At 64.3% G+C, this 56,515-nt stretch carries 53 protein-coding genes (1 of these 53 cut by a window edge); 31 read left to right on the top strand and 22 right to left on the bottom strand.

Annotated features, from left to right (window positions below; all coding sequences use genetic code 11):
• Window positions 1-408 precede the first annotated feature (408 nt).
• Genes RFN28_RS22060 through RFN28_RS22070 form a run of 3 tightly spaced genes read right to left on the bottom strand, consistent with a single transcriptional unit; the run spans window position 409 to window position 4,259 of the window.
• Window positions 409-636, bottom strand: a complete 228-nt coding sequence (locus tag RFN28_RS22060; RefSeq protein ID WP_320289337.1) for an AbrB/MazE/SpoVT family DNA-binding domain-containing protein — start codon at window positions 634-636, stop codon at window positions 409-411.
• Window positions 637-696: 60 nt separating this feature from the next.
• On the bottom strand, window positions 697-2,820 hold the full coding sequence (scpA, locus tag RFN28_RS22065; protein WP_320289338.1) for a methylmalonyl-CoA mutase: 2,124 nt from the start codon (window positions 2,818-2,820) through the stop codon (window positions 697-699).
• Window positions 2,817-4,259, bottom strand: a complete 1,443-nt coding sequence (locus tag RFN28_RS22070; protein WP_320289339.1) for a methylmalonyl-CoA mutase subunit beta — start codon at window positions 4,257-4,259, stop codon at window positions 2,817-2,819. Before RFN28_RS22070 ends, scpA begins: the two co-directional genes overlap by 4 nt.
• Window positions 4,260-4,515: 256 nt before the next feature.
• Here RFN28_RS22070 and RFN28_RS22075 point away from each other — a divergent pair, with 256 nt between their 5' ends.
• Entirely contained in the window at window positions 4,516-6,039 is a 1,524-nt protein-coding gene (locus tag RFN28_RS22075; RefSeq protein ID WP_320289340.1) for a helicase HerA-like C-terminal domain-containing protein, read from the top strand.
• 79 nt (window positions 6,040-6,118) lie between these two features.
• On the opposite strand, the gene RFN28_RS22080 is transcribed toward RFN28_RS22075, so the two are convergent.
• Window positions 6,119-7,381, bottom strand: coding sequence for a hypothetical protein (locus RFN28_RS22080; RefSeq protein WP_320289341.1), 1,263 nt, complete (start codon window positions 7,379-7,381; stop codon window positions 6,119-6,121).
• Window positions 7,382-7,805: 424 nt separating this feature from the next.
• Between RFN28_RS22080 and RFN28_RS22085 the strand changes: the two genes are divergently transcribed.
• The 5 genes from RFN28_RS22085 to RFN28_RS22105 all read left to right on the top strand — a co-directional run bounded on the left by RFN28_RS22085 (window position 7,806) and on the right by RFN28_RS22105 (window position 12,872).
• Entirely contained in the window at window positions 7,806-8,846 is a 1,041-nt protein-coding gene (locus tag RFN28_RS22085) for a glycoside hydrolase family 183 protein (protein WP_320289342.1), read from the top strand.
• Window positions 8,847-9,270: 424 nt separating this feature from the next.
• Entirely contained in the window at window positions 9,271-9,540 is a 270-nt protein-coding gene (locus RFN28_RS22090; protein ID WP_320289343.1) for a hypothetical protein, read from the top strand.
• 9 nt (window positions 9,541-9,549) lie between these two features.
• A complete protein-coding gene (locus RFN28_RS22095) occupies window positions 9,550-10,269 on the top strand; it encodes a hypothetical protein (RefSeq protein WP_320289344.1) in 720 nt (239 codons plus the stop codon).
• 32 nt (window positions 10,270-10,301) lie between these two features.
• Complete coding sequence (locus RFN28_RS22100; protein ID WP_320289345.1) at window positions 10,302-11,378, top strand: sulfotransferase family protein; 1,077 nt, start codon at window positions 10,302-10,304, stop codon at window positions 11,376-11,378.
• A gap of 159 nt (window positions 11,379-11,537) precedes the next feature.
• Window positions 11,538-12,872 carry an arylsulfotransferase family protein gene (locus RFN28_RS22105; protein WP_320289346.1) on the top strand — a complete coding sequence of 445 codons (1,335 nt, stop codon included), beginning with the start codon at window positions 11,538-11,540 and terminating at the stop codon, window positions 12,870-12,872.
• Between the two features lie 59 nt (window positions 12,873-12,931).
• On the opposite strand, the gene RFN28_RS22110 is transcribed toward RFN28_RS22105, so the two are convergent.
• The 6 genes from RFN28_RS22110 to RFN28_RS22135 all read right to left on the bottom strand — a co-directional run bounded on the left by RFN28_RS22110 (window position 12,932) and on the right by RFN28_RS22135 (window position 19,139).
• On the bottom strand, window positions 12,932-13,669 hold the full coding sequence (locus tag RFN28_RS22110; protein ID WP_320289347.1) for an SDR family oxidoreductase: 738 nt from the start codon (window positions 13,667-13,669) through the stop codon (window positions 12,932-12,934).
• Window positions 13,670-13,681: 12 nt separating this feature from the next.
• A complete protein-coding gene (locus RFN28_RS22115; RefSeq protein WP_320289348.1) occupies window positions 13,682-14,941 on the bottom strand; it encodes an FAD-binding oxidoreductase in 1,260 nt (419 codons plus the stop codon).
• Window positions 14,942-14,991: 50 nt separating this feature from the next.
• Window positions 14,992-16,461, bottom strand: a complete 1,470-nt coding sequence (locus RFN28_RS22120) for a UbiA family prenyltransferase (RefSeq protein WP_320289349.1) — start codon at window positions 16,459-16,461, stop codon at window positions 14,992-14,994.
• Window positions 16,427-17,464: a lysylphosphatidylglycerol synthase transmembrane domain-containing protein gene (locus RFN28_RS22125; RefSeq protein ID WP_320289350.1), complete on the bottom strand. Its 1,038-nt coding sequence runs from the start codon at window positions 17,462-17,464 to the stop codon at window positions 16,427-16,429. The genes RFN28_RS22120 and RFN28_RS22125 overlap by 35 nt, the downstream gene beginning before the upstream one ends.
• Window positions 17,465-17,830: 366 nt before the next feature.
• A complete protein-coding gene (locus RFN28_RS22130) occupies window positions 17,831-18,481 on the bottom strand; it encodes a LysE family translocator (protein WP_320289351.1) in 651 nt (216 codons plus the stop codon).
• Between the two features lie 34 nt (window positions 18,482-18,515).
• Window positions 18,516-19,139 (bottom strand): FMN-binding negative transcriptional regulator, encoded by a 624-nt coding sequence (locus RFN28_RS22135; protein ID WP_320289352.1) that lies wholly within the window; start codon window positions 19,137-19,139, stop codon window positions 18,516-18,518.
• Between the two features lie 29 nt (window positions 19,140-19,168).
• Between RFN28_RS22135 and pdxR the strand changes: the two genes are divergently transcribed.
• Window positions 19,169-20,644 carry a MocR-like pyridoxine biosynthesis transcription factor PdxR gene (gene pdxR / locus RFN28_RS22140; protein WP_320289353.1) on the top strand — a complete coding sequence of 492 codons (1,476 nt, stop codon included), beginning with the start codon at window positions 19,169-19,171 and terminating at the stop codon, window positions 20,642-20,644.
• A 100-nt stretch (window positions 20,645-20,744) separates the two neighbouring features.
• On the opposite strand, the gene RFN28_RS22145 is transcribed toward pdxR, so the two are convergent.
• Both RFN28_RS22145 and RFN28_RS22150 read right to left on the bottom strand, forming a co-directional pair.
• Entirely contained in the window at window positions 20,745-21,566 is an 822-nt protein-coding gene (locus RFN28_RS22145; RefSeq protein ID WP_320289354.1) for a L,D-transpeptidase, read from the bottom strand.
• A gap of 176 nt (window positions 21,567-21,742) precedes the next feature.
• On the bottom strand, window positions 21,743-22,405 hold the full coding sequence (locus RFN28_RS22150) for a haloacid dehalogenase type II (protein ID WP_320289355.1): 663 nt from the start codon (window positions 22,403-22,405) through the stop codon (window positions 21,743-21,745).
• Between the two features lie 152 nt (window positions 22,406-22,557).
• Here RFN28_RS22150 and RFN28_RS22155 point away from each other — a divergent pair, with 152 nt between their 5' ends.
• The 4 genes from RFN28_RS22155 to RFN28_RS22170 all read left to right on the top strand — a co-directional run bounded on the left by RFN28_RS22155 (window position 22,558) and on the right by RFN28_RS22170 (window position 25,703).
• A complete protein-coding gene (locus tag RFN28_RS22155) occupies window positions 22,558-23,436 on the top strand; it encodes a branched-chain amino acid aminotransferase (RefSeq protein ID WP_320289356.1) in 879 nt (292 codons plus the stop codon).
• 108 nt (window positions 23,437-23,544) lie between these two features.
• Complete coding sequence (locus RFN28_RS22160; protein WP_320289357.1) at window positions 23,545-24,147, top strand: superoxide dismutase; 603 nt, start codon at window positions 23,545-23,547, stop codon at window positions 24,145-24,147.
• 161 nt (window positions 24,148-24,308) lie between these two features.
• Window positions 24,309-24,746, top strand: a complete 438-nt coding sequence (locus RFN28_RS22165) for a c-type cytochrome (protein WP_320289358.1) — start codon at window positions 24,309-24,311, stop codon at window positions 24,744-24,746.
• A gap of 9 nt (window positions 24,747-24,755) precedes the next feature.
• Entirely contained in the window at window positions 24,756-25,703 is a 948-nt protein-coding gene (locus tag RFN28_RS22170) for a cytochrome c (protein WP_320289359.1), read from the top strand.
• Between the two features lie 59 nt (window positions 25,704-25,762).
• Here the strand turns inward: RFN28_RS22170 and RFN28_RS22175 are convergent, their stop codons facing one another.
• Both RFN28_RS22175 and RFN28_RS22180 read right to left on the bottom strand, forming a co-directional pair.
• Window positions 25,763-26,152 carry an SET domain-containing protein gene (locus RFN28_RS22175; RefSeq protein ID WP_320289360.1) on the bottom strand — a complete coding sequence of 130 codons (390 nt, stop codon included), beginning with the start codon at window positions 26,150-26,152 and terminating at the stop codon, window positions 25,763-25,765.
• A gap of 99 nt (window positions 26,153-26,251) precedes the next feature.
• Complete coding sequence (locus tag RFN28_RS22180) at window positions 26,252-28,363, bottom strand: S9 family peptidase (protein ID WP_320289361.1); 2,112 nt, start codon at window positions 28,361-28,363, stop codon at window positions 26,252-26,254.
• Window positions 28,364-28,481: 118 nt separating this feature from the next.
• Here RFN28_RS22180 and RFN28_RS22185 point away from each other — a divergent pair, with 118 nt between their 5' ends.
• From RFN28_RS22185 to RFN28_RS22195, 3 genes are all read left to right on the top strand, one after another.
• Window positions 28,482-28,850, top strand: a complete 369-nt coding sequence (locus RFN28_RS22185) for an SH3 domain-containing protein (RefSeq protein WP_320289362.1) — start codon at window positions 28,482-28,484, stop codon at window positions 28,848-28,850.
• A 248-nt stretch (window positions 28,851-29,098) separates the two neighbouring features.
• Window positions 29,099-29,263, top strand: a complete 165-nt coding sequence (locus RFN28_RS22190; RefSeq protein ID WP_320289363.1) for a hypothetical protein — start codon at window positions 29,099-29,101, stop codon at window positions 29,261-29,263.
• Between the two features lie 5 nt (window positions 29,264-29,268).
• Window positions 29,269-29,697, top strand: coding sequence for a Ros/MucR family transcriptional regulator (locus tag RFN28_RS22195; protein ID WP_320289364.1), 429 nt, complete (start codon window positions 29,269-29,271; stop codon window positions 29,695-29,697).
• 285 nt (window positions 29,698-29,982) lie between these two features.
• Here RFN28_RS22195 and RFN28_RS22200 read toward each other — a convergent pair whose 3' ends face one another.
• Both RFN28_RS22200 and RFN28_RS22205 read right to left on the bottom strand, forming a co-directional pair.
• Complete coding sequence (locus tag RFN28_RS22200) at window positions 29,983-30,411, bottom strand: SufE family protein (RefSeq protein ID WP_320289414.1); 429 nt, start codon at window positions 30,409-30,411, stop codon at window positions 29,983-29,985.
• Window positions 30,412-30,585: 174 nt separating this feature from the next.
• Window positions 30,586-30,969 carry a DUF5330 domain-containing protein gene (locus RFN28_RS22205; RefSeq protein WP_320289365.1) on the bottom strand — a complete coding sequence of 128 codons (384 nt, stop codon included), beginning with the start codon at window positions 30,967-30,969 and terminating at the stop codon, window positions 30,586-30,588.
• 534 nt (window positions 30,970-31,503) lie between these two features.
• On the opposite strand from RFN28_RS22205, the gene RFN28_RS22210 reads away from it, so the two are divergent.
• The 3 genes from RFN28_RS22210 (at window position 31,504) to RFN28_RS22220 (ending at window position 34,420) form a co-directional block, all read left to right on the top strand.
• Window positions 31,504-33,246, top strand: a complete 1,743-nt coding sequence (locus tag RFN28_RS22210) for a sensor histidine kinase (RefSeq protein WP_320289415.1) — start codon at window positions 31,504-31,506, stop codon at window positions 33,244-33,246.
• Complete coding sequence (locus RFN28_RS22215; RefSeq protein ID WP_320289366.1) at window positions 33,221-34,003, top strand: peptidoglycan-binding domain-containing protein; 783 nt, start codon at window positions 33,221-33,223, stop codon at window positions 34,001-34,003. Before RFN28_RS22210 ends, RFN28_RS22215 begins: the two co-directional genes overlap by 26 nt.
• A 69-nt stretch (window positions 34,004-34,072) precedes the next feature.
• A complete protein-coding gene (locus RFN28_RS22220; protein WP_320289367.1) occupies window positions 34,073-34,420 on the top strand; it encodes a DUF1491 family protein in 348 nt (115 codons plus the stop codon).
• A gap of 70 nt (window positions 34,421-34,490) precedes the next feature.
• Here the strand turns inward: RFN28_RS22220 and RFN28_RS22225 are convergent, their stop codons facing one another.
• The 5 genes from RFN28_RS22225 to RFN28_RS22245 form a co-directional block, all read right to left on the bottom strand.
• Complete coding sequence (locus RFN28_RS22225; RefSeq protein WP_320289368.1) at window positions 34,491-35,492, bottom strand: hypothetical protein; 1,002 nt, start codon at window positions 35,490-35,492, stop codon at window positions 34,491-34,493.
• 386 nt (window positions 35,493-35,878) lie between these two features.
• The gene (locus RFN28_RS22230) at window positions 35,879-36,427 is read right to left on the bottom strand and encodes a DUF1254 domain-containing protein (protein ID WP_320289369.1); all 549 of its coding nucleotides are present in this window, start codon (window positions 36,425-36,427) and stop codon (window positions 35,879-35,881) included.
• Window positions 36,420-37,004 carry a DUF1214 domain-containing protein gene (locus tag RFN28_RS22235; protein WP_320289370.1) on the bottom strand — a complete coding sequence of 195 codons (585 nt, stop codon included), beginning with the start codon at window positions 37,002-37,004 and terminating at the stop codon, window positions 36,420-36,422. The genes RFN28_RS22230 and RFN28_RS22235 overlap by 8 nt, the downstream gene beginning before the upstream one ends.
• A 172-nt stretch (window positions 37,005-37,176) precedes the next feature.
• Window positions 37,177-39,333, bottom strand: a complete 2,157-nt coding sequence (locus tag RFN28_RS22240) for a transglycosylase domain-containing protein (RefSeq protein WP_320289371.1) — start codon at window positions 39,331-39,333, stop codon at window positions 37,177-37,179.
• A gap of 158 nt (window positions 39,334-39,491) precedes the next feature.
• The gene (locus RFN28_RS22245) at window positions 39,492-40,130 is read right to left on the bottom strand and encodes a TetR/AcrR family transcriptional regulator (protein WP_320289372.1); all 639 of its coding nucleotides are present in this window, start codon (window positions 40,128-40,130) and stop codon (window positions 39,492-39,494) included.
• Between the two features lie 111 nt (window positions 40,131-40,241).
• On the opposite strand from RFN28_RS22245, the gene RFN28_RS22250 reads away from it, so the two are divergent.
• The 3 genes from RFN28_RS22250 (at window position 40,242) to RFN28_RS22260 (ending at window position 44,769) form a co-directional block, all read left to right on the top strand.
• Window positions 40,242-42,653: a GcvT family protein gene (locus RFN28_RS22250; protein ID WP_320289373.1), complete on the top strand. Its 2,412-nt coding sequence runs from the start codon at window positions 40,242-40,244 to the stop codon at window positions 42,651-42,653.
• 12 nt (window positions 42,654-42,665) lie between these two features.
• Window positions 42,666-44,219 carry a trimethylamine methyltransferase family protein gene (locus tag RFN28_RS22255; protein ID WP_320289374.1) on the top strand — a complete coding sequence of 518 codons (1,554 nt, stop codon included), beginning with the start codon at window positions 42,666-42,668 and terminating at the stop codon, window positions 44,217-44,219.
• A gap of 142 nt (window positions 44,220-44,361) precedes the next feature.
• Window positions 44,362-44,769, top strand: coding sequence for a DUF3168 domain-containing protein (locus RFN28_RS22260; protein WP_430678612.1), 408 nt, complete (start codon window positions 44,362-44,364; stop codon window positions 44,767-44,769).
• A 16-nt stretch (window positions 44,770-44,785) separates the two neighbouring features.
• On the opposite strand, the gene RFN28_RS22265 is transcribed toward RFN28_RS22260, so the two are convergent.
• On the bottom strand, window positions 44,786-45,172 hold the full coding sequence (locus RFN28_RS22265; RefSeq protein WP_320289375.1) for an ester cyclase: 387 nt from the start codon (window positions 45,170-45,172) through the stop codon (window positions 44,786-44,788).
• Window positions 45,173-45,399: 227 nt separating this feature from the next.
• Between RFN28_RS22265 and RFN28_RS22270 the strand changes: the two genes are divergently transcribed.
• The 11 genes from RFN28_RS22270 to RFN28_RS22320 form a co-directional block, all read left to right on the top strand.
• The gene (locus RFN28_RS22270; RefSeq protein ID WP_320289376.1) at window positions 45,400-45,699 is read left to right on the top strand and encodes a hypothetical protein; all 300 of its coding nucleotides are present in this window, start codon (window positions 45,400-45,402) and stop codon (window positions 45,697-45,699) included.
• A 63-nt stretch (window positions 45,700-45,762) separates the two neighbouring features.
• Window positions 45,763-46,428, top strand: a complete 666-nt coding sequence (locus RFN28_RS22275) for a response regulator transcription factor (protein ID WP_320273009.1) — start codon at window positions 45,763-45,765, stop codon at window positions 46,426-46,428.
• Between the two features lie 22 nt (window positions 46,429-46,450).
• Window positions 46,451-47,839, top strand: coding sequence for an ATP-binding protein (locus tag RFN28_RS22280; RefSeq protein ID WP_320289377.1), 1,389 nt, complete (start codon window positions 46,451-46,453; stop codon window positions 47,837-47,839).
• Window positions 47,839-48,423: an RT0821/Lpp0805 family surface protein gene (locus RFN28_RS22285; RefSeq protein ID WP_320289378.1), complete on the top strand. Its 585-nt coding sequence runs from the start codon at window positions 47,839-47,841 to the stop codon at window positions 48,421-48,423. The genes RFN28_RS22280 and RFN28_RS22285 overlap by 1 nt, the downstream gene beginning before the upstream one ends.
• Window positions 48,424-48,534: 111 nt before the next feature.
• Complete coding sequence (ccmI, locus tag RFN28_RS22290) at window positions 48,535-49,671, top strand: c-type cytochrome biogenesis protein CcmI (protein ID WP_320289379.1); 1,137 nt, start codon at window positions 48,535-48,537, stop codon at window positions 49,669-49,671.
• A gap of 3 nt (window positions 49,672-49,674) precedes the next feature.
• Window positions 49,675-50,118 (top strand): cytochrome c maturation protein CcmE, encoded by a 444-nt coding sequence (gene ccmE, locus RFN28_RS22295; RefSeq protein WP_320289380.1) that lies wholly within the window; start codon window positions 49,675-49,677, stop codon window positions 50,116-50,118.
• The gene (locus RFN28_RS22300; RefSeq protein ID WP_320289381.1) at window positions 50,118-52,109 is read left to right on the top strand and encodes a heme lyase CcmF/NrfE family subunit; all 1,992 of its coding nucleotides are present in this window, start codon (window positions 50,118-50,120) and stop codon (window positions 52,107-52,109) included. The genes ccmE and RFN28_RS22300 overlap by 1 nt, the downstream gene beginning before the upstream one ends.
• A complete protein-coding gene (locus RFN28_RS22305) occupies window positions 52,106-52,570 on the top strand; it encodes a cytochrome c-type biogenesis protein (protein ID WP_320289382.1) in 465 nt (154 codons plus the stop codon). The genes RFN28_RS22300 and RFN28_RS22305 overlap by 4 nt, the downstream gene beginning before the upstream one ends.
• Window positions 52,571-52,711: 141 nt before the next feature.
• Window positions 52,712-54,259: a DegQ family serine endoprotease gene (locus tag RFN28_RS22310; RefSeq protein WP_320289383.1), complete on the top strand. Its 1,548-nt coding sequence runs from the start codon at window positions 52,712-52,714 to the stop codon at window positions 54,257-54,259.
• A 301-nt stretch (window positions 54,260-54,560) separates the two neighbouring features.
• Entirely contained in the window at window positions 54,561-55,235 is a 675-nt protein-coding gene (locus tag RFN28_RS22315) for a response regulator transcription factor (RefSeq protein ID WP_320289384.1), read from the top strand.
• A gap of 108 nt (window positions 55,236-55,343) precedes the next feature.
• Window positions 55,344-56,515, top strand: the 5' portion of a protein-coding gene (locus tag RFN28_RS22320) for a sensor histidine kinase (RefSeq protein WP_320289385.1). It continues 301 nt past the right edge of the window; only the first 1,172 of its 1,473 coding nucleotides appear in the window; the start codon lies at window positions 55,344-55,346; the stop codon falls past the right edge of the window.

Here is a 56,515-nt window from a genome sequence, read left to right on the forward strand (position 1 = left end):
AAATCGATACCAAATATGATAGCTTGCATGACGGACGGTCTCCTCCACTGGGGTTTCAACACGGCCAGTTTGGCACATTCGATGCCGCAAGGGGCCGTCCACCCATCATCCCAGGGCGGAGCGGGAAGCGAAGCGAGCCGCGTAGACCCAAGGATCCATGCCGTGACTTCAGCGTGCCACTGCGATGCAGAATTCTGCGCCGCTGCATCCTTCGATCAAGGTCACGGCATGGATCCCAGGGTCTCCGCGACGGAGCTGCGCTCCTGCTTCGCCCTGGGATGACGAAGTTGAGAGGCTTGAGCTAATCCCCAACACTTGCATCGGCTACAGAAACGGACGGTGAAGATCTTGCCGCCGGTAGGCCTGCAACTTTCCAAGATACATTGGTCGAGAACTAGACGGCGATGTCTACTTTGCCAGCTTCCCTAGCGCGACATCATACTTGTCCATGACATCGCGAGCGGCGCTCATCTCCCGCTCGAAGCTGCCGCACACTGGCCTTAGAATGAAGCCGTCCTCCGCTTCAATGATCTGGAGCTGATCGCCAACTTGAAGGTTCAAGCTGTCAAGCATTTCGCGTGGCAGCAGTAAGGCTCCTGATCCGTCTTCAAGCGTATGGATGATCGTCTTAAACATCATCGCGTCCTGGTTGTATCTATGGTTAGAGAACAACCTCTGAGCCAATTTAGCAAGCCTTCATGGATCGGCCAGCAGCCGATCCATCAGCCGGTCCGCCGCCTGCGGGATCACCGTGCCCGGCGGGAAGATTTCGGCCGCTCCCGCCTTCAGCACCGCGTCATAATCCTGCGGCGGGATGACGCCGCCGGCGACGATCAGCATATCGCCATGGCCGAGCTTCCTCAGCGCGTCCTTGAGCTCGGGGATCAGCGTCAGATGCCCGGCCGCGAGCGATGAGGCGCCGATGATGTCGACATCGTGCTGGACCGCCAGCTTTGCTATCTCTTCCGGCGTCTGGAACATCGGCCCGACGGTGACATCGAAGCCGAGATCGGCAAAGGCGCTGGCGATCACCTTCTGGCCGCGGTCATGCCCGTCCTGGCCCATCTTGGCGACCAGGATGCGCGGCTTGCCGCCGGTCTTCTTCTCGAACGCCTCGATCTTTTCCTTGAGATGGTCGACAACCGGGCTGTCGCCAAGCGCGTCGCGGTAGACGCCGGAGATGGTCTGCACGGTGGCCGCGTGGCGGCCGAACACCTTTTCCAGCGCCAGCGAGATCTCGCCGACGGTCGCATTGGCGCGCGCCGCGCGGATCGCGAATTCGAGCAGGTTCTCGCCGCTCTCGGCGGCACGGGTGAGGGCGGTTAACGAATCCTCCAGGGCGGCGACATCGCGCGTGCCCTTCAGCCGCTGCAGCTTTGCCAATTGCCGTGCCTTGACCTCGGCATTGTCGATCTTGAGCACGTCGACCTCGATATCCGCGTCCGGGCGATGCGCGTTGACGCCGACCAGCACCTGCTCACCGGAATCGATGCGCGCCTGCGTGCGCGCGGCCGCTTCCTCGATGCGCAGCTTCGGAATGCCCTTCTCGATCGCCGCCGCCATGCCGCCGAGGCTCTCCACCTCTTCGATATGGGCCAGCGCGCGCGCCGCCAGATCATGCGTCAGCCGCTCGACATAGGCCGAGCCGCCCCACGGGTCGATGATGCGCGTGGTGCCGGATTCCTTCTGCAGGATGAGCTGCGTGTTGCGGGCGATCCGCGCCGAATGGTCGGTCGGCAGCGCCATCGCCTCGTCGAAGGAATTGGTGTGCAGTGATTGCGTATGCCCCTGCGTCGCCGCCATCGCCTCGATCATGGTGCGGGTGATGTTGTTATAAGGGTCCTGCGCGGTCAGCGACCAGCCGGATGTCTGGCAGTGGGTGCGCAGCGACAGCGAGCGCTCGTCCTTCGGCGCAAAATTCTTCTTCATCAGGCTCGACCAGAGCAGGCGCGCGGCGCGCAGCTTGGCGACCTCCATGAAGAAGTTCATGCCGATCGCCCAGAAGAAGGAGAGGCGCGGCGCGAAGCGGTCGATGTCGAGGCCGGCGGCGACGCCGGCGCGCGCATATTCGATGCCGTCGGCAATGGTGTAGGCGAGCTCGAGATCGGCCGTCGCGCCGGCTTCCTGCATGTGGTAGCCGGAGATCGAGATCGAGTTGAACTTCGGCATATGCCGCGAGGTGTAGGCGAAGATGTCCGACACGATCCGCATCGAGGGCTTCGGCGGATAGATATAGGTATTGCGGACCATGAACTCTTTCAGAATGTCGTTCTGGATGGTTCCGGCGAGATCCTTTTGCGCGACGCCATGTTCCTCCGCCGCCACGATGTATAAAGCCATGATCGGCAGCACCGCGCCGTTCATCGTCATCGACACCGTCATCTCGTTGAGCGGAATGCCGTCGAAGAGCTGGCGCATGTCGAGGATGGAATCGATCGCCACGCCCGCCATGCCGACATCGCCGGCAACGCGCGGATGGTCGCTGTCATAGCCGCGATGGGTGGCGAGGTCGAAGGCGACGGAAAGCCCCTTCTGGCCGGCGGCGAGGTTGCGGCGGTAGAAGGCGTTGGATTCCTCGGCCGTCGAGAAGCCGGCGTATTGCCGGATCGTCCAGGGCTGCTGGACATACATGGTCGGGTAGGGGCCTCGCACGAAGGGCGGCAGGCCGGGATAGGTATCAAGGTTGGCGAGCCCCTTGAGGTCGCCTTGGCCGTAGAGGTGCTTTACGGCAATGCCTTCCGCCGTCATCCGCTGACCCTTGAGCTCGACCGGCGCGCGGCGCGGCGCCGACCAGCCGATCTGGCTGAAATCAGGGATCATGATCCGGCTCCGATCGACTGGTCGATGCGCACCGGAAACAGCGGCTCGCACACGGCTACGCCCTCCGTCAGCGCCGGCCGGCGTTCGGCCTTCAATGTCTCGACCGGGCGCTCACTGCCGACGCGGTAAAGCGTCGTGCCGACGATGGCGCGTTCACCCGCCCGATAGGCGGCATTGCGCTTCGCGGCGGCTGTCTGCACCCGGTTCTGGATATAGCCCTGCTGCAGGCTGTCGAGCATGCCGCCTTCGGCTTCTATGCGCTGGAATTCCTCCCAGGCCGCGGCACAGAGTTCGTTGGTCAGCGCCTCGACCGCGCCGGAGCCGCTGGCCGGATCGGCGACATGGTGCACATGGCTTTCATGCGTCATGATCAGCTGCGCGTTGCGGGCGACCCGACGCGCAAAACCGGTCGGCAATCCGTGCGCGATGGTGTGCGGCAGGATCGAGATCGAATCGGCGCCACCAGCGGCTGCGGCGAAGCCTGCGATCGCGGTGCGCAGAATGTTGGTCTCCGGGTCGGCAACCGCCATCATGCGATAGGAGGTCTCGGCGTGGACATTTGCCGTCGAGGCCGGGATCGAGCAGGCTTCCTGGATCCGCGCCCAGAGTTTGCGCAACGCCCGCACCTTGGCCATCGACAGAAACTGGTCCTGGTCGACGCTGAGCGCGAAGCCGATATGGGGCGCTGCATAGACCAGCGGCTGGCGCGCCTTCTCGAACATCCTGAGATAGGAGACGGCCGAGGCCATCATTGTGCCCAGCTCCTGCGCCTCCGTGGCGCCGGCATTGTGGAAGACGCGGCCGTCCGCCTCGAGCAGCACGCCCGGCACGCCCATCGAGAAGAAATGCGCCAGCGACTGCGGCATCGATTCCTGCAGCGCCTCGATCGACATGCGCAGCCGCCCGGTGCCGGCGAAGATCGCCGCCGGGTCGATGCCGAAGGAAAGGTTGAGCTTCGTTGGATCGGAGCGGCGCCGGCTGAGGAAGGCGAGCAGCCAGTCGGCCACGGCGCGGCTCCACGGATGCGCGTCGATGCGCACCTGCACGCGGTTGAGCGGCACGCCGTCGAGCACTGTTTCCAGCGCCTCGGCCGTTCTCGGCAGGCCGTAGCCGAAGGCGTTCGGCGCGCCCTCGAAGACCAGTGACAGGCCGGTGGCGCCCTGCGCAATGTCCTCCAGCGCCTGGGTGCTGGCCCGGGCTATGTCCGGATCGTCGATACGCTGGCTGACGATCCATGGCGCCTTCGGGTTGGTGCGCACCAGCGGCTCGGCCGTCGTGGAGCGTTCGCTGAGCGGCTCGATGCGAATGCCGTCATCGGTGTGCGAAACGAGTTTCTCCTCGAAGGAGCCGCCGGCAAGCGCTTTTTTCGCCAGCGCCAGCCAGCGCTTGGCGTCCGGGTTCGGAAGGTCGACATCCCTGGTCAAGGCGCCGGCGCCCATCGCACTCCTCGTCTCTTGCCGCATCGGCCGCCAGTCTAAGGTCCTCGGACGGATATCACAATGCGACATCCGCCGCTGTCGCCCCGGCGGCCGCTAACCGATTGCCAAACATGCTCAAAATCCGCAAGCTTCGTAAGGTCGATTTCGACCGCGAACCTCATTTCGATGATGGCCATTGTCGCTCGGCGGCAGCGTTACTATACCTCGCACGAGGCTCGGGCGTTTTTGACAATGCAGTTTTGCGGAGACCGCACATATGGCTGACGACACCAGCATCTTCATCGGCGCCAGCCGCAAGCCGGACAATTCCTATCAGCGCGCCGAGGAGCTTCTGCTGCGCTACGGCAACCGCCACGGTCTGATCACCGGCGCCACGGGCACCGGCAAGACAGTCAGCCTGCAGGTCCTGGCCGAAGGTTTTTCCAACGCCGGCGTGCCGGTCTTCTGCGCCGACATCAAGGGCGATCTCTCCGGCATTGCCATGATGGGCGAGGCCAAGGATTTCCTGGTGAAACGCGCCGGAGAGGTGAAGCTCGACCCTTACCAATTCCAAGAATTCCCGGTCATCTTCTGGGACCTGTTCGGCGAGCAGGGTCATCCGATTCGCGCCACCATCTCCGAGATGGGGCCGCTGCTCATGTCGCGGCTGATGAACCTGACGGAAGCGCAGGAAGGCGTCATGAACATCGCTTTCCGCATCGCCGACGAAGAAGGCCTGCTGCTGCTCGACCTCAAGGACCTGCAGGCGCTGCTTGCCAACATCGCCGAGCGCGCCGACGAGCTCAGCGCCCGCTACGGCAACGTCACCAAGCCTTCCGTCGGCGCCATCCAGCGTACGCTCTTAGTACTGGAGCAGCAGGGCGCTGCGAACTTCTTCGGCGAGCCGGCGCTGCGCATTGCCGATCTCATGCGCACGACCCGCGACGGCCGCGGCGCGGTCAGCGTTTTAGCCGCCGACAAGCTGATGATGAATCCCAGGCTCTACGCCACTTTCCTGCTCTGGCTGATGTCGGAGCTGTTCGAGGAATTGCCTGAGGTCGGCGACCTCGAGCGGCCGAAGCTGGTCTTCTTCTTCGACGAGGCCCATCTCCTGTTCGAGGACGCGCCGAAGGTGCTGATCGACCGGGTCGAGCAAGTGGTGCGGCTCATCCGCTCCAAGGGCGTCGGCGTCTATTTCGTCACCCAGAACCCGCTCGACATTCCGGAGAAGGTGCTGGCCCAGCTCGGCAATCGCGTCCAGCATGCGCTGCGCGCCTATACGCCGCGCGAGCAGCAGGCGGTGCGGACGGCGGCTGAGACCTTCCGGCCCAACCCCGATTTCGATTGCGCCACCGCCATCACCCAGCTCGCCACCGGCGAGGCGCTGGTCTCGATGCTGGAGGACAAGGGCGTTCCTGCCATGGTCCAGCGCACGTTGATCCGGCCGCCGTCGTCGCGGCTCGGGCCGATCACGCCGGACGAGCGCCGCAAGATCATCGCCGAGAGCCCGGTCGCCGGCCAGTATGACCAGCTGGTCGATCGCGAATCAGCCTTCGAGATGCTGCAGAAGAAGACCAAGGAGGCGCTCGACGCCGAGGCGCAGGCGCAGCAGCAGAACAGCGGCGGTTCGCGCTGGGGCATTCCGGGCCTCGACGACGTCTTGGGCACATCAGGCCGGCGGTCTTCCAACCGCCAGACGGTGGCCGAGGCCGCGATCAAGTCGGTGGTGCGCTCGGTCGGATCGTCGGTCGGCCGCGCCATCGTTCGCGGTATCCTGGGCAGCCTGGCAAGGGGGCGTTAGGTCGCGTGTCCCGGCAAGCAATTGCCTTGGGGAAGCGCCGTTCCTTTTTTAAGGACGGCACGGATCATGCCGGCCAATCTCACTGTCCGATCTCGGCGGGAGAGCGGGCCGGCGATTGTGTCAGAGGCTGAACCGCTCCAAGTCCGTCGGATTGAAGGGGGTGTTCGAGCAGCCGCTCTCGCGCATGTGCCTGGGACTGCCGCGCGTGATCCGCGCTCCAGGCGCTGATCGCCTGGGCGGCGCCCAGCCACAGCAAAGGCACGATTTCGATGACCACCCGATGCTCCACCAGACGTCCGAAAAGCAGGGTGGACACGAGAAACGGTATGCCGAACCACAGCAGTGTCTGTTTCAGCACAGGGTCAAGATACCGGTGCAGGAGCAGAACGGGCAGGTAAAGACCGGCGCCGAAGCGGGCGAGATAGGTCAACAGATAGAGGGGGTTGGTGAACAGCCAGAGATTGTCCGTCAGATGGATCTCGTAGTTGGTTCCCGGGATGCTGGCATAAGGGTTGGGCAGCCCCGGAAACAACCATCTGATGGCAGCCTGGATCACGACGAAGATGATCACTTGCGCCGCCAGCGCCTTCGCCAGCGTGCGGCGGTCGAGCACACCCCAGGACACCGCGAGGAAGGCCGGCAGCATGAACATGGTGGTCTCGCGGTTCACTGTGGCGAGCGCGAACAGACCAAGATAAGCCATCAGCCAGCCGCTCCTCGGAGTCCGGACGAAGCGTGCAAGACAGAGCACGAGCGCCAGCGTGAAGACCGCAGCCGGCAGGTCGTATACGTAGCGGAAAAACGGCACCGTCTGCCATTTGCCCAGTTCAAGGACGCCGCCGTCGAGCCCCAATACCGAGTGGACTTCCAGGTCGGGTACGATCAGATGCATCGCAACCGGAACCGTGATCGTCAGCGCCAGGATTCCGCCGACAAGATCCGATGTCTCGATGCGATAGGCCCGAAGCGCTTTACGCGCCACGACGACCAGCAGCATCCAGGCTGCGACTTCGGCCGCGGCGAACAGGAGGTCCACATCGAACCAGGGCGCGACGCGCATGATCGCGTGGACGATCAGCGGCAGCAGCACCCGGCTCTGAAATGGCGCCGCCGCGATGAAGTCGGCCATTAGAGCCGGACTGGCGATCCACCAGACGGTCGTCGAGGCATAGTGGAACGTGGTGAGCAGGACAGCGTAGGACAGCAACGCCGCGAACCAGGCCAGCCGCATGACGCGGGTGCTGGTGCCGATCGACGCATTTGTTGAAACTGCCAGGACCACGGGCACCTCCGGGGTTTGTCGATACGTTTGGCCCGCCACAGAAATCAGCCCGATTTTCACCAACCCCTATCGGGAGGGAGGGTTCAATCACTCATCCGGACCAAGAGTTGCATTCTGTGAGGGAGAGGCGGCGCATGTCCGCCTGTGGAAAAAATATCGGAAGATAATCAATACGTTAATTGCCGGATCGCCGGAAATTCGGCTTCGCGGTGCTTTCGTGCGGCGCTGTCGCAATTCCGCCATCTGATCACAATACGTAACAGTCCGACTTGGGTTGTGACTAACAAAGGGGCGTTGCGTGGGGCGGGTTTTTTGGCTCGTTTTCTTGAATCTGTCGTGTCTGGGCATTTTATTAAATCTTCCTCCAACTGACCCGCGTGGCTCCACGCTAGCGGCGTCTGCCGCGCCGATTCAGCCGCCGGCTACGTCGCCGGAAGAGGCCTCGAAAGCTCCCGCTGCAGTCGGTTCGGCCAAAGAGGACGTCATGCCTTTGCGCGTGCTGGACACCGAGATGTTGAATCAGGTCACCGGCAAGAATTCCCGGAACGACACGGCTGCGCGCTGGGGCGTCTACGGGACCGACCTTGGTCACATGTTCTGGCACCGGGACCAGCTCTATATGGTCTTCGGCGATACTTTCGGACGAGGTGGCTTTGGCGGCAGCAATTGGCTCAGCAACGTCATGGCTAGGATTGCCGATCCGGATCCGCGCCACGGGTTTCCGTTCCAATCCATGATCACCGAGCCGGACGGCGCGGCGAAAGAGCTGATCCGCTCCCGCAAGATCGACGGCGACGAGAAAACCGTCATCCCGACCCAGGGCATCTCGCTTGGGGGGCGCATATATCTCCACTACATGTCGGTCAGGCATTGGGGCTTGACTGGCGGCAATTGGACGGTCGGCCATTCGGGCCTCGCCTATTCCGATGACGACGGACAGACATGGGCGGCGCCGGCAAGCGCGACATGGCGCGAGGCTTGCGGCTTCGAGCAAGTTGCCTTCGTCTTGGCGAAAGACGGCTTTCTCTACAGCTTCGGCATACCTGAAGGGCGCTTCGGCGGCGTGAGGCTGCGCCGGGTCGCGCGCGAGCATATCCTGACGCCAGATGCCTACGAATACTGGGACGGCACGAAGTGGGAGGCCGATCCGAAATCAGCGACTGTCGTCGTGCCCGCGCCGGCGGGTGAGCTCTCCGTGGCCTGGAGCGAACCCCACCACCGTTGGCTGATGATGTATCTCGATGAAAACCAGCGGGCCGTGGTGCTGCGCACCGCCCCCGAACTAACCGGCCCCTGGAGCGATGCCCAAGTGGTGGTGACCGCGGATCAATATCCGGGTCTCTATGCGCCCTACATCGTGCCGAGGACCGAGATCGATGGCGATCTTTACTACACGATGTCCCAATGGGGCCCCTATAACGTCTTCCTGATGCATACGAGGCTCGAGCCGGCCGCCCCCGCGGTCGTCTCCGCCGACGGTCCGGCCGTGCCGCTTGACGCGGTGACACCGGTCAGCTCGAAATGACCGGCTGGTTCTTCCCAGGGCGATCAGCCGACAGGTCCGCCTGGCCGCATGACCTTTCCTCGGCATAGTCGGGGGTAGGATCTGCCCGGTTCACGAATGCGTTAGGACCGGCCGCCTGCGCTGCGGAACCCGGTAACAGAGCGTATCAACTTATTAAAATCGATAACTTTTCCGGCCCGAGCCATGGCGAGCGCCCTGGCTTGGGTGGCCGGCTGATGGCCGGGCACTAGATGTAAGGCCGGAACCGGACCGTGGCGGGCGGCATTCACCATCGTCCCTTGGCGTCCACATCGGATTGTCAAGGTCTTGGGATCGGGGGGCAGCGGGAATGGCTGTGAACGATCCAGGAGACATCTGCGCATACGGACGAACCGTCGCTGCGCGCTCCCTGCTCGAAGCCATCCTCAGACAAGGAGGCCAGGATATGAGGAGGTACATCGCCTCGATCTGCTTCGTGATGGCGCTGACCGTTCCGACAGCCGCTTTCGCCTATGTCGGACCAGGAGCAGGTCTGGGTTTGCTAGGCGCCCTTTGGGCGCTCGTTGCCGCACTGGCAACGGCTCTCTCGTTCATTATCGCCTGGCCGTTCCGCAAGGCGCTGAGGCGCCGGCGTGCGTCGCGCGGGATGGAGCCCACTGAAAAGCGTCCCGACCGTGCTGACCACGAGGGCTCGAGCGAAGAGCCCGGCGGTTGAGGCAATCCCATGGGTCTCCTGGATTTGCCTTCGCCGGTCCTCTCGGCGCTGGACAATTGGCTGACGCCATTCCTGCCGTCATCGGCCAAGCTCGTGCTATGGGCGGTGCTCGGCGCGTTTCTTTGCATGGAGCTCTACAGGGTCCTTTCGCCGCAAAAGCGCATTGCGGAAATCAAGCTGGCATATGCGCGGGCACGGCAGCTCGTCGCCGACTTCGACGGCGAGTTCGAGGAAGCCTGGCCCCTTCTTCGCCGCATGCTGACACTGGCGCTGCGGCGCGTGGCGCTGGTCTTTCCGGCAACCATCGCCGCTTCGCTGCCTTTGCTTCTGGTCGTTGTTTGGCTCGACGGCCGCTACGGCGACATCTACCCGCCGCCGGACGCACCGGTTGGCATCACAGTATCCAACGACTTCATGGGACGCTGGGTGGGCAGCAGTGATGGCGTCCCGCATGCGCAGATATTGGACCGGACTGGAGCGGCAATCGCCGACGTGCCGGTGACAAGAGCGGTTTCCGTCATCCGGAAATGGCGTTGGTGGAACGTGCTGATCGGCAATCCCGCCGGCTATCTGTCGGACGACTTGCCGTTCGACAGGATCGACCTGGGGCTGCCCCGGCAGCAGGTTCTCGCGGTTGGACCTGCCTGGCTGCGCGGTTGGGAGGGCATCTTCTTCGCGGCAACGATCCTCGTTGCCCTGATGCTCAAGAGCGTGCGCGGCATCGCATGACAGGGATGAGGCGTCATAGCCGGACGGTGAGCATGGAGGTCGATGCCTGGACGGACGCGATCGGCCGGCTTCTGGAGCGCTTTCCGAATTTCTGGATCAAGGTGGGGAACTGGGAAACGCGATTGCTTGCCGAGAAGATCAACGACACCGGCGTCAACCAGCCAATCTACATTGCCGGGCTGGCCCGCTCGGGCAGCACCATCCTGCTCGAACTGCTCGCGCGCCATCCCGACACGGCGAACCATCGCTATCGCGACTTTCCCTTGGTGCCCGCGCCCGTGGCCTGGAACTGGTTCGTCGACCGCGCTGGGCGCACGGGGCAGGTTGCGGCCGAGCGTGCGCATCGCGACCGTATCAAGGTGACGCCGGAGAGCCCCGAGGCCTTCGAGGAGATCGTTTGGATGGCATTCTTTCCGAACCTGCACGATCCGTCGACGCAAGCGATCCTGGATGAAGCCTTCCGCCATCCCGGCTTCGAAGCCTTCTATCGCGATCATATCCGCAAGCTGCTCCTGTTGCGGAACGCCAGCCGCTATCTTGCCAAGGGCAACTACAATGTCACGCGCCTGCGCTATCTGAGGAAACTGTTTCCCGATGCGCGCTTCATCGTGCCCATACGCGACCCGACCTGGCATGTCGCCTCGTTGATGAAGCAGCACAGGCTCTTTTCCAACGCGGAGCACAAGGACCGGCGGGTTCTGCGCCACATGCGCCGCAGTGGACATTACGAGTTCGGATTGAACCGCGTACCGATCAATGTCGATGGCAAGACGGCCGGCGAGATCGTCAGGCTCTGGAAGAGCGGCAAGGACGTTGCGGGATGGGCGGCCTATTGGGCCTCGATCTACGGGTATGTCGCGGCGTTGCTGGATGATCCGGCCATGGCCGCGAGCATGCTCGTCGTGCGCTACGAGGATCTTTGCAGCGATCCCGGCGAAGTGGTCTCGGCGATCCTCGACCACTGCGGGCTTCAAGACCGCGGGCTTACGCAGGCGGCAAATGCGACCATAAGCTTCCCTACCTATTACGAGCCATCGTTCACGCAGGTTGAGCGCAGCGAGATCCGCGACCGCACGGCGGCAGTGGCTGGCCGGTTCGGATATGGGTGAGCGCAGCTCCATGTTCAGGCCCCCTTCATCGCGTTTCATGGTTGCCCCTCGTGAGGGCACAGACGGCTCCTGCGCCGGGTTTCCCGTACCCGCCTTTCGCAACGGACAGAGGAATCGAACAGACCGGCAAGCCATGGCGGCGAGGGGGCCGGACGCGCGATGATCGAGAAAATCGGATCTGCGCTCTTCGTGTTGATGATCGCCTTCCTCGCTTTCGTCGCGGGCGCGATGGTGGTCTTCGGCCGGGTATTTCCGTCGGAATTTCTTCGCGACGCCTATCGGGCCGGAGAAGCCCTGATCCTGCAGCGGGAGATCATCGACAACCCGGTTCTTGCCAATCTCTATCAGCCGGCCCGCACCCCGGCCCGCGGGGTCACCATCTATGACCCGCGGCGCGCCGAGCCGGGATACACGCTCTACACGTCCGGAGACGATAATGTGGCGCGCCTTATCGCCATGGACGGGCGCGTGGTGCATGAGTGGCGCCGCCCGTTCAGCGATGTCGCGAAGAACGGCGCATTCAGCAGGAAGCCGCAGCCCGATTCGCTCGTCTACATGGACAGGGCGGTCGTCTTTCCCAACGGCGATCTTCTGGTCATCTACATTTCGTCCGCCGATACGCCATGGGGCTACGGCATGGTCAAGCTCGACAAGGATTCCAATATCATCTGGAGCTATCTTGCTCCCGCCCATCACGACCTCACGATCGCGTCCGACAATCGCATCTACACGCTGACCAACGAGTTCGACTTCAACCCGGTCGAAGCCGCACCGCAGCTCGACCGTCCCCACCTCAGGGATTTCGTGGTCGTTCTCTCGCCGGATGGAAAGGAAATCAGGAAAGTGTCGCTGACGGACGCCTTCCTGCGCTCGCCCTATTTCTCGCTTCTGGCGGTCTTGCCTTACTTCTCTCTTGCCGACCCGCTCCATCCCAACACGGTCGAATATATCGATGCCAACAAGGCGAAGAACTTTCCGTTCGCAGAGCAGGGCGACGTGCTGGTTTCCTTCCGCGATATGTCGCTCATCGCGGTCCTTTCCATGAAGACCGGCGAGATCAAGTGGGCAACGCGCGGCCCGTGGCTGGGACAGCACGACCCGAACATCTTGCCGAATGGCGACATCCTGCTTTTCGACAATCTCGGCGGCATCAGGCACGGCAACAATTCCAGGGTGATGGAGTACGACCCGCGAACCTCGAGCATAAGGTGGAGCTACGCCGGCAATGCCCAGCACCCGTTCTCCAGCGCGCTGCGCTCCGATGCCCAGCGTCTTGGCAATGGCAACACGCTGATCACCGAATCCGACGGTGGGCGCATTTTCGAAGTGACGCCTGCGGGAGACATCGTCTGGGAGTTCGTCAATCCGCTTCGTCGCGGCCTCCAGGACGAGCTTATTCCGATCGTCAACGGTGGCGAGCGGATCGATCCCGCGATGTTCGATCCCGCGTTTCGCAAAACGCTCGAAGGGGAACCGCGCCAGGCATCAAGATAAGGCGTGTTGGGATTCAGGTGATGCCGGCTTCACCTGAATCCCAGCGCGCCTTAAAGTCGTCACAGCTTCATCACCTTGAAGATGCGGCGAGGCATCAGGCGGATCGCCAGGATGATCCAGCGCCAGAATGACGGCACATAGACGACGTCCTTGCCCTTGAGGATGGCGTGATGGATGCGCCTGGCGACGGTTTCGGGCTGCGCCCAGAGCAGGCCCTTCTCGAACCCCGCCGTCATCGGGGTGTCGACAAAGCCGGGCCTGATCGTGGTCACGCCGACACCCACTTTGTAGAGCCGCTGCCGCAAGCCCTCGAGGAAAGTGTCGACCGCCGCTTTGGCCGCCCCGTAAACGTAATTGCTTTGCCGTCCGCGTTCGGCCGCGACCGAGGTGACGACCGCGATCTGGCCCTTTCCCTTGCGTTCCATCAGCTCCGACAGGCGGGTGAGCAATGCGACAGTGCTGACGGCGTTCGTCTGGATCTCCTCGACCGTCAGCTTGGCCGATGCCTGGCAAAGCTGCTGGTCGGGCAAGGTGCCGTGCGCCACCAGCGCCACGTCGATACCGCCGAGAGCCTGCTCCGCTCGCGTCAGCACCGCGCGATGCCGATCCAGCTCGTTCACGTCCAGGACTTCGCATCCCGCGATCTCGGCGCCGCGCACGGCAAGGTCGTCGGCCGCGGCCTCGAGCCTGGCCTTGCGCCTTGCGACGAGGAACAGCCTGTCGCCGTCTTCCGCGAAGAGACGGGCCGTTGCCTCGGCGATTGCCGAGGTCGCTCCGATGATCAGGACCTTATGCATTGGCTGCCCCTGTCATGTGTCGCCAGAAGTCATGCGCCGCCAGAAGTTGGACGCGAAAGCGGGATCGCGATAGCGCTCGAAGCGATGCAGCGCCGGATAGCCGCGCTCGAAGGTCTCTGCCTTCATGCGGGCATCCTTGGCCGGATAGACGGCGCCGCCTGCCTCAGCGGTGATCTCGTCCAGCGTGTCGAGCAGGGCAAGCGTGGACCGGCCGCGATCGGGAAAATCGAGGGCAAGCGTCGTTCCGGGTCTCGAGAAGGACAGCCAGCCTGGCGGCCTGCGGTTGCCGAAGACCTTCAGCACGGAGAGGAACGACCCTTCCCTGGCCCGCGCAACCTTGGCGATGATCTCGCCGATCGCGGCCTCCGCCTGATCCTGCGGGATGACGCATTGATACTGGTAGAAGCCCTTGCGGCCGAACAGCCGGTTCCAGTTCGGCACGGCGTCGAGCGGATAGAAGAACGGCTCGTAGTGGACGATCGCGCGCCGGCGGCGCGGCCACCGGTAGACGGCGGTGTTGAACAAGCCGACCGCGGCCCTCGGCAGCAGCGAGACCGGAGGCGTGAACGGCAATCCCGGCTTGCGGCGGGAAGGCGCGACTGCATGATGCCCGGCTGCGTGGTTGCCGCGGAAGAACAGCCCGCGGGCGCCGCCCGGTCCGGGCGTGAGGGAATCGATCCAGGCCACCGTATATTCATAGGCGTTGTGCGAGGCGCGGCTCAGCTCCAGGAACTCCTTAACGCCCGAGAAGCGCAGGCTCTCCACCTCGATCGCCGGCCCCTCTATCTTCTTCAGCGCAATCTCGGCCCAGAGAATGACGCCGGTGAGCCCGAGCCCGCCGATGGTCGCCGCGAACCAGTCGGCATTCTCGCGCGGCGAGCATAGGAGCCGGCTGCCGTCCGAGCGCAGGAGCTCGAAGCGCCGCACATGATGGCCGAAGCTTCCGGCCCGATGATGGTTCTTGCCGTGAACGTCGTTGGCGATCGCTCCGCCTACCGTCACCTGCTGGGTGCCCGGCGTCAACGGGGGAAACCAGCCTTTTGGAACGAAACGGCCAAGGATATCGGAGAGAAGAACGCCGGCTTCGCATCGCAGGACACCCGTGTCGGCGTCGAATGAAATGAACCGGTCGAGGCCGCGAAGATCCACGAGCGTGCCGCCGCTGTTCAGGCAGCTGTCGCCGTAGCTGCGCCCGTTGCCATAAGACAGGAAGGGACCGCGGCCTTCGGGGAGTTGTTCGTCGCGCCAGTGCAACCGGATGGCGCCTTGCATGTCCGGCGCCGGCGGTCGCCCCCACGATCGGTATCGGCCATCGCGTCCCATCACATCGCCAGCCAGATGACGGCGCCTCCCAGGATTGCGAAGGTCAGGCTGGCGCGGTCGCGCGCGGCGAAGACCAGCGGGTCGCTGCGCATTTCGCCGCGGCAGGTCTTGAGCCAGATCCGCGTCACCCAGAAAACGAGGATGGGCACGAAAACCCAAAGCAGGTCGGGACGCGTATAGGCAACCAGGACCTGCGGGGTGCTGAGATAGAGGGCAAGGACCAGAGCCGCGACATAGCCCGCGCCCACCCCCATGCTGTTGAGCATCTGCAGATCGGCAAGCAGATACCCCCGGCCCAAACTCGTCTGCTTGCCGTGCTCCTGCATCAGCAGCAGTTCCGCGCAGCGTTTGGCGAATGCGAGGCTCAGGAAGATGAAGATGGAGAAGGTGAGCAGCCATTGGGAAAGCGGGATGTTTGCCGCCGCGCCGCCGGCAAAAATTCGCGTCGTGTAGAGGAGCGCGAGCGTCACGACATCGACCGCCTCCAGGCGTTTCAGGAAAAACGTGTAGGCGAGCGTGACGGCATAATAGACCGCCAGGACGGCACCGAACTGCCAGGGCAGGAAGAAACTCAGCGCCGCGGATCCCGCCAGCAGTGCCGGAATAAGCATGAACCCTTGCGCGATCGGCAGGCGGCCGGAGGCAAACGGCCGGTGCCGCTTGTCCGGGTGACGGCGGTCGTCTTCAATATCGACGATATCGTTGAGCAAATAGACGCTCGAGGCGCAAAAGCTGAAAGCGAAAAAGCCGATCGCAAGCGCCGCCAGCGCCTCGGTATCGGTAAATTGAAGCGCGGCAATCAACGGCGTGAAGAGAAGCAGGTTCTTCAGCCATTGATGCAGCCGCAAGGCATGGACATAGACGGAAAGTGACGGCTTCCTGCGCGGAAACACCTCGTCCACATTCGCATGGGCAAACGCCCAGTTGAGCGTGCGCGGCGATGCATTGACCACCGTCGCAAATCGTGCGGCGCGCCAGATCGGAAAGTCCGCCGCCGCATTTCCGGCATAGTCGAATCCTTCGGCGCCGAAACGGTCGCGCAGGGCGGCGAGCTTGTCATGGCTCGTCAGGTTGCGCTTTCCGTCGCTGGCAAAGACCTCCTCGAACAGGCCGAGCTGATGAGCGATCTGATGGGCAAGGGATTCGTGCGCGCCGGTCGCCAGAACGAGCCTGCGGCCGCGGGCTTTCTCTTGTTTCAAGTGTTCGACCAGCGGCCGGTTGAAGGGCAGGGCGGAGAGGTCCAGCGCCACCCTTTTGGTGACTTGCGCCTTGAAGGCGGCCTTGCCGCGCATGAGCCACAGGGGCAAAAGCAGGATCGACAAGAAAGACCGCTTCACAAGCGCGATGACGGACTCCACCAAAAGGTTGCTGCGGATCAGCGTGCCGTCGAGGTCGACGACAAGGGGAACCGACGATTTCGTGGCGCGCGGTGCTTCATCGGCCTTCGGGATCGCTTGGAGATGCTGCATGAGGGCTCTTTCTCTCTGACGTGTGCCCCGAACCTGCCGCTATCGGCCCGGGAAGGGCTTCGATAGCTGACCAGGCGCCTAATCCGAGCGCCACCGCGAACCAGAGCGTGGCGAGCCGAACGACTGTGGTCGTTGCAACGGCCTCGGGCGCCGTTGCACCGGCGTAAGCAAGAAGGGAAATCATGACGATTTCGGTGCTGCCCAGTCCGCCGGGAAGAAAGGACAACGCGCCGGCAAGCATGGCGGTTGCGTAGATTCCGATTGCGAGCGCAGGCCCGATGTGGAGGCCGAGTTCCCTGGCCACGACGTATGTGCCGATGCCTTCCGCGCCCCAGGCAAGGAGGCCCAGAAACGTTCCGATGGCGGCAAACCGGACGGTCATCATGGAGCGGACGTCACGAAGGAATGTCGTCGCGGCATTGGTCAGTGACGGAACGAGCCGCCCGGGCAAAAACCGGGAAAGCCGTTCGAGACGCGCAATCGTGGCCGGATGCTGGGCAACGATCAGCACTGCCACCAGCCCCGCGCCGAGAAGGCCGAACGTGCGGGTGACGGCGCCGGAAGAAACAACGGCGAACATCGAGAGGATCCCAATCGCGACCAGGTCGAACAGGCGCTCGTTGTAAAGGGCGGCCAGACAACGTCCGGGGCTGATGCTGAACGGCCTGAGATAGAAGGTCCGCAGCGCTTCGCCGACCTTCCCCGGCGTTGTCGTCAACGCAAATCCCGAAAGATAAATCATGAAATGCCGTGACGGGGGCAGAGCGGTCGAAGACGGCGAAAGCATCAGCGACCAGCGCCAGAACCTGAGCGCGTAGTTCGCCAGAGACAGCAGCAGAACGAGGGCCAGGACGCGCAGGTCGATTGCTGCGATGGCGGCCATGACGTTGCCGAAGCCGACGCTCGAGGAAAGCATCAGATACGCAACCAGAAAAACGATGATCGTTGGGACAAGAAAACTTCTCGCGCGGAGTATGTTCCTGCCTTGGTCACTACTCAGCATATGCACGCGCGCTCCGGAAACTCGCGGTTTGGTCTGCGGATCTTTGTGGCTGGGCCGTGAAGCGAACTTCCGGAATCCCGCCGAACCCTCTACCCGGCGTCTGGGCTCGTCTCCCGGCCAGGGGCGATGACCGTCTTTTCTGGTCTTTGCGGTCTTCTATGGCCTGTGCCTCGGCCCAGGCCTCGGTGATGAACGCCGCAGATTCTGCAAAGTTCCAGACACCGCTCGCCGTCGCTATATATCAGTAAATACTAAAGTTTTCGCGACGGAACTTTCCCGTTCTGAGCCGCAATTTCATGAAATACTGGACACAACACGACGATGAAGAAATATCGCAACGTCACGCCCGACCACATCTGGTCGCAATCAAAGGGCAGGGCGCTTGGCTATGGCAAGCCCGATGCCGAGCGCGATCATCGCGCCGCCCGACGCTTCCCGCAGGCGGCGGATCACACCGGTGCGTCCCGCTGCGCCTTCCCTGATGCGGCTCGCCGCGAAGGCGACCACGACGTCGGCAAGGGTGTTGAGCGTCACCGACACGAAGCCGAGAGCCATGAACTGCAGGGCGACGTGGCCGGCGCCGAGGTTCACGAACTGCGGAATGAAGGCCAGGAAGAACGCGGCCGTCTTCGGGTTCAGCGCCTCGACCAGAACCCCTTCGCGAAACGCCCGGCGGGCGCCGACCGCAGGCGCCGGCGCGCCACCGTCCAGGATGGTCTTTGCCTCGCGACGGGCGGACTGGAAGGTGCGGAAGCCGAGCCAGACGAGATAGACGGCGCCGATCAGTTTCAGCGCCGTGAACAATTCCGCGCTTGCGAGCACGATTGCCGAGACACCCAGGCTGCCGGCAAGCACGTGGACCATGCCGCCCAGGCCCGTCCCGAAACTGGAAGCGATGCCTTCGGCGCGCCCACCGGCCAGCGTGCGGGCGGCGACGTAGAAGATGCCCGGGCCAGGCGTGATGGCGAGCAGGAACGCCGCGGCGAAATACAAGGCGAACTGGGTCAGATCGGGCATGATGGACTCGCTTGAAAGCGGATAGAGCTGGACTTCACGACGGGATGAGCGCGGCGACCTCACGGTCCGAAGGCCGATCGCTCGCTAAGAGGCCGGACACGACACCGGCGCGATCGGCTGCGTTGCGATTCTGGCTCATCTTGCGCTTGCCTTCCAGCCGCGCGATCGGCATGCGCAACCCGACAATCCCGCGCAGCTGCGCCTGGATAAAATCCGCCGGCGCATCCGATACGGCCCATGGCGAGGCGCGCCCGCCCTCGTGGAGATTGGTGAGGCGCGTCACGATTTCGAGCAGCCTGTCGGCATCCTCGAAGAATTCGACCGGCCCATAGGCGTGGATGACGACATAGTTCCAGGTCGGCACCACCTTTCCGGTTTCCTGCTTGGTCTGATACCAGGCCGGCGTCACATAGGCGTCCGGCCCCATGAAGATCGCCAGGCCATCGCCTAATGGCGGAGCGCGCCAATGCGGATTTGCCTTCGCGACATGGCCATAGAGCGTGCCATGCTCGCCCTCGTTCTCGTCGAGAAGAAGCGGCAATGGCGTCGCCAGCAGCCCTTCCGCCGTGGCGGTTACCAGCGTTGCCAGACGCGCGTCGCGGATGGTTGCCCTGAGGCTCTCCTTGTCGTCATCGCGGAAGGCGGGCGGGATATACATGGGGGAAACTCCTTGCGTTGCATGGAAAGATGCCGGAAAGCTGGCCTGCCTGGAACATCCAGTTTCGAAGGTTTTCAGTGGTCCAGTTGCAGCAGGATGGTGTCGCGCGCCGCATCATCGCGGCAATCAAGGCGCAGATACACAGCGGTGCCTATCGGCCCGGCGACCGCCTGCCGTCGACGCGAGCCTTTGCCGCCGAATGGGGCGCGTCCCGAACCACGGTGACGGCGGCCTACAACCAGCTTAACGCCGAGGGCTACCTGGTCATCCGGCATGGGGCACGCGCAATCGTGGCCCCGGGGCTGGAGACGGCGTCAGGGGAGGCGCCCATCACGACGGCGACGCCTCGGAACCTCTCGGCGTTCGCCAATCGACTGCTCGCTCTGCCTCCGCGGGCGGAACAGCAGCCGGCGAGGGTTGCGGATTTTCGCTACGGCGACCTGTCAGGGGCGGACTTCCCGGTGCTGGCCTGGCGGCGGGCGTCGAACAAGGCCATTCTTCAGCGCGCTGCCCGGCTGCGCTATGGCGACCCGCAGGGGTCTTTCGCGCTCCGCAGCGCCCTTCAGGGCTATCTCTGGCGCTCACGCGGCATCAGTTGCACGCCGGATCAGATCGTCATCGTCAACGGCTCGCAGCAGGGCCTCGACCTCTGCGCGCGGCTGCTGCTCGACCCCGGCGACCCGTTCGTGATCGAGAACCCGGGCTATCTGCTCGCCCGCCATGTTTTCGCGGCGGCAGGCGGTATCGCCGTGCCGGTTCCGGTCGACGCGGACGGGCTAAGGACGGATGCGCTGCCGCCGGCCCGTTTGGCTTACGTGACGCCGTCACACCAGTTTCCGCTCGGCGGCGTGCTTTCGGCGACGCGGCGGCGCGCCCTCCTGGCCTGGGCCGCGGCTGCAGGCGCCTACATCGTCGAAGACGATTATGACGGCGAATACCGTCACGACATCGCCCCCATCCCGCCGCTGCAGGCGCTCGACGCGGACACCGTCATCTATGTCGGCACGCTGTCCAAGACGCTCTCGCCCACCTTGAGGCTCGGCTATCTCGTCGTCCCCGCCGGCCTGCGCATGGCGTTCAGCGAGGCGAAGCGCCTGACCGACCGGCATGCGCCGATGCTGGAACAGGATGTGTTGACCGACCTGCTCGTGAGTGGCGCCTACGAGCGTCACGTCCGCAGCATCCGCAGAAAGAACGCCGAGCGCAGGGAAGTCCTGCTGCGGGCGTTGACCGATCATCTGGGGCAGAGCGTGGCTGTCGCGGGCGCCGACACAGGCCTGCATGTTGTTGCCTGGATGAATGGCATCGCCGTCGAAAAGGAGCCGGCGATCGTCGCGGCGGCACGGGCTGCCGGGGTCGGCCTCTATCCCGTGTCGCCGCTCTACGACCCGAGCGAGCCTCGGCCTGGAACGGCGGGCTTCATCATGGGTTACGCCGGGCTCGATGCGGAGGCGCTGCGGCGGGGCGTTGCGGTGCTGGCGACTGTGCTGGCCGAGAACCGCTGATGAGCATGTCGCCAGAAAGTGCGCAGCGGTTTTGGGAAACGACATGCACAAGAGCAGAGGCTCGAAGCGCGTCGCCTGAGCGCGGCGCGCTTTGAGCAGCTCAGAAGATCTCGTTGGTCATCTCTCTGATCGGACCGAGCAGGATCGAGCCGGTCGGCACGCCGTTGTCGATCGGGATGGCCTTGCGCTCGGGCATGTCGGACACCGGCTCGCCGATATCGGCCGTCACGACAACCGGGGTCTTGTTGGGAACACGGTCGTAAAGGTCGATGATATCCTGGTTGATCAAGCGCACGCAGCCCGAAGAGACCGACTTGCCGATCGACCACCATTCAGGCGAGCCGTGCAGGCGGTAGAGCGTGTCTTGACTGCCCTGGAAGAGATAGAGCGCGCGGGCGCCAAGCGGGTTCTTCAGGCCGCCGGGCATGCCGCCATTCTTGGCGCTGAATTGCGCCAGTTCCGGCTGGCGGCCGATCATGTCGTCCGGCGGCGTCCATTTCGGCCACTTCTGCTTCCATTGCACCACGGCGTCGCCCGACCACTCGAACCCGGCGCGGCCAAGGCCGACGCCGTAGCGGATCGCCTGGCCGCCCTCGCGCACCAGATAGAGGAAGTGGTTGGTGGTATCGACGACGATGGTGCCGGGCCGCTGCCCGGTCGGATCGGGAACGATCTGGCGCAAAAATCTGTGATCGATCTTGTTCACCGGGATGGCCGGCAGGTCGAAGCCGTTGTCCGACATCGGCCCGTACATCGTCTCGTAGTCGCCGAGCGGCGGCTCCACATAGGCCGGCGGTGGCGGCTGGACAGGTTCGGGACCAGGACCGGTGGTGGTGCAGGCGGAAACCGCAACGGAGGCAGCGCCGAGGGCAGTGAAATTGAGGAAGCCACGGCGGCTGATGCGGAAGGAATCGTCTGACATGGTTGCCTTTTCTCGGGTCTTAATTCGCAAGAAAGCATGAATCTACAGGCAAGTAGGCCGCCGGCAGCTCCAATAACAGTCGGCAGTGATAGGCCGTTCCAATTCTGGCCTGAGGGTGGACAAACAAAGGCGAAGCTGTGACCGCAACCCTCTGTTGCGCTGCAGCAACAGCTCCCTCAAACGTCCGTCAGAAGACCTTCGAGCGAGGGCAGGATCAGTCCAGGCGGAAAGTCCCGGTATTCGTCCGGCTGGTTGGTGCGATTGATCCAGACGGTGCGGAAGCCGAACTTGGTGGCGCCCGCGACATCCCAACGGTTGGAGGACTGGAACGACACCGCTCCCGGGTAAAGCCGCCAGCCGGTGACCACCATGTCGTAGACCGCAGGGTCGGTCTTGAAGCGCCTGATCTCGTCGACCGAGAAGATGTCGTCGAGGATCTGGTCGAGCGCCGCGGACTTCGCCGCCGCCTGCAGCATTTCCGGCGAGCCGTTGGACAGTATCGCGAGCTTGGCACCCGATGCCTTGAGCGCCTTCAGCACCGCCGGCACTTCCGGATAGCAGTCGAGCTGCCAATAGGCTTCGAGCAGCCTGGCCCTCAGCGCCAGATCGACCGAAGGCACCTTGCGCAGCGCGAAATCGAGCGCCTGCTCTGTAAGCTGCCAGAAATCGGCATAGGCGCCCATCAGCGTCCTGACCCAGGAATATTCGAGCTGCTTGGCGCGCCAGATTTCGGAGAGAAGCTGGCCGTCCGGCCCGATCTCGCCGGCATGGCGGCGCACGGCCGCGTGCACGTCGAACAACGTGCCATAGGCGTCGAAGACATAGGCCGCATGGTGCATGGCTTAAGTTTTGCGGCGTGCCGCGGCGCCATGCAAGCGCTGATTGCGCGCAAGTGCCTCTGGCCTCAACGATTTTGGCGGATGTCGGTTGACGCGGGCCGCCAAAGCATCGTCCTATGGCCGCCTGAAATCATCCGTACGGACGGCAAACGATGACACTGGCGGCGGCGGCGCAGTCCGCGACATGGACCTATGTGGACGGCGACTGGTACGAAGGCAATGTCGCCATTCTCGGACCGCGCAGCCACGCCATGTGGCTGGGCACCAGCGTCTTCGACGGCGCCCGCTGGTTCGAAGGCGTGGCGCCCGACCTCGATCGTCATGCCGCGCGCGTCAACGCCTCGGCGATCGCGCTTGGCCTGAAGCCTTCCATGAGCTCCGAGGAGATCGTCGGGCTGACCTGGGACGGTCTGAAGAAGTTCGACGGCAAGAGCGCCGTCTACATCAGGCCGATGTACTGGGCCGAGCATGGCGGCTACATGGGCGTGCCGGCCGACCCGTCCTCGACCCGCTTCTGCCTCTGCCTTTATGAATCGCCGATGATCCCGCCTTCCGGCTTCTCGATCGGCGTCTCGCCGTTCCGGCGGCCGACCATCGAGACCATGCCGACCAACGCCAAGGCCGGTTGCCTCTATCCCAACAACGGCCGCGCCATCCTCGAGGCCAAGATGCGCGGCTTCGACAATGCGCTGGTGCTGGATATGCTCGGCAATGTAGCGGAGACCGGCACGTCCAACATCTTCCTGGTCAAGGACGGCCATGTGATGACGCCGGCGGCGAACGGCACGTTCCTTTCCGGCATCACCCGCTCGCGCACGATCGACCTGCTGGGTGATTACGGCTTCAGGACCACCGAAAAGGCGCTTACAATCCGCGATTTCCTCGAAGCGGACGAGATCTTCTCGACCGGCAACCATTCGAAAGTGGTGCCGATCACCCGCATCGAGGACCGCAATCTCCAGCCCGGGCCGGTGGCCAAGAAGGCGCGCGAGCTCTACTGGGATTGGGCGCATTCGACTTCCGCCGCCTGAGCGGATAAAAAGGCGATCGGCGCTTCATTCCGGAGTTGTCCCAACCCATTCCAGACCTATCTTAGTCCGGGAGTTTCACCGGACTTTTTCCACGAGGGAGTACTATCCATGGCTTTTGAGTTGCCCGCTTTGCCTTACGACTATGAGGCCCTGCAGCCTTACATGTCGAAGGAGACGCTGGAGTATCACCACGACAAGCACCACAAAGCCTATGTCGACAACGGCAACAAGCTGGCCGCCGAGGCTGGAATGGGCGACCTGTCGGTCGAAGAGGTCGTGAAGCAGTCCTTCAGCAAGAATGCCGGACTCTTCAACAACGCCGCCCAGCACTACAACCACATTCATTTCTGGAAGTGGATGAAGAAGGGCGGCGGCGGCAACAAGCTGCCGGGCGCGCTGCAGAAGGCCGTCGATGCCGATCTCGGCGGCTACGACAAGTTCAAGGCGGACTTCATCGCCGCCGGCACCACCCAGTTCGGCTCCGGCTGGGCCTGGCTCTCGGTCAAGGACGGCAAGCTCGCGATCTCGAAGACCCCCAACGGCGAGAACCCGCTGGTCCATGGCGCTTCGCCGATCCTCGGCGTCGACGTCTGGGAGCACTCCTATTACATCGACTACCGCAACGCGCGGCCGAAATATCTCGAAGCCTTCGTCGACAGTCTCATCAACTGGGACTACGTCCTGGAACTCTACGAAAAGGCGAAAAGCTGATCAGTTCGACGAAAAGCCCCGGCATGCCGGGGCTTTTCTTTTGTGCCAGGCGACAGGTTCATCCCGACAAGGGAAAATCACTACGGCGTCGAAGGGAATATTTCCGCCGCGACGCCCGTTAACGTCCAGTCGCTTACACTCTTCACCCCGGAGCCAATTGAATGAGAAAGCTTGTCCTTGCCATCTCGATGCTCGCTCTCGCCGGTTCGGCCGCCTTTGCCGATCCGGTCCAGGATCGCCAGGCCTTGATGAAGGAGCGCGGCAAGCTCGCCGGTCAGTTAGTCAAGGTCGTCAAGGGCGAGGAAGACTTCGACGCCTCCGCCGTGCTGACGACGCTGAAGGCGCTGCAGGCCAATGCCGAGAGGTTCGACGCCGAGAAGCTGTTCCCGGCCGGCAGCGACAAGGGCGACACCACGGCTGCGCCGAAAATCTGGGAAGACAAGGCCGGCTTCAATGCGGCCGAGGACAAGTTGCTGACCAACGTCAAGGCCGCGGTCGCGTCGCCGCCGGCCGACGTCGATGCCTTGAAGACGCAGCTCAACACGATCGGCGGCGACTGCGGCACCTGCCATCAGACCTACAGGATCAAGAAGGGCTGATCGCCTGATATGGCCTGGCTGAAGAAGCTTGTCGGCGCCGTCATCGTGCTGGGCGGCGCCGGCGCGGTCGCCGGCTGGGTCCTGGCTGCGCCGGTCCGGCTTGACGCTGCGACCGTTGGGCAACTCCGTCCTGGCGACGCCGCCAGGGGCAAGCGCATTTTCTATGCCGGCGGCTGCACCTCCTGCCACGCCCGGCCCGGTGCCAAGGGCGATGCTCAACTCGAGCTCGCCGGTGGGCTGGAATTGAAGACGCCGTTCGGCACCTTCGTGCCACCCAACATCTCGCAGGATCCAAAGGACGGTATCGGCGCCTGGAGCGAGGAAGACCTCGCCAACGCCATGCTGAACGGCATCTCGCCCTCCGGCGAGCACCTCTATCCGGCCTTTCCCTATGCCTCCTATGTGCGCATGAAGCCGGCCGACATCGCCGACCTCTACGCCTTCATGAAGACGCTGCCGGCAGTGGCCGGCAAGGCGCCGGGCCACAAGCTCTCCTTCCCCTTCAACATCCGTCGCGGCATTGGTCTCTGGAAGCGGCTCTATCTCAGTCCCGAGCCGGTGATCGCCTTGCCGGACGGCGCGCCGGACAAGGTGCTGGCCGGCCGTTATCTGGTCGAAGGGCTCGGCCATTGCGGCGAATGCCATACGCCGCGCGACTTCGCCGGCGGCGTGAAGAAAGCCGAATGGCTGGCGGGCGCCGTGGCCGCCGAAGGCTCGGGCATCGTGCCGAACATCACACCCGAAGGGCGCGGCATCAAGGACTGGTCTGAGGCCGACATCGCCAACTATCTCGAAACCGGCTTCACGCCCGATTTCGATTCCGTCGGCGGCGCCATGGTCGAGGTTCAGCGGAACATGGCCCAGCTGACGGCCGACGATCGCGCCGCCATCGCCGCCTATCTCAAGGCCATCCCGCCGCATCAGAACGGCTATCCGGCGCGCAAGCCGGCGAGCTGATGACAAGCAATTCCAGGAAAAGCGCGCAGCGGTTTTCCGTCCGGAATTGCGTCAAATAGTTACGGGTGGCGGTCGCCGAGGAAGTCGAAGCCGTTCTCGAAAAAGTGGTTGTAGTCGCAGGTCAGTTCCTCGCCGGGGGCGATGTCGCGCAGCGCGTAGGTCTCCTCGGGGGAGGAGACGTCGCAATTCGGCTCGTCCGCGTGGTTCATGTAGCGCGCGTCATCCGCCTCGAAGACGATGTAGTTGGGGTCGCGCCGGTCGGGATAGGAATAGCGGTCGAGATAGGACTTCACCGGGCCGCTTTCGCCCTGATAGGTCTCCACGGGAATGCATCGGTCGAACCTTGGATCGAGCTTCCAGATCAGCGTGCCGCGCGGGATGTAGTGCTTAGCGAAGACACCGATGCCCTGGATGGGCGATTTGTCGAGATAGACGTCGACGAGCAGCATGGCGGACCCTGGCGAATAGACAACCCCCGCGACCTGCAAGGCCGCGCCTGAAGAACGGCGAATTGCGTAGCGCGTGGCCGTCGCAATTGCGAGTAAAAATCAGACCTTGCCGGTCACTTTCAAGGCATAGGCGTAGATATACGCGATCTCCTCCAGCCGCGAGAACCGGCCGGAGGCGCCGGCGTGGCCGGACTCCATGTTGATCTTGAACAGCACCGGGTTGTCGCCTGCCTTGCGCTCGCGCAGCCGCGCCACCCATTTCGCCGGCTCCCAGTAGGTGACGCGCGGGTCGGTGAGGCCAGCCAGCGCCAGGATCGGCGGATAGTCGAGCGCCGCGACATTGTCGTAGGGCGAGTAGGCCGCGATCGTGTTGTAGTCGTCGGCGGACGCAATCGGGTTGCCCCATTCCGGCCATTCCGGCGGGGTCAGCGGCAGGCCGTCATCGAGCATGGTGGTGAGCACGTCGACGAACGGCACCTCGGCGACGATGCCGCCGAAACTCTCGGGCGCCATGTTGGCGATCGCCCCCATCAGCATGCCGCCGGCCGAGCCGCCCTGGGCGACGATGCGGTCGTGCCTTGTGTAACGTTCGGCCACCAGATGGCGGGCGCAGGCGATGAAATCGGTGAAGGTGTTCATCTTCTTCGCCCGTTTGCCGTCCTCGTACCAGCCATAGCCCTTGTCCTTGCCGCCGCGCACATGCGCGATGGCGTAGACGAAGCCGCGATCGATAAGCGACAGGCAGTTGGTGTTGAAGGCGGCCGGAACCGTGATGCCATAGGAGCCGTAACCGTAGAGCAGGCATGGAGCCGAGCCGTCGAGGGGCGTGTCGCGATGATGGATGAGCGAGATCGGCACCAATTCGCCGTCGTGAGCCGGCGCCATCAGCCGGCGCGTGACATAGTGCTCAGGATCGTGGCCTGAAGGTACCTCCTGCGTCTTCAATAGAACACGCTCGCGGGTGCGCATGTTGTAGTCGAACACCTGCGCCGGCGTCGTCATCGACGAATAGGTGAAGCGCATCACCTCGGTGTCGTATTCGTAGGAGCCGGATAGCCCGAGCGAGAAGGCCTCCTCGTCGAAGGAAATGAAATGCTCCTCGCCGCTTGAGCGGTTGCGCACGACGATGCGCGGCAGGCCGTCCTTGCGCTCCAGCCTGACCATATGCTGCTTGAAGCCCAATACCGACAGGATCAGTCGGCCGGGCTCGTGCGGCACCAGCTCCTTCCAGTTGGCACGTACCGGGTTTTCGACCGGCGCGGTCATGATCTTGAAGTCCTTGGCGCCGTCGGCATTGGTGAGGATGAAGAAGACATCGCCGCCTTCTTCCAGGTCATATTGCAGCCCGGTTTCGCGCGCCGACACCAGCTTCGGTTCGGCGAACGGCTCGTCGGCGCGCAGCAGCCGGTACTCGGAGGTTTCATGGTCGTTGATGCCGATCATGATCCACTCGTTGGAGCGCGTGCCGCCGACATCCATGAAGAAGCCCGGATCGGTCTCCTCATAGATCAGCCGGTCGTTGTCGGGACTGTCGCCAAGCGCGTGGAACAACACCTTGGACGGGCGGTGGCTGTCGTCGAGGCGGGTATAGAAGAAGCCGTCGTCGCCGGCGTCCCACACGCCGCCGCCACCGGTATCCGGGATCTGGTCGGAGAGTTCCTTGCCGCTGGCGATGTCGCGCACGCGCAGCGAGAAGAATTCCGAGCCCTTGTCGTCGAAGGCCCAGAGCAGCTTCCTATGGTCGGCGGAATGGTCGACGCCGCCGAGGCGGAAATAGGGCTTGCCTTCCGCTTCCTTATCGCCGTCAAGCAGGATCTCGTCCACGCCGCCGTCGCGCGGCGTGCGGAAGTAGCGCGGATGCTCGCCTCCCTGCCGGAAGGACGAGCCATAGGCATAGGGGCCGTCCTTCATCGGGACCGTCGAATCGTCTTCCTTGATGCGCCCCTTCATCTCGGCGAAAAGCTTGGCCCGCAGTTCTGCCGTGTCGGCCATCAGCGTCGCCTGGTAGACATTCTCGGCCTCGAGATGGGTGCGGATCGCACCGTCGAGGAGCGATGGGTCCCTGAACATCGCCTGCCAGTTCTCGGCCCGCATCCAGGCATAATCGTCCGCGCGGGTGATGCCATGATGCGTGTCGAAGACGGGCCATTTCTTGGGCTGCGGCGGGTTGGCGGTCGGGAAGGCGGCCCGGAAGGCGGAAGGTCTGGTCATTGCGTCTCGCTGCGGAATAGCCTGAAATTTGCTTGAGGGGCGAATGAACACGCTGCTCGGCAGCGGTTCAAGGGGCAGGGTTCAAGGTGGTCTACAGAAGGTAGGTCGAAGGGAAAAGATGAAATCCTATGTTCGCGCCGCCATGGCTTTCGCAGTCGCTTCGGCAGTACTGGCCGTTTCCAGTCAGTCTCATGCAACCGTGTTCGCCGCCTGGCAAGTGGCGGGCGCGCCGTTCGGCGACACGCTCAACGCCCGCAAATATCCGTCGAACACATCGCAAAAGCAGGCGGCCTATCCGAACGGCGCCGCCTTGCAGATGACCGGCCGCTGCACGGGCGGGATCAATCTGCTCGACATTGCCGGCCAACCGCATTGGAGGCAGCGGCAGGCGATCCGCTATCGCTGGTGCGAGATCTGGCACGACCCGGCACAGAATGGTCATTTCGTCACCGGCTGGGTCTACGGCAAGTATATCACGCCCTATTGAGAGTTTGTCGCGGCCACCTGGCTGCGCGCTCCGCGCGAAAATCAGTCCGCCTGCATCCTGTGGTCTGTAGGATTCCTCTTGCCGGCCGCCATGACGGCCAAGCATTGGTCAAGCATTGATGACCCTGTTCGGCGACCCCTGTGGTGTAAAGCGCGCCTGACGCCACGTCAGGCTGCACTGGTCTGACCAGAAGAATCTCGCCAAGTTACACGGCGCACGAATTTTTGAAGCTGAATCGGGAATATTTGATGAATATCGCCGAATATAAGTCATTTGGCGAATTGACTTACTTGCAGCACAGCGCCATTAAGATGATGCGACGCGAATCGCAGGCGCTTGCCTGTATCAAATTCGCGCGATGCCCGATCTCAGAAAAAGGGCACAGTTTAGAAACAACTCTCGTTGGGGCCTGAGCACAATGGATATCGTCGAAACACCTTCAAACAATAGTGACGCGCTGATCGAGCTGACCGCCGATGTCGTCGCGGCCTATGTCAGCAACAACCCCGTGCCGGTCGGCGAACTGCCGAACCTGATCGCCGACGTTCATGCCGCGCTTGGCCGCGTCGGCGGCACGGCGGAGCAACCGTTGGCCGAGAAGCAGAAGCCGGCCGTCAATCCGAAGCGCTCCGTGCATGATGACTACATCGTCTGTCTCGAAGACGGCAAGAAGTTCAAGTCGCTGAAGCGCCACCTGATGACTCACTACAACCTCACTCCGGAAGAGTATCGCGAGAAGTGGGGCCTGGACGCCAACTATCCGATGGTCGCGCCCAACTATGCTGCGGCCCGTTCGCAGCTCGCCAAGAAGATGGGCCTGGGCCGTAAGCCCAAGAGCCGCCGCTAATGCATGCCGCCCAAAACCGCTATGCAGGTTTGGGCGAACAACATGCATCGAAACAAAGACTGAAAGCGCGTCGCCTGGATCCGTTTCGACGCGACGCGCTTTAAAGCATGTCTCCCGAAAGTGGGAACCGGTTTCGGGATAAAGACATGCGTAAAATCAAAAACCTAAAGCGCATGGGAGCGTATCTGGAAGATCGCGACGCGCTTTAGCAACGCTCACATTCGCAGTTCGACGGCGCCCGAAGGGCGCCATTTGCTTGTCTGCCGGCGGTCGTTTGAGGAAATTTCAGGCGGTCTGCTTCAAGGCTGCTTCCGCGTCGCGCTTGATGCGCTTGACCATCGAGCGCAGGCCGTTGGCGCGCTGCGGCGACAGATGCTCGTCGAGGCCGAGCTCCTTCAGCGTCACTTCCGCGTCGGTGCCCTGAATTTCGCTGGCTGGCCGGCCCGAGAACAGCGCCAGCATGATGGCGACGAGGCCGCGCACGATGTGGGCGTCCGAATCGCCCTTGAAGCTGATCACCGGATCGATACCCTGTCCCTGCTCGGTGATGAGCCACACCTGGCTCACGCAGCCGGGCACCTTGTTGGCCGCGGTGCGTTCCGCCTCGGGAAACGGCGGCAGCGCCTCGCCGAGCTCGATCACATAGCGATAACGGTCCTCCCACTCGTCGAGCAGGGAGAAGTCGTCGCGGATCGTTTCGATCAAGGTGGTCATGGTCCGCATATAGTGACCCGGCGCCGCCGCGTCACGGAAAAAGAAAGACGCCGCGGGCGTCGAGAGGTCGGACGGGCCCGCGGCGTTAGAGCAATTCCAGGAAAAGTGTGAACGGTTTTCCGTCCGGAATTGCGCCAAAACTAAAGAAGCCGAGTAGACGGCTGAAAAAGAATCTCAGTTCTTCATCACCGGGATATTGACCTTGGCGGGCAGCACGATGGCTCCGGCTACACTGCCGGTGGTCTCGGCGGACATTTCCGCCACCTTCGCCTCGGGCGCGGTCGCCTTCTCCGGCTGCTGGTCGTCCAGCATGGCGGCCGCCATCTTGGCGGTTTCCTTGGCGCGCACGGTGATGGTGTGCATGGCCGACTTGCCGGTCTCGCAGACGTCCGGCTTGCGCTCGCAGATACCGGCAATGTCGCCGACTGCCTCGCGCGCCGCAAACAGCGCCTGGATCGGCCCGACCGCCTCGCGGCCGTCCTCGTCGGGCCCGACGCTGAGCGGCAGCGCCAAGAGCACCAGCGAAAACCAGAAAGCCATCCTGATCAGAAAGCCCATCTCAACGCCTCTCGTCGTGACCGGGTCATGCATCAAGTCGGCATGACCTCTTTTATGGGCAGGATAGTGGCACGCCCGCGCAAAGGACGGCTTGCGCCGAAGCCGCGAATTTTCCTCAAATTTTAGGCAAATTCGAAAGGATTGGTTTTCGCAGTCGATTTGCCTAAAAGCTAATCGACTGCATTAACTTTATGATAACCATATATCTTGCTGTTATTGAACGATTTTTTGGGCTTAAAGCGAGTAGCCGGCTTCAGTATTGGCCAGTCTTGGCACACCGCCGGCGGCTAACGCTCCATTTACCATGGCGCCAGATCGACGGGCTTTGCGGTCCCGGCGTCCCAATATTTGCCGTGGGCGGGGCGCTCACCTTGTCTGCCTTATCCATTCCTTAAACGCTGGGTGCGAGTTTCAAAGCCAATCAAGAGTCACCTGCAAAGCAGGGCAGTTTCACGACCGGGTACGAGTGCGTTGAGTTCGATTACGGCCAGATACGTTCACCTGCCTGGCGCGGTTGCCGCCGGCTGCGAACGCTTGGTTCATCCGACCGTCACGGGCGAGGCCGAGCGTCTGCGTCAGCGCCGCTTCATCGGCGTCATGCTCGCCGCTCCTTTCCTCGCCGCGGGCGCGGCTGTGACGCTGGTCACCGCCGGCCTCGGCGTGGCCGTCACGACGGCAACCATCTTCGCCGCCTTCGGACTTTGCTGGTTTGCAGCGCTCCTGGTGGCGGCATCGGGGCGCATGGCGCTCGTTGGCCAGGCTGCGCTCGCCATCGGCGGCCTTGCCCTTGCCTGCGCCATTGCCGCGGCGGGCGGCCTTGCCTCGCCGGTCGCCCTCCTTGCCGTCGCTTTGCCGGTCGAGGCCTGGTGGATCGGCGGCTCGCGGCGCGCAGCGCTCTCGGGCGCGCTTTCGGCGTTGGCCGCCATTCTGCTGCAGCCGCTTGCCAGTCAGTTTCTGCCGCTCGGCGCGGCCGGGATCGCCACCTGGCACTGGCTGCTGCCACTCGCCTGGGCGCTTACGCTGTTGCCGCGCGCGGCGGCCTTCGCCAATCGGGCCGGCGTCCGCCAGGCGGAGCCTGCGGCCGACCGTCTCGAAGACATCATCGATGCCGTCGTGCTGCGCGTCGGCCGCCAGGGCGAGGTGATCGATGCCTCGGCCAAGGCGCGTACCATCCTGAAGCTGGCGCCGGAACTCTTGTTTGGCACCGGCCTGTTCGACCGCGTCCATCTTTCCGATCGCGTCGCTTATCTTACCGCGCTCGCGGATATGCGCGAGGGCGCGCCGAAGCGTCGGCTGGACCTTCGCATCCGGCTGCCGCGCGAAGGCGTCGGCTCAGTCGACAATTTCCGTCCGTTCCGCCTGGAATTGATGCGCGGCGAGTCCGAGCAGGATGTCTTCACTTTCGTGCTGCGCGAGAACGACGATGTCGCAGCGCTTCGCGAGGAGCTTGCCGCGGCCAAGGAGGCCGCCGCGGCCGCCGAAGTGGCCAAGGGCCGCTTCCTGGCAGTGGTCAGCCATGAGCTGCGCACGCCGCTCAACGCCATCATCGGCTTCTCCGACATGCTGCTGCACGAGATGTTCGGCGCCTTCCGCGATCCGCGTCAGAAGGAATATGTCGGGCTGGTCAGGGAGTCCGGCCAGCATCTTCTGTCCGTCGTCACCTCGATCCTCGATGTCTCGCGCATCGAGGCCGGCGCCTATGCCACCGAGCTGGAGCCGTTCCGCTTCGCCGAGGCGGTCGACATGTGCCGCTCGATGATGAAGCCGCTGGCCGAGGCCAAGAGCATCGCGCTCGGCGCGCAGATCGCGCCGGATGCGGGCGAGATCAATGCCGATCGCCGCGCCGTGCAACAGATCCTGATCAATCTCGTCTCGAACGCCGTGAAGTTCACGCCCGACGGCGGCAGCGTGGTGATCGGCGCCAAGCGCGTCGGCTCGCGGCTGCACTTCTGGGTGAGCGACACCGGCATCGGCATCGCCGAGGAGGATTTCGCCAATCTCGGCAAGCCGTTCATGCAGATCCAGAATGACTATACGCGCCGTTTCGAGGGAACCGGGCTCGGCCTGTCGCTGGTCAAGGGCCTGGTGGCGCTGCACGAGGGCACGATGTCGATCGAGAGCGCTCCAGGCGAGGGCACCACGGTGACCATCAGCCTGCCGGTGAACGGGCCGAAGCGGCGCTCGGGCGCGCCGGCCGGCGTGCTGCCGATGCCGGTTGCAAAGCCGAAGGGGGACGCAAATGGGGAAAGCAATGGCTCGCTCCGCAAGACGGCCTAAGGTCGTCGAACCCGAGCGAAGCGTCCTTGCCGAGGGCGCTGTGGCCGTCGGTCAGGTGATCTCGCGCAACCCCGTTCTGGTCGGCGGCTCGACCGCCTTCCTGGTCACCCTGTTCTACGTCTCGGCCAACGCGCTCTGGTACCAGCCCTTTCCGCATACTGGCGCCTTCTTCGCCACCCGGAGCATCGAGAATTTCCCGCATGCGGTCTCCGACGAGCCAGAGACCACCATCAACATCGTGCGTCAGGCGCCGGCGCAGCCGGCCGCCAAGCCCGACCCCGTCGTCCAGCAAGTGCAAGGCATATTGAAGGACCTCAATTTTTACGACGGCACGGTGGATGGCCTGACGGGGCCCGCCACGCGCAAGGCCATCCAGGCCTATCAGCAGAAGGTCGGCTTGCCGGCTTCCGGCGAGGTCGACGGCGCGCTGCTCGATCAGCTCGGTGCCAGGCAGATAACCGCGGCCATCCCGCACCCGGCGCCGCGGCCCGCCAGCAACGCTGCCGCCCCGGCCGCCACGCCGGTTCCAATCCCTGGCTCGGCGCCGGCCAACAGCGGCACTCCGGACGCCCGCATTGTCAAGATCCAGGCCGGCCTCAAGGCCTTTGGCAACAACGACATGCAACTCGATGGCAAGGTCGGCGCTCGCACCAAAGCCGCGATCAAGGAGTTTCAGGCGCTGTTCGGCCTGCCCGAGACCGGCGAGCCGGACGAGGCGGTCTACGTCAAGATGCGCGAGATCGGCCTGACGAACTGAGGGGCGTTGGTCGTTCCTGTTCCATTGCAGATGCTGTAAGGAGCCGCGCATGTCGTCCGGAATCCTGCCATGCGCGTGACCACCGATCTGTGGGTATCGGCCTTGCTGCGCCGCGTCTTCACCGCCGGCGGCTTTGCCGCCGTGGTCAAGCGCGGCGCGACCGAGGCGGGCGCCGTCTTCGTGCTGTCGCGCGGCCGGCTGGGGGAAGTCGCCCTCTACGGGCCGGCACCGCAGACGAGTTACGATTCGGCCAAGCCCGATGAGCGCTTCTTCACCTTGCTCGATAGCAACGACGATGCCTCGGCATTCGATGCGCGGCTCGAGAAGGAAAAAAGATTCGATCCGGACATCTGGGTGGTCGAGATCGAGGCAGGCTCCCTTCCGATCGACGAGCTTGTTTCCGTGAAGGTGGAATAGCGCAGGCAGCCCGGCCTTCGTTCCCGATAATTCCGGACGGAAAACTGCTGCGCACTTTTCCTGGAATCGCTCAGGACGCCTTGAGGCTGGCGGCTGAACCGTCGCTGTTGGATGGCTGGCGTTCGGCACTCTCGGCGGCGTTGCCGCGGATAGCCCGCGACAGGGTTTCGGCTTTCCAGGTCCGCACCTTGTCGAGCGCCGCTTCGCGATGCAGCAGCCGGTAGCGGTCGAGGAACAGCCGGATCGCCTGCGGGTGCGGGAACTCGCCCGGATAGACCGCGACCGCGATCAGGAAGGCCCTGTCCTCGCTGAGGTCGAGAGCCTTGAGCGCCGCCAGCAGCGCAGTGCAGCTCGCCTGCTCGGTCACCGAGCGGGCCGTGGCGAAATCTATATCGAGCGCGTCGGCAAGCGCCGTCTGGAAGAAGGCGGCGCTGCCGGTCAGCGCCGTCTCGCGCAGCTTCACATAGGTCGGCTGGCCGAGGAACAGGTTGACGGCGACGCCCTCGCCGGCAGGCCGCATCATCGAGCGCAGGCGCCGCCGCGCAGTCTCCTCTGCTTCGCCGGGAACCGGACGTTCGTCTTCCAAAGCGACGGCGGGCGCCGGTTTCACCGGCGCGAGCTTGGTGACCGTCTCCGGCGGTCGCGTCTTGACCAGTGTCGGCTTCTCCAGCGCGCGGATCAGGTGAGCTATGGTCGGGTTGATCTCCTTGCGCCGCGCGATCGCGCGCGCGTGCGGCAGGCCGTGGCGGCCGATCAGCGCGATGAGGTCGATGTCGCTCAGCGCGTTCGAGCGGATAAGCAGCGGCGCCGCGATCTCGACCGGTTCTTCGGCCAGCCGCCGCACCAGCGCGGCCGGCGCATACTCGCATTCGGAAAGGGCGGCGGCGACATAGCGGCGCGATTCGACCGACACCTCGTCGAACAGCGGCAGCGTCAGATCTTCCAACTGGGCGATCTCGCGGCGCGACGGGCGCGTCAGCGAGCAGAAGGCCGACACGGCGGCGCGGAACAGCCTTTCGGCTTTTCCCGCTTCGGTCCGGATAGCGATTTGCCTGAAATCCGAAGAAGACACGGAGGATACGCCCGATACTCGACACAGACCTGGTCCCGCGCAATCCGGCCGGGCCGGTTTCGCGTCTCCAGGGAACAAAGATCAAATTAGCCGCGATCCGTTAGCGCTCCGTTAACCCTCTGCCCGCCTTAATCAACTTTGGAGGCGTTGCGTTGTGCTCCGGGTCAACCGAGAGGAATGCGCGAACCATGGGCATGGTCCTGTCTTTTGTGCCGAGAACGGCACCCGTCAATCGAGTAAATCACGCTACCGACACAGCGGCCGCGGTCATCATCTTTCCCGGGGTCCGCTACGAGCAGCAGCCGCAGGCCGGCGCGGCGCGTCCGGAGGGCCCGGACAAGCCAGGATCGCCGCGGCCTCCAGTGCCGCATCACTGACCTGGTCCGTCAGTAGTCCTGCAACTCGCAGGCGCTCTGTTGGAGGAAACGCGATACGATCGGCTTCCAGCTGTCGTCCGGCACGAAAGCGCGGACGACGAAGATGCCTTCCTCGATCGGCGCCTCGACGAAGATCGCGCCCTGCAATTCCTCGGGAAGATCGCGCCGCACGTCGATCATCTGCGCCGGCGTCAGCACCACGGCATCGAGCTTCTCGCTGTTCGCATTGTGGTCGTTGAAGGAATAGATGTTGTGGCCGCTGCGGTCGTAGACCGAGGCCGACCAGAACGGCACGTTGCCCGGCGCGCGGATCCGCACCAGCCCGTCGGCAAGGTCGAAGCGGCAGGCGGCCGCGTAGAACAGCGGGTCGACCGACTTCACCACCGGCGCGCCGCCGGCCTCGGCATCCAGTCGCGTCATCTTGTAGAGGTCGGAGGCCAAAGCCAGTCGCGACCAGGCGTCGCGTTCGGAGAATTCCGGCACCAGGAACAGCACCACGATATGCACGATGCCGGCGCCGATCAGGCCGAGAATGAGCGCGTGCGGCAGCCTACGCATTGCAGCCCGCCTTCAGGATACGCGGCAGCGTCACGTCGGAGAGCCCGGTGCTGCTCGCGATCGGCGTGTCATAGAAGGTCAGCACGAAATACATCTTGCCGAAGCCGTTGGTGAGCAGCCAGTTGCCGGGGGCAGGGCGGTTGCCGACGGAGATGACGACCGAATTGTCGGGTCGGCGCAGCACTTCGTAGGATTGAAGTGCTGCCCGTCTCGCCTTGTCGGTGTCGATGACGCCGAGCGACTGGTCGGCGGCATAGAGCGTCCAGAACCGGGCGGTCGGATAGCCGCCCTCGATCGTATAGGCGCATTCCCGCTTCAGAGGCTCGTCGGTCTCGTCGCGCTCGGCGACGAAGGAGAGCCCCTCCGCCTGGCCGAGCGCCAGCACGCCCTCGCGCGCCAGGCGCGCCTTCGAATAGGGGTCGGCGGCCAATGTGCCGGCTTCGGGAAAGGCGGTCCATTGGCCGATGCGGATCGCGCCGACGCCGTCCTGCGCGTTGAGCGCGTACCAGACGCTGCCGCCGCCAAGCCCAATGGCTACGGCAAGCGAAAGCAGCGTGAGGAATGCGTTCTTGAGCATGAGGGCCGCAAACTGAGAGGTTGCTCGGGATATCGCGGCGCAGGGCCTCGTGGCAAGCCGGCTCGCTTCTAAAGCGCGTCGCGATCTTTCAGATTCGCTCCATGCGCTTTAGGTTTTTGATTTTACGCATGTCATTATCCCGAAACCGGTTCCCACTTTCGGGAGACATGCTTTAAAGCGCCGACAGCGTCTCCGGCGCGGTGGGCGGGCTAAGCACCGGTGTGGCCTGGAATGTCTTGGTCATATCCCTCAGCGTCTGCGTGGTTCGGCTGGAGAGCACCGGCGGGCGCTCGGCTTCCGCCTGCGCCGCGGCATCGTCGGCCTCCTTCTTCGCCGCTTCCTCTGCCTTGGCCGCAACCTCCGGATCGACGAACGGATGATCGAGACCCGGGATCGGCTTCAGGTCGATGTTCTGGTGCGCGTACACCATCAAGCGCTGCCACACCATCGCCGGCAGCGAACCGCCGGTCATCTTGTTGGTCGGCGTGAAGTCGTCATTGCCGAGCCAGACGGCGGCCGTGTAGTTACCGGTGAAGCCGACGAACCAGGCGTCGCGGTAGGATTGCGTGGTGCCGGTCTTGCCGGCCACCACGATGTTGGGAAGCTGGGCGCGCCGGGCCGTGCCGATGACCGGCACCGCCGCCAGCATCGTGTTCATATAATGCAGCGCCTTTTCCGACAGCACGCGGTGCGGCGGCGGCGCGTCCTTGGTCCAGTCATAGACCACGTCGCCGGTGCGGGTGACGAGCTGGGTTATGCCGTGCCTGGAGCCGACAAAGCCGTTCTGGGCAAAGACACTGTAGCCAGTCGCCTGGTCCATCACCGTCATGAGGGACGTGCCGAGCACCATGGTCTTGTGCGATTCCAGCGGCGATTCCACGCCCATCGATTCGGCCATCGCCTTGATCGGGGCGATGCCGAGATGATCTTTGGCGAGCCGCACCGGCACGGTGTTGATCGACTTGGCGATCGCCGTGAGCAGCGTGACATTGCCGGCCGATCCGCCGCTGTAGTTGTGCGGCGACCAGTTGCCCCAGGAGATCGGACCCCCGGAAACCACGGAATCCGGCGTGAAGCCATGCTCCATCGCCGTGGCGTAGACATATGGCTTGAACGACGAGCCGGTCTGGCGCAGCGCCTTGGTGGCGCGGTTGAACTGGCTGGCGCCATAGTCGCGGCCGCCGACGATGGCGCGCACCGCGCCGTTGGTCTCGATCACCACCACCGCGCCTTCGGTAACGTTGTATTCCTTGCCGAACTGGCGAAGGTGGAACTCGACCGACTCCTCGGCCGCCTTCTGGATATTGGCGTCGAAAGTGGTGTGGGCGACCAGCGAATGCTGGCCGGGCTTGGCGATCTTCTTGACCTCGTCGAAGGCCCAGTCGAGGAAATAGTCGGGGCTCTTCTGCTCGCCGCGGTCGACCACGTCGGCCGGATGCAGCCGCGCCTGCAGCACCTGGCCCTCGGTCATGAAGCCGGCGTCGACGAGGTTGGAAAGCACCACATTGGCGCGCGCACGTGCCGCCGGCAGGTTAATATGCGGGGCATATTTGGTCGGCGCCTTGAACAGGCCGGCAAGCATCGCCGCCTCGGCGAGGCTCAGGTCCTTGACGCTCTTGCCGAAATAGAAATCCGCCGCCGCCTCGATGCCGAACGTGCCGCCGCCCATATAGGCGCGGTCGAGATAGAGCTGCAGGATCTCCTTCTTGGAAAGGTTCGCCTCCAGCCATAGCGAGAGAAAAGCTTCCTTGATCTTGCGCTCCAATGTGCGCTCGTTGGAAAGGAACAGGTTCTTGGCGAGCTGCTGGGTGATGCTGGAGCCGCCCTGCACAACCGAATTGGCGCGCACATTCTCGAAGATGGCGCGCGACAGGCCGAGGACATCGATGCCGTAATGGTCGAAGAAACGCCGGTCCTCGGTCGCCAGCACCGCCTTGATGACGATGTCCGGCATTTCGTCGACCGGTACCGAATCGCGCTGGATGATGCCGCGCTGGCCGATCTCGTTGCCGTAGCGGTCGAGGAAGGTAACAGCGAAGTCACCCTGGTTGCGCCAGTCGCCGGCGGTGATCTCAAAGGCCGGCATGGCCAGCGCCAAAAGCACCACGAATCCGCCGGCGCCCATGGTGAAGCTTTCGCTCAGCACCTCGATGATGGCGCGCCGCCAGCCATGCAGGCGGAAGCGGCGCGAAAATATGGTCGCCCATTCCCAGAATTCGCGCGCCTTGAAGCCGATCTCGTAGAGCGAGGAATCGAGCCACGCGTCGACGGCAAGCGCCGCAGAGGCGATCCGGCCTCTTCTCTTGCGCGGTTTTAGGGGACTTGCCATTCCAGAATTCCACCCTGGCGATCTTCAACGCCCGACCGGGCATTTCAGGTCCGCCTTGAGAAGACTAATCGTCCATTTTCACCCTGCTCACAAGGGCGGCAAAGCCACAGCACAAGCTTTGTTGATCGCAACGGCGTGGCCGTGACGGACCTATGATATCACCGCGCCGCGATGAAGCGCATGAAATGCGCCACGTCCGCATCGGTCGGCTCCTGGCCGGTGAAGGAGCGCAGATAGGCGGCAAGGTGGCTGACCCGGGCCTCGACCGGCTCCTTGAGGTCGAGCACGTAGTAGCCGATCTGCATGTAGTAGAGCACGCGGGCGCGAATGAAGGCGTCCTCGTCGTCATAGCCGTGCCGGCGGTACATGTCGCGGATGGCGAGGAGGCGCTCGTCGTCGGCCTGGTCGATCATGCGCCGCACGTCGGCCGAGCGTCTCGCCCATTCGCGGATGGCAAAATCGAGCCTCGGGTCGAACAGGCGCTCGTCGGCCCAGCATTCGAACACGTTCATCACACCCATGATGATGGTCTCGGACGGACGCCGGGCGCGCTCGACGATCGCCGTGGTGTTGGTGTCGTGCCAGTGCTTGAGCAGCTGGTCGAGCAGGTCCTGCCGGCTGTTGAAATACCAGTAGAAGCTCGAGCGCGACACGCCGAGCTTCTGGCCGAGCGTGAGCACGCGCACGCTCTCGATGCCTTCTGAGATCAGCGTTTCAAGCGCCAGACTGATCCAGTCCGAGCGCGTCACCTTGATGTTGCCGGGCGTCGGTTCGGCCTGGGGAGCGGTCATGATCATGGCCGCACAATAGGCATGGCGCGAAACTATTCGCAAGCTCTGGACAGAAGTGTCTAGACACATGTGTCCACGGCATGTATCTTAAGGGCCTCCAACGAGAGGGAGAGGCTCGTGAAATCGCATTATCGCGCGGTCGTCATCGGGGGAGGCGTGGTCGGCGCCTCGGTGCTCTATCACCTGACCCGGTTCGGCTGGAGCGATGTGGCGCTCATCGAGCGCGCCGAGCTGACGGCCGGCTCGACCTGGCACGCGGCTGCCGGCTTCCATGCGCTCAACGCCGATCCCAATGTCGCGGCGCTGCAGGATTACACGATCAAGCTCTATCGCGAGATCGAGGCCGAGTCCGGCCAGAACGCCGGCCTGCACATGACCGGCGGCGTCAACATGGCAAGCGACCCCGAGCGCTGGGAGTGGCTGAAATCGGCCTGGGCCGTGTTCCAGTCGGTCGGCATCGAGACGGCGCGGCTGGTGACGCCCAAGGAGATAAAGGAGATCTGCCCGATCGTCGATGTCAGCGGCGTGCTCGGCGGCCTCTATGATTCCAACGAGGGTCATCTCGACCCTTACGGCACGACGCACGCCTATGCGGGCGCCGCGAAAAAGCGCGGCGCCGATGTCATCCTGCGCAACCGCGTCGTCGAGCTGAAGCAGCGCGCCGATGGCGGCTGGGACGTTGTCACCGAGAAGGGCACCATCGTCGCCGAGCAGGTCGTCAACGCAGGCGGCCTCTGGGCCAAGCAGGTCGGGCTGATGGCCGGCATCGACCTGCCGGTGACGCCGATGGAGCATCATTATTTCGTCACCGAGGACATTCCGGAAGTCGCTGCCCTAGACAAGGAACTCGGCCTCGCCGTCGATCTCGACGGCTTCTCCTACCTGCGGCAGGAGCGGAAGGGCGTGCTGCTCGGCGTCTACGAGCAGAACCCGAGACACTGGAACATGGACGGCGCGCCCTGGGACTACGGCATCGAGCTGATCCCCGAAGACATCGATCGCATCAGTCCTGAGCTCTCCAGGGCTTACGAGCGCTTTCCATGCCTGGCCAAGGCCGGCATCCGTAAATGGGTGAACGGCGCCTTCACCTTCACGCCGGACGGCAACCCGCTGGTCGGGCCGGTGCGCGGCCTGAAGAACTACTGGGTCGCCTGCGGCGTCATGGCGGGCTTCAGCCAGGGTGGCGGCGTCGGCAAGTCGCTGGCCGAGTGGATGATCTATGGCGAGCCGCAGGCCGACATCTTCGGCATGGACATCGCCCGCTACGGCGCCTTCGCCGCCAACCGCGAATATCTCAAGCAGACCACACGCCAGTTCTATGCCCGCCGCTTCGTCATGACCTTCCCCAACGAGCGGCTGCCGGCGGGCCGGCCGCTGAAGCGTCCCGGCGCCTATGACTGCATGAGCGCCGCCGGCGCCGAGTGGATGGCATCCTGGGGGCTGGAAATCCCTGCCTATTTCGCGCCGATGGGTTTTCGCGAGGAGACGACGCTGAAGCGCTCCAACGCCTTCGACATCGTCGGCGACGAGGTGCTGCAGGTGCGCCGCGCCGCCGGTCTCGTCGATACCACCGCTTTCTCGCGTTACGCCGTGTCGGGACCGGGCGCCGAGGCTTGGCTCGACCGGCTGCTCGCCTGCAAGCTGCCGAAGCCCGGCCGCGCGAAGCTGGCGCCGATGCTTGGCCATGACGGCAGGCTCAAGGGCGATCTCACCGTTCTCAACTGGGGCGGCGGCGAATACTGGATCATGGGCTCTTATTACCTGCGCGAGTTCCATATGCGCTGGTTCGAGGCGCATAGGGCTGACGGCGTGTCGATCACCGACATTTCCGACGCGATGTCCGGCTTCCTTGTCACCGGACCGAACGCAAGAAAGATCGTCGAGCGCACCACCCATCAGGATATCTCGGCGCAAGCCTTGCCGTTCATGGCCTGTGGTGAGTTTGACATCGGCATGGTGCGTTCCCGGGTCGCCCGGTTGTCGATTGCCGGCGAGCTCGGCTTCGAGATCAACTGCCCGGCCACACTGCATTCGACCCTGCGCGAGACGCTGCTTGCCGCGGGCGAGGATCTCGGCCTCGCCGAGATCGGCTATTACGCGCTCAATGCGCTGCGGCTGGAGAAGAGTTTTGGCATCTGGTCGCGCGAGTTCACGCAAGGCTACACGCCTGGACAGACAGGCCTCGACCGCTTCATCGCCTTCGACAAGGGCGACTTCATCGGCCGCGAAGCAGCTCTCAAGGAGCGCAAGGCGGGCGTCGCGCGGCGGATCGTGACGCTCGAGGTCGACGCCGTCGATGCCGACGCCAGCGGCTTCGAGCCGGTCTGGTGCAAGGGCCGGCGCGTCGGCTTCGTCACCTCCGGCGGCTATGGCTATACCGTCGGCAAGAGCGTCGCCCTGGCGTTGGTGGACGACGATTTCGCCGGGGAGGGGACAGCGCTTTCCGTACACATTGTCGGCGTCGAACGGCCGGCGCGCGTCATCGCGGCCTCGCCTTACGACCCCAAAGGCGAGGCAATGCGGCAATAGGGAGGATTGGGCATGATTGACGAGGCCGCACGCGATCTTCGGCGCGAACGTCGGCGCGGACGCAACGGCGAAGCGGGCGCAGAATCGAGCCGCCGTCCGAACTACCGTTCGCTGAAGAACCCGTTCCTGCCGCAGCCGGTCTTCTCCGGCGACCAGGTCGCCGCGATCCACGACACGGCGCTGCGCGTGCTGGAGGAGCTCGGCATCAAGGTGCTGCTGCCGGAAGCGCGCGCCATCTTTGCCAAGGCCGGCGCCTTGGTCGACGAGGACAGCCAGATGGTGAGGATCGGCCGTGACATGGTCGAGGCGGGCCTTGCCTCGGCGCCGCGCTCGATCCCGGCCCACGGCGGCGACCGCTCCCGCGATCTTGCGCTGGAGCTCGGCACCATGACCTTCCTCGCTGGCTGCGGCGCGCCCAATGTCACCGATCTCGAACGCGGCCGTCGGCCGGGCACGCTTGCCGCCTTCGAGGACCTCATCCGTCTGGTGCAGCATTTCGACGTGCTGCATATGCTCGGCCCCTGCATCGAGCCGCAGGATGTCGACACCCGCTTTCGCCATTATGCCACCGGCCGGGCGCAGCTCACCCTCTCCGATAAGCTTCCCTTCGTCTTCGCGCGCGGCACGCCGCAGGTCGAGGACAGTTTTGAGATGGTCCGGCTGGCGCGCAGCCTCTCGGAGGACGAGTTCCGCGCCGGCGCCCATTGCTACACGGTCATCAACACCAACTCGCCGCGCCAGCTCGACATCCCGATGGCGCAAGGCATCATCGACTTTGCCCGTGCCGGCCAGGTCTCGATCATCACGCCATTCTGCCTGGCCGGCGCCATGGCGCCGATCACCGTCGCCGGTGCGCTGACGCTGCAACACGCCGAAGCGCTGGCCGGGCTGACGCTGGCGCAGCTTGTGCGCCCCGGCGCGCCGGTCGTCTACGGCTCCTTCTCCTCCAATGTCGACATGAAGTCGGGCGCGCCGGCCTTCGGCACGCCGGAGCATATCAAGGCCACACTGGGCGCCGGCCAGCTGGCGCGCTTCACCGGCCTGCCCTGGCGCTCGGGCGGCGGCAGCGCCGCCAATGTTTCCGACGCGCAGGCAGCGCACGAGACGCAATTCGCGCTGTGGGGCTCGGTGCTTGCGGGCTCCACCGTCTGCATCCACGCCGCCGGCTGGCTGGAAGGGGGCTTGAGCGTTTCCTTCGAGAAGCTGATCACCGACATCGAGGCCCTGCAGACCATCGCCGAGCTTTGCGCCACAACGCCCGGCGATGCCGACGCCATCGGCTTCGAGGCCATCGCCGAAGTGCAGCCCGGCGGCCATTTCTTCTCGGCAGCCCACACCATGACGCGCTACCGCACCGCCTTCTACGAGCCGCTGGTGGCCGACTGGTCGAATTTCGGCAATTGGACGCAGGCGGGCGGCAAGACCGCAACCGAGCGCGCCACCGGCGTCTGGAAGCGGATTCTTTCCGATTTCCAGCCGCCCGCATCCGCTGCGGCCACCGCGGGCGTGCTCGACGAGTTCATCGCGCGGCGCACCGAAGCGGGTGGCGCGGCGCCGGTGTCGTGAATCCGAAAACGCAATATTTTCGAGACCTTCGCCGTTCACGCTACAGTCAAAGCGATTCGCGATCTGGTATCGGATCGCGCGCGTGGTTACGTTGCCGAACAGGTTAGCAACGAACCGAAGGCTGTTTTGCGATGGACGGTAGATGACGGCGCCTGGCGATTTGATGCAGGCCTTGTTCCTGAGGCTGAAGACCGACGCGTCGCTGTCGGCGCTGCTGGGCGGCGCCGGCCTGCTCGAGCGCGCCGACGCCAAGGCCGCCTTTCCCCACGTGACCTACGGCCGCACCAGCGCTTTCGATCTCGAAACCGGCGCCGACAATGACAACGATCAGCTCGTCACGCTGCATATCTGGTCGAAGGCTCAAGGGGAGGCCGAGACGCGGCTCATCATGGACAGCATCAAGGCCCGCCTCGACGGCGCGGCGCTATCCATCGGTCCGCGCGGCCAGACGCGCCTGTCCCTGGAATTTGCCGAGGCGCGCTATGACGACGACCTCGAGGTCCATCACGGGCTGCTGCGCTTTCGCGCGCTCACGAAAGAGAGCGCCTGAGCCACCAGCCCTGTTTCTACAGCTGAGCCTGGATCTCGGCCTTGTCGATGACCGACCAGACCTCGCAAATGCGCCCGTCATGGAACTCATAGAAGACGTTCTCGGCGAAGGACACGCGCTTGCCGTTCACCGGCAGGCCGAACAGCACGCCTTTCGGCCTGCAGTCGAAATGCAGGCGGGCCGCCACGCGCGGCGGCTCTGAAACCAGTAGCTCGATGTTGAAACGCAGGTCGGGAATGGCCTGGAAATCGCCTTCCAGCATCCGGCGATAGCCCGCAAGCCCGATCGTCTCGCCATTGTACTGCACCTCTTCGCCGACGAACCGGCCGAGATTGTCCCAGTCCTGTGCGTTCAGGCAGTCGATGTAGCCCTTGTAGAGATCGGCAAGATCCTCACGGCTCACGGCACTCTCCCATGGTCGTCCACGGCGCAAACTAGAGCATGTCCTGGCAGCGAAAAGCGTAGCCGCGCCGATGTTTTTCCGGCTATCAATCTGACGTCCGGCTTGATGGGGGCTCGGGCAGCAGTGTCGCATCATAACGTCGCGCGATCAGGGGGCATGGCGGGTATGGATCTTCGGCCGTTCACCGTTCATTTCACGTTCAGCACGCATGCGTTAGAACCGTGATCATGAAAACCTTCCGCTCCCATATCCGCACCGCGATGCTGGCGCTTGCCGCAGCCGGTCTTTTTGCGTCGCAGGCGACGGCCATGATGCTCATCGAGCCGTCGGTCGATCGGCCCGTCGTGCTTGCCGCCAGCGATTGCTATGCGATCGGGCAGCAGGTCGCCGCGCAGAACGGCGGCACGCTCGCCAAGGCCTCGCAGGCGACGCGCGGCGGGCAGCAGGTCTGTGTCATCGTGGTGCTCGTCCCCGGCAAGGAGGGCCAGCGCCCACGCCGCTCGGAGATCGTAGTCCCGCTCAACTGACCCCATCGTTTCCCGGCCGGCGGAATCGGCCTATATCTCTTCCAGTTAACAGGCTTTCAACCGATGCGCGTGCTCGTCGTCGAGGATGACAAGGATCTCAACCGGCAGCTGGCGGATGCGCTGGTCGATGCCGGCTATGTGGTCGACCGCGCCTATGACGGCGAGGAGGGGCATTTCCTCGGCGACACCGAGCCTTACGACGCCGTCGTCCTCGACATCGGCCTGCCGCAGATGGACGGCATCAGCGTCGTCGAGCGCTGGCGCCGCGGCGGGCGCAAGATGCCGGTGCTGATCCTGACTGCGCGCGACCGCTGGAGTGACAAGGTAGCCGGCATCGATGCCGGCGCGGACGACTATGTCACCAAGCCCTTTCACATCGAGGAGGTGTTGGCGAGGGTGCGGGCGCTGATCCGCCGCGCCGCCGGCCATGCCTCGTCCGAGCTCACCTGCGGGCCGCTGAGGCTCGACACCAAGTCCTCCAAGGCCGATGTCAACGGCGTGCCGCTGAAGCTCACCTCGCATGAGTTCCGTTTACTTGCCTATCTGATGCATCATATGGGCGAGGTGGTGTCGCGCACCGAACTGGTCGAGCACCTCTACGACCAGGATTTCGACCGCGATTCCAACACCATCGAGGTGTTTGTCGGGCGGCTTCGTAAGAAGATGGGCATCGACATGATCGAAACCGTGCGTGGCATGGGCTATCGCATGCGAGAGCCGGAGGCGTAACGCGGAACCGGTGAAGCCAACCATGAGAACGCGGCTTTCAAAGCTGCGGCTCTGGCCGCGCTCGCTGACCTTCCGCGTCATCGCCTTTTCGACCGTCTGGGCGATCCTGACGCTGGTGGTCATCTTCACCCTCATCACCACGCTCTACCGTCAGGCCAGCGAGCGCGGCTTCGACAGCCTGCTCTCGGCGCATCTGTTCAACCTGATCGGGTCCGTCGGCATCTCCGAAGGCGGCGCGCTCACCGGTGCGCCTGACCTTGGCGACCTGCGCTTCTCGGAACCGAATTCCGGCTGGTACTGGTCGGTGGAGCCGGCCTCCGAAGGCGTCCACGGCGATCTCCATTCTTCCTCGATGACGGCCTCGATCCCGTCGCCGAGCGTCGCCGAGGTGCCATTCAACGCCAACTTCCAGCGCAGCTACTCGACCGAAGGCATCAAGGGCGAGAAGCTCGAAGTCTTCGAGAGCGAGTTCGTGCTGGATGCCAAGAACCGCGCCGCGCGTTTCCGTGTCATGGGCAACCACAGCGAGCTGGAACAGGAGATCGCGAGCTTCCAGCGCCGCCTGCTCACCTATCTGTCGCTGTTCGGCGTCGGCATGATCGCCATCAACGCCATTGCCATCCTGCTCGGCCTGCAGCCCTTGCGCCGGGTGCGCAATGCGCTCGCCATGGTGCGCGAGGGCACGGCGCAGCGGCTCGACGGGCGCTTTCCGGCCGAGATCGAGCCGCTGGCCAACGAGACCAATGCGCTGATCGAGAACAACAGGCGCATCGTCGAGCGCTCGCGCACGCAAGTCGGCAACCTCGCCCATTCGCTGAAGACGCCGCTCGCCGTGCTGATCAATGAGGGCCGCGCGCTCGGCGGCGCCAAAGGCCAGCTCATCGCCGAGCAGGCGGCCTCGATGCAGAAGCAGGTCGACCATTATCTGCAGCGCGCCCGCGTCGCCGCCCAGCGCGACAGCGTCGTCTTCCGCACGCCAGTGGCGCCGCTGGTCGAGCGCATGGTGCGCGTGCTGCAGAAGCTCAACCCCCAGACCAGGCTCACGCTGTCGCAGCCGCCGGCCGGGATCGTATTCGCCGGCGAGCGCGAGGATCTGGAGGAATTGCTGGGCAACCTGCTCGACAATGCCATGAAATGGGCCAAAAGCGCCGTCGCCGTCTCGGTCGCCACAGTTCCGGGAAGCGCTGGCAAGTTTGAAATCGTTATAGAGGATGACGGCCCCGGGATTCCCGAGGACAGCGCGCGGGAGGTGCTGAAGCGTGGCAAGAGACTAGACGAAACGAAGCCGGGAACGGGGCTCGGGCTTGCCATTGTCGCCGACCTCGTCAACGAGTATGCAGGCGCCCTGGCGCTGGAGCGGTCCCGCATGGGCGGCTTGAGGGCGGTGGTGAGATTGCGGAGCCTTCATTAATGTATTTTATCGATTTTCAAGCGGCCGGTCGCGGCCAAATTTCCGACAAATATCAACACTATGGCCTCGCCGTCCTCCCCGATGGCGCGAGCCCCTGTGCATTTCGCTCAAGAAGCCAATCCCGCTCAAGAGAACCGATTGCTGGTATGAAGATTCGCGTCGCGCTCGTTTCTGCTCTGCTGGCCGTTTCAGGCTGCACGACACTGGGCAGGGGAGGGCCGGGCTCTCCGATTACGCCCGCGTCCACTCCGCCGGCCGGCGGCAAGGTGGGAACCAGCATTGTCTCGGCGATGAATGGCGGGCTCATCGGCGGCTCGATCGGCGCAGGCTTGAGCGATGCCGAGAAGCGCAAGGGACTGGAAGCGGAATACAAGGCGCTGGAGTACAATACCAGCGGCCAGAAGGTGACGTGGAAGAGCGACAGCTCGTCCCATTATGGCGAGGTCGTTGCCGCGCAGCCCTACCGGGTCGGCTCGCAGGATTGCCGCCAGTACACGCACACCGTGTACACCGGCACTTCCGGCGTCACCGCGCGCGGGACGGCCTGCCGCAATGCCGACGGCAGTTGGACGCCGCTGACCTAGGTTAGGTCGGCGCGATTTGATATCGATCAAGGCCGGGCGGCGGGCCTGCCGTCAAAGCGTCGCAGGATGCTTGTGTTGGCAGGGCAGGGCTCTGCCTTTATTGGAATAGCCATGCTGTTCTGGGTCATAGCCGCAATCCTTACGCTGGGCGCCAGCCTGGCGGTGCTGTTGCCGCTGGCCGGCGGCACGAAGGGCGCATCCGCTGCCGGCGATCACGACCTCGAAGTCTATCGCGACCAGCTTTCCGAGCTCGACCGCGACGTGGCGCGCGGCCTGATCCAGCCGGCCGAGGCCGAGGAAGCGCGCGCCGAGATCGGCCGCCGCATCCTGCGTCTCGGCGCGGGCAGCCAGCCGGGCGCGGAAGCGCCGCGTCCCTCGCGCACCGCAAGGCTGGTCGCCACCGCCGCCGTGCTGGCCGTGCCGCTGGTGAGCTGGGGGCTTTACGGCGAGCTCGGCTCGCCTGACCTGCCCTCGCAACCGCTGACCGAACGGCTTGCCAAGAACCCGGCCGATTCCTCGGTCGATGAGCTGGTCGCCCGCGCAGAGTCTCATCTCGCGGCCAATCCGTCCGACGGCAAGGGCTGGGACGTGCTGGCGCCGGTTTATCTGCGCCTGCAGCGCTACGCCGACGCGGAGACCGCCTACCGCAACGCCATTCGCCTCGACGGCGACAGCGCCGTTCGCCAGGCCGGGCTCGGCGAGGCGATCGCCGATGCCGCCGGCGGCGTCGTGTCGGCCGAGGCTCAGGATGCCTTCGAGGCCGCCTTGAAGCTCGACCCCGCCAACGCCAAGGCAAGCTTCTATCTGGCGATGGGCCTGGCCCAGGAAGGCAGGAAGGCCGATGCCGCCGCCGCCTGGCAGAAGATGCTCAGTCACCTGCCGCCGGATTCGCCCTGGCGCAGCGCCGTCCAGCAGGCGCTTGCCGAAACGACCGCGCCTGCGGTCGCGGAAGGCAAACCGGCCAATGGTCCGGACGCGGGGCAGGTCGAAGCGGCGCAGCAGATGTCGCCGCAGGACCGGCAGGCGATGATCGAAACCATGGTCGCCGGCCTCGACGACAGGCTGAAGCAAAATCCGCGCGACGAGGAAGGCTGGATGCGGCTCATTCGTTCCTATGTCGTGCTCGGCAAGGCCGACCAGGCGCGCGACGCGCTCGTCCGCGCGGTCGCCGTCTTTGGCGCCGACAGCGAACAGGCCAAGAAATTCACCGCCTTTGCCGCCTCCCTCGGCGTGACGGCGACGGAGTAAGAGATGACGCGCAAGCAGAAGCGATTGTCGGTGATCCTGGCGGGGCTGGCCTTCCTCGGCGCCGCCGCCGGCCTCACCTTCTACGCGCTCGGCCAGAAGGCCTCCTATTTCTACATGCCGGCCGATCTTGCCTCGGCAATCGTCCAGCCCGGGCAGCGCATCCGTCTCGGCGGCCTCGTCGAGAAAGGCACCATCGAGCGCGGGCAGGGCGCCACTGTCGCCTTCTCGGTCACCGACAATCAGAAGTCGGTGAAGGTCACCTATACCGGCATCCTGCCCGATCTCTTCCGCGAGGAACAGGGTGTCATCACCGAGGGCGCTTTCGGCCCGGACGGCGTTTTCGTCGCCGACAGCGTTTTAGCCAAGCATGACGAGCGCTATATGCCCAAGGAAGTCGCCGACGGCCTGAAGGCCAAGGGCGTCTGGCAGGAAAGCAAGAGTCAATAATGGTTGAGACCGGACATTTCGCGCTCGTCCTCGCCTTCGCGCTGTCGCTGGTGCAGATGCTGGTGCCGCTGGTCGGCGCCCGCACCGGCAACCAGCGAATGATGGCGGTCGGCGGTCCGGTCGCCGTCACCGGCTTTGCGCTCACCGCGCTCTCCTTCACGGCCCTTGCAAGCGCCTATGCCGGTTCCGACTTCTCGGTCGCGAGTGTGTGGGAAAACTCCCATTCGCTGCAGCCGATGATCTACAAGATCACCGGCACCTGGGGAAACCACGAAGGCTCGATGCTGCTCTGGGTGCTGATCCTGACCTTCTTCGGCGCGCTCGTCGCCGTCTTCGGTTCCAACCTGCCGGCAACGCTGAAGGCCAATGTGCTGGCCGTGCAGGGCATGATCGGCGCCGCATTCTTCCTGTTCATCCTGACGACGTCCAACCCCTTCATCCGGCTGAACCCGGCGCCGATCGAAGGCCGCGACCTCAACCCGATCCTGCAGGACCTCGGTCTCGCCGTCCATCCGCCGCTGCTTTACCTCGGCTATGTCGGCTTCTCGATCTGCTTTTCCTTCTCGGTTGCCGCGCTGATCGAGGGCCGCATCGACGCCTCCTGGGCGCGCTGGGTGCGGCCATGGACGCTGGTCGCCTGGATGTTCCTCACCGGCGGCATCGCCATGGGCTCCTACTGGGCCTATTACGAGCTCGGCTGGGGCGGCTTCTGGTTCTGGGACCCGGTCGAGAACGCTTCCTTCATGCCATGGCTCGCGGGCACTGCGCTGCTCCATTCGGCGATCGTCATGGAGAAACGCTCGGCGCTGAAGATCTGGACGCTGCTGCTTGCCATCCTCACGTTCTCGCTGTCGCTGCTCGGCACCTTCCTGGTGCGCTCCGGCGTGCTGACGTCCGTGCATGCCTTCGCCACCGATCCGGCGCGCGGCGTCTTTATCCTCTGCATCCTGACGCTGTTTATCGGCGGCTCGCTGGCGCTGTTTGCGCTGCGCGCCTCGCGGCTGACCGCCGGAGGCTTGTTCCACCCGATCTCGCGCGAGGGCGCGCTCGTCCTCAACAACCTGTTCCTCACCACGGCTACCGCCACCGTGCTCGTCGGCACGCTTTACCCGCTGGCGCTTGAAGCCATCACCGGCGGCAAGATCTCGGTCGGCGCGCCCTTCTTCGACCTGACCTTCGGCCCGCTGATGCTGCCGCTGCTCGCCATCGTGCCATTCGGTCCGCTGCTGGCCTGGAAGCGCGGCGACATCCTTGCCGCCTCGCAGCGCCTGATGGCGGCCTTCGCGGTCGCGCTCGCCGCGATGCTGGTCACCGGCCTGTTCATCGATGGCGCCTCCGTCTTCGCAGCACTCGGCGTCGGCCTCGCCGTCTGGCTGGTCGCCGGCGCGCTGACCGACCTTGCGGTCAAGGCCGGCGTCGGCTCGGTGGCGCCGGCCGTCGTGCTTCGGCGCTTTGCCGGCCTGCCGCGCTCGGTCTTCGGCACCGCACTTGCCCATCTCGGCCTCGGGCTCACTCTGCTCGGCATCGTCTCCACGCTCTCCTTCGGTACCGAGAAGATTCTGACCATGCGCGCCCGCGAGACGGTGGAGCTTTCCGGCCACACGCTGCGCTTCGAAGGGCTGTTCCCGCAGAAAGGTCCTAACTTCACCGAGGATCGCGGCCGCTTCCTGCTGATTGGTGCTGACGGCAACATCGATGGCGAGATCACATCGGCGAAACGTTTCTACCCGGTGCGGCAGATGGTGACGACCGAGTCGGGCATCAGGACGCTGGGCCTCAGCCAGCTTTATCTGTCGCTCGGCGACGAGGGCAAGGACGGCTCCGTCGTCGTGCGCCTGTGGTGGAAGCCGCTGGTGACGCTGATCTGGGGCGGCGGCCTGGTGATGATGGCCGGCGCCGCCATGTCGCTGCTCGACCGGCGCCTGCGCGTCGGCGCTCCGTCTCGCCGCCGCAAGCTGGCCGCCGCTGCTGTGCCTGTGAGTCCGACATGAAGGCGAAGTTTTCGCTCGCCTCGCTGGTCCTCCTGCTGGCGCTGGTCTTCGCCGGCACGGCTCAGGCTGTGAAGCCCGACGAGGTGCTGCCCGATCCGGCGCTCGAGGCTCGCGCCCGTGCGCTTTCCGAAGGCCTGCGCTGCATGGTCTGCCAGAACCAGTCGATCGACGAATCCGACGCCGACCTTGCGCGCGACCTGCGCATCCTCGTGCGCCAGCGCCTCGTTGCCGGCGACACCGACCAGCAGGTGATGGATTACATCGTCTCGCGCTATGGCGAGTTCGTGCTCTTGAAGCCGCGCTTCAGCCTGCGCAACGCGCTTTTGTGGGGCACGCCGGCGCTTCTGCTGCTCGCCGGCGGCATCTTTATCGTACTTAGCGCCCGCTCGCGCCGCCCCGCACCGGACAACTCGCTCAGCGCCGAGGAACAGGCGGCGCTGGACAAGATGCTGCGCGACTAGCGCGCAGCTCCTCTGCCAACCGCCCAACATTACAAAATTTTCATGTACCGGAAATGGCGCCGTAATGTGCGCCGCTCTAATCCTCTTGCCCGAGGATGCTTCGTCTGAGCCGCATCCCTTCGAAAGAGGAACCGAAACCCCATGAATATTGCCCCCAATTCATATTCCGGCACCCGCAAGCGCCTGCTCGCGGCCGTCGCTTCCCTGGCTGTCGTCGGTGCGGTCGGCGCCGGCGCGCTCGCCACCGGCACTGCCCCCGTGCTGGCTGATGCGGTGCGCGTCGAGGCCCCCCAGGTCCCGAGCTTCGCCGATGTCGTCGAGCGCGTCACGCCGGCGGTGGTCAGCGTCAAGGTCAAGGCCAAGATCCAGCCGACCGCCGATGACGGCTCCAACGATCAGGACGGCTTCGACAACCTTCCCGACAATCCGCAACTGCGCCGCTTCTTCAAGCAGTTCCGTGGCTTCGGCGACCAGGGCGGCCAGTTCGGCATGCGCCGCTTCGACCATCGCAACCATGGCAATGGCGAGCCGCGTCCGGTCGCTCAAGGGTCGGGCTTCTTCATCTCCGAGGACGGCTACCTCGTCACCAACAATCACGTCGTATCGGAAGGCTCGGACTTCACCGTCGTCACCAATGACGGCAAGGAGCTCGACGCCAAGCTGATCGGCACCGATCCGCGCACCGATCTTGCGGTGCTGAAGGTCGATGGCGCCGCCAACAAATTCACCTATGTCGACTTCGCCGACGACTCCAAGATCCGCATCGGCGACTGGGTGGTGGCCGTCGGCAATCCGTTCGGCCTCGGCGGCACTGTCACGGCAGGCATCGTTTCGGCCCGCGGCCGCGACATCGGCGCCGGCCCTTATGACGACTTCATCCAGATAGACGCCTCGGTCAACCGCGGCAATTCGGGCGGTCCGACCTTCAACCTCAACGGCCAGGTGATCGGCATCAACACCGCCATCTTCTCGCCCTCGGGCGGCAGCGTTGGTATCGCCTTCGACATTCCGGCCTCGACCGCCAAGCAGGTCGTCGAAGATCTGATGAAGAACGGCTCGGTCCAGCGCGGCTGGCTCGGCGTCGAGATTCAGCCGGTGACCAAGGACATCGCCGAGTCGCTCGGCCTGAAGTCGGACAAGGGCGCGCTGGTTTCGAGTGCGCAGGACGCCGGTCCAGGCAAGAAAGCAGGCATCACCCCCGGCGATGTCATCACCCAGGTCGACGGCAAGGAAGTCGCCTCGCCGAAGGAACTCGCCCGCATGATCGGCGCCTATGCGCCTGGCAAGTCGGTCGACGTCACCGTGTGGCGCAATGGCAAGAACGAGACGGTCAAGGTCGATCTCGGCACGCTGCCTTCGAGCGACAAGCAGGCTTCGAACGAGGACAACAACAAGCAGTCGGCGCCCGCCAAGGCCGACACGCTGGCCGATCTCGGCCTCACCGTCACCAAGTCGGAAAACGGCAAGGGCCTGGTGGTGACCGATGTCGATCCGGACAGCGACGCCGCAGACCGCGGCATCCAGCCCGGCGACGTCATCACCTCGATCAATTCGGCCGAGGTGAACACCACCGACGACGTCTCCAAGGCTATGGCGGACGCTGCGAAGTCCGGTCGCAAGGCGGTGCTGATGCAGATCACCCGCGACGACGCGAACCGCTTCGTCGCGCTGCCGGTCGGCAAGGGTTGATCCGACAGAGCGGCTCATCGTTTCAGGCAAACGCAGAGCCGCTCTATCTCTTTGGTTTGACGCAATTCCTGACGGAAAATCGTTTCGCGCTTTTCCTGGAATTGCTCAGCGACTTTTCCTTGCAGCGGTTTCAACACCCCCGGGCCGCCGCCGAGACCTGCCGTGGCCGAGCACGTCAGTCAGTCATCGTGTTTCGCTCATGGCGGCAGCGGGTTTCCCATCACCCGCTGCCGCTTCACCACAAAGGTCAAGTGGAATGGCTGCCCCTCAATCTTCCGGTGAAATCGCGTATAACGGCTCCATGAAGATTCTCGTCATGGAAGACGATCGCGAGGCGGCGGACTACCTGAAGAAGGCCTTCGCCGAGGCGGGCCACACCGCCCATGTCGCCGGCGACGGCGAGACCGGCTTCGCGCTTGCTGATGCCGGCGACTATGACGTGATGGTGGTCGACCGCTTGATGCCGCGCCGCGACGGCCTGTCGGTGATCGCGGCGCTCCGCTCGCGCGGCAACACCACGCCGGTGCTGATCCTGTCAGCGCTGGGCGAGGTCGACGACCGCGTCACCGGTTTGCGCGCCGGCGGCGACGATTACCTGACAAAGCCCTACGCCTTTTCCGAACTGCTCGCCCGCGTCGAGGTGCTGAACCGCCGCGCCAGCGCGCGCGAGGCAGAGACCGTGTACCGCGTCGGCGATCTCGAGCTCGACCGCCTGTCGCATTCGGTCAAGCGCGCTGGGCGCGATATCACGCTGCAACCGCGCGAGTTCCGCCTGCTCGAATATCTGATGCGCCATGCCGGCCAGGTGGTGACGCGCACCATGCTGCTCGAGAATGTCTGGGACTATCATTTCGATCCGCAGACCAATGTCATCGACGTGCACGTCTCGCGGCTGCGCGGCAAGATAGAGAAGGGCTTCGACAAGCCGATCCTGCACACGATCCGCGGCGCCGGCTACATGCTGAAAGGCGGCTAGAGCATGATTCCGAAAGGTGGGAACCGGTTTTCGGAAAAAGATCATGCTACAACAAGGAGTTAGATCAGGATGGCGATTCAACTAATCGTCATCCTGATCTAAGAGCAAATGGCTCTTTCCCTGCCGGCCATCATGAAGACGACGGCGGCCCGGCTCTCGGCGCTTTACCTCCTGCTTTTCGCGCTCTGCGCCGTGCTGCTGGTCCTCTACATGACATCGCTGTCGGCGCGCATGCTGACCGCGCAGACCCAGGAGACCATCAACGACGAGGTGCTGGGCCTTGCCCAGGCCTACCAGCGCGGCGGCCTGCCGGTGCTGGTGCGCGTGGTCGAGAACCGCTCCCGCCAGCCCGGCGCCAACCTCTATCTGATCGCCGACGCCAACGGCCAGATTCTGACCGGCAACGTGCAGAGCCTTGAGCCTGGGGTCATCGAAACCGAGGGCTGGACAACCCGGCCCTTTTCCTATCAGCGCTTCGGCGAGGGCGAACTCGACCGGCTGCGCGGCGGAGGATCCGACCAGACCGCGCCGCCGCCCCGTGCCGGCGCGCAGTCCGAGGGCGAGAAAGGCCATAATGCGATCGCGCTGGTGCTGAGACTCCCCAACCAGATGATCATGCTGGTCGGCCGCGACCTCGGCGAGCCCGAGCGCTTCCGCGCCGTCATCCGCCGCGCGCTGACGCTGGCGCTGGGCATGATGGGGCTCGGCGGGCTCTTGATCTGGTTCTTCGTCGGGCGCGCCGCGCTGAAGCGCATCGACAGCGTCTCCGATGCGAGCCGCCGCATCATGGGCGGCGACCTTTCCGGACGGCTGCCGGTGACCGGCGCCGGCGACGAATTCGATCGCCTGTCGGAAAATCTCAACACCATGCTCGCCCGCATCGCCATGCTGAACGAGGGGCTGAAGCAGGTCTCCGACAACATCGCCCACGACCTGAAGACGCCGCTGACCAGGCTGCGCAACCGCGCCGAGGCGACGCTTGCCGGCAAGCACAAGACGGCCGACTACCGCCAGGCGTTGGAAGGCACGATCGCCGAGTCCGACCAGCTCATCAAAACCTTCAACGCCATCCTGATGATCTCGCGGCTGGAGGCCGGCTATTCCTCCGAGACGACAAGCCCGGTCGATCTAGCAGCCACGGTGAGCGACGTGGTCGAGCTCTACGAGCCGGTGGCGGAAGAGGCGGGCGTTGCCCTGGAAGCCACGGTGCCCGAAGCCATCACCATCCACGGCAACCGCGAGCTGATCGGCCAGGCGCTGTCCAACATCGTCGACAACGC

The sequence above is a fragment of the Mesorhizobium album genome, from assembly GCF_033977205.1.
GTDB lineage: Bacteria > Pseudomonadota > Alphaproteobacteria > Rhizobiales > Rhizobiaceae > Mesorhizobium > Mesorhizobium album.

Coding starts and splice junctions, on each gene's coding strand:
- RFN28_RS22060 (WP_320289337.1), bottom strand. CDS start 636: ATGTTTAAGACGATCATCCATACGCTTGAAGACGGATCAGGAGCCTTA.
- scpA (WP_320289338.1), bottom strand. CDS start 2,820: ATGATCCCTGATTTCAGCCAGATCGGCTGGTCGGCGCCGCGCCGCGCG.
- RFN28_RS22070 (WP_320289339.1), bottom strand. CDS start 4,259: ATGGGCGCCGGCGCCTTGACCAGGGATGTCGACCTTCCGAACCCGGAC.
- RFN28_RS22075 (WP_320289340.1), top strand. CDS start 4,516: ATGGCTGACGACACCAGCATCTTCATCGGCGCCAGCCGCAAGCCGGAC.
- RFN28_RS22085 (WP_320289342.1), top strand. CDS start 7,806: ATGCCTTTGCGCGTGCTGGACACCGAGATGTTGAATCAGGTCACCGGC.
- RFN28_RS22090 (WP_320289343.1), top strand. CDS start 9,271: ATGAGGAGGTACATCGCCTCGATCTGCTTCGTGATGGCGCTGACCGTT.
- RFN28_RS22095 (WP_320289344.1), top strand. CDS start 9,550: ATGGGTCTCCTGGATTTGCCTTCGCCGGTCCTCTCGGCGCTGGACAAT.
- RFN28_RS22100 (WP_320289345.1), top strand. CDS start 10,302: ATGGAGGTCGATGCCTGGACGGACGCGATCGGCCGGCTTCTGGAGCGC.
- RFN28_RS22105 (WP_320289346.1), top strand. CDS start 11,538: ATGATCGAGAAAATCGGATCTGCGCTCTTCGTGTTGATGATCGCCTTC.
- RFN28_RS22110 (WP_320289347.1), bottom strand. CDS start 13,669: ATGCATAAGGTCCTGATCATCGGAGCGACCTCGGCAATCGCCGAGGCA.
- RFN28_RS22115 (WP_320289348.1), bottom strand. CDS start 14,941: ATGCAAGGCGCCATCCGGTTGCACTGGCGCGACGAACAACTCCCCGAA.
- RFN28_RS22120 (WP_320289349.1), bottom strand. CDS start 16,461: ATGCAGCATCTCCAAGCGATCCCGAAGGCCGATGAAGCACCGCGCGCC.
- RFN28_RS22125 (WP_320289350.1), bottom strand. CDS start 17,464: ATGCTGAGTAGTGACCAAGGCAGGAACATACTCCGCGCGAGAAGTTTT.
- RFN28_RS22130 (WP_320289351.1), bottom strand. CDS start 18,481: ATGCCCGATCTGACCCAGTTCGCCTTGTATTTCGCCGCGGCGTTCCTG.
- RFN28_RS22135 (WP_320289352.1), bottom strand. CDS start 19,139: ATGTATATCCCGCCCGCCTTCCGCGATGACGACAAGGAGAGCCTCAGG.
- pdxR (WP_320289353.1), top strand. CDS start 19,169: ATGCCGGAAAGCTGGCCTGCCTGGAACATCCAGTTTCGAAGGTTTTCA.
- RFN28_RS22145 (WP_320289354.1), bottom strand. CDS start 21,566: ATGTCAGACGATTCCTTCCGCATCAGCCGCCGTGGCTTCCTCAATTTC.
- RFN28_RS22150 (WP_320289355.1), bottom strand. CDS start 22,405: ATGCACCATGCGGCCTATGTCTTCGACGCCTATGGCACGTTGTTCGAC.
- RFN28_RS22155 (WP_320289356.1), top strand. CDS start 22,558: ATGACACTGGCGGCGGCGGCGCAGTCCGCGACATGGACCTATGTGGAC.
- RFN28_RS22160 (WP_320289357.1), top strand. CDS start 23,545: ATGGCTTTTGAGTTGCCCGCTTTGCCTTACGACTATGAGGCCCTGCAG.
- RFN28_RS22165 (WP_320289358.1), top strand. CDS start 24,309: ATGAGAAAGCTTGTCCTTGCCATCTCGATGCTCGCTCTCGCCGGTTCG.
- RFN28_RS22170 (WP_320289359.1), top strand. CDS start 24,756: ATGGCCTGGCTGAAGAAGCTTGTCGGCGCCGTCATCGTGCTGGGCGGC.
- RFN28_RS22175 (WP_320289360.1), bottom strand. CDS start 26,152: ATGCTGCTCGTCGACGTCTATCTCGACAAATCGCCCATCCAGGGCATC.
- RFN28_RS22180 (WP_320289361.1), bottom strand. CDS start 28,363: ATGACCAGACCTTCCGCCTTCCGGGCCGCCTTCCCGACCGCCAACCCG.
- RFN28_RS22185 (WP_320289362.1), top strand. CDS start 28,482: ATGAAATCCTATGTTCGCGCCGCCATGGCTTTCGCAGTCGCTTCGGCA.
- RFN28_RS22190 (WP_320289363.1), top strand. CDS start 29,099: ATGAATATCGCCGAATATAAGTCATTTGGCGAATTGACTTACTTGCAG.
- RFN28_RS22195 (WP_320289364.1), top strand. CDS start 29,269: ATGGATATCGTCGAAACACCTTCAAACAATAGTGACGCGCTGATCGAG.
- RFN28_RS22200 (WP_320289414.1), bottom strand. CDS start 30,411: ATGACCACCTTGATCGAAACGATCCGCGACGACTTCTCCCTGCTCGAC.
- RFN28_RS22205 (WP_320289365.1), bottom strand. CDS start 30,969: ATGGGCTTTCTGATCAGGATGGCTTTCTGGTTTTCGCTGGTGCTCTTG.
- RFN28_RS22215 (WP_320289366.1), top strand. CDS start 33,221: ATGGCTCGCTCCGCAAGACGGCCTAAGGTCGTCGAACCCGAGCGAAGC.
- RFN28_RS22220 (WP_320289367.1), top strand. CDS start 34,073: ATGCGCGTGACCACCGATCTGTGGGTATCGGCCTTGCTGCGCCGCGTC.
- RFN28_RS22230 (WP_320289369.1), bottom strand. CDS start 36,427: ATGCGTAGGCTGCCGCACGCGCTCATTCTCGGCCTGATCGGCGCCGGC.
- RFN28_RS22235 (WP_320289370.1), bottom strand. CDS start 37,004: ATGCTCAAGAACGCATTCCTCACGCTGCTTTCGCTTGCCGTAGCCATT.
- RFN28_RS22240 (WP_320289371.1), bottom strand. CDS start 39,333: ATGGCAAGTCCCCTAAAACCGCGCAAGAGAAGAGGCCGGATCGCCTCT.
- RFN28_RS22245 (WP_320289372.1), bottom strand. CDS start 40,130: ATGATCATGACCGCTCCCCAGGCCGAACCGACGCCCGGCAACATCAAG.
- RFN28_RS22255 (WP_320289374.1), top strand. CDS start 42,666: ATGATTGACGAGGCCGCACGCGATCTTCGGCGCGAACGTCGGCGCGGA.
- RFN28_RS22260 (WP_430678612.1), top strand. CDS start 44,362: ATGACGGCGCCTGGCGATTTGATGCAGGCCTTGTTCCTGAGGCTGAAG.
- RFN28_RS22270 (WP_320289376.1), top strand. CDS start 45,400: ATGAAAACCTTCCGCTCCCATATCCGCACCGCGATGCTGGCGCTTGCC.
- RFN28_RS22275 (WP_320273009.1), top strand. CDS start 45,763: ATGCGCGTGCTCGTCGTCGAGGATGACAAGGATCTCAACCGGCAGCTG.
- RFN28_RS22280 (WP_320289377.1), top strand. CDS start 46,451: ATGAGAACGCGGCTTTCAAAGCTGCGGCTCTGGCCGCGCTCGCTGACC.
- RFN28_RS22285 (WP_320289378.1), top strand. CDS start 47,839: ATGTATTTTATCGATTTTCAAGCGGCCGGTCGCGGCCAAATTTCCGAC.
- ccmI (WP_320289379.1), top strand. CDS start 48,535: ATGCTGTTCTGGGTCATAGCCGCAATCCTTACGCTGGGCGCCAGCCTG.
- ccmE (WP_320289380.1), top strand. CDS start 49,675: ATGACGCGCAAGCAGAAGCGATTGTCGGTGATCCTGGCGGGGCTGGCC.
- RFN28_RS22300 (WP_320289381.1), top strand. CDS start 50,118: ATGGTTGAGACCGGACATTTCGCGCTCGTCCTCGCCTTCGCGCTGTCG.
- RFN28_RS22305 (WP_320289382.1), top strand. CDS start 52,106: ATGAAGGCGAAGTTTTCGCTCGCCTCGCTGGTCCTCCTGCTGGCGCTG.
- RFN28_RS22310 (WP_320289383.1), top strand. CDS start 52,712: ATGAATATTGCCCCCAATTCATATTCCGGCACCCGCAAGCGCCTGCTC.
- RFN28_RS22315 (WP_320289384.1), top strand. CDS start 54,561: ATGAAGATTCTCGTCATGGAAGACGATCGCGAGGCGGCGGACTACCTG.